The sequence below is a fragment of the Campylobacter concisus genome, assembly GCF_002913225.1.
GTDB lineage: Bacteria > Campylobacterota > Campylobacteria > Campylobacterales > Campylobacteraceae > Campylobacter_A > Campylobacter_A concisus_J.
Genome location: NZ_PPAW01000006.1, coordinates 1 through 40,887, shown reverse-complemented (window position 1 = coordinate 40,887; position 40,887 = coordinate 1). Strand labels below are relative to the sequence as shown.

The following is a 40,887-nucleotide window of genomic DNA, read 5'->3' as shown; positions in this document are numbered from 1 at the left end:
ATATTCATTTCTGGCAAATTTTAAAATTTAAATTTCTAAACTTTATGTTAAATTTACTTTAAATGCCTATTTTACGTCAATCCAAAGTCAAATTTGGATAAAAATAGCGTCAATAAATATTACCAAACTACGCTCTATTCGCACTTAGCTTTAATAAAATTTAATTTAAAAAATTAATTAGACTATTTTAATAATAAAGTCGTATAATCTAGTTAGCAATTATCTTACTTCAAAGGAGAGAGCATGAAAAATTCAGGTTTATCTAGAAGAGATTTTGTGAAATTTAGCGCTATCGGAGCCACGGCACTTGGCATGGGCGCTACAAATTTAATGGCCAGCCCAATGAACGAAAAAGATGTCAAATGGGACGAGGAGTATGACGTAGTCATCATCGGCTCAGGCTTTGCAGCTCTTGCAGCTGGTGTGACATCAGCCAAAAAAGGCAACAAAGTTGTCTTGATCGAAAAGATGGGCCGCACAGGTGGCAACTCTGTCATCAACGGCGGTATCTTTGCCGTTCCAAATAGCGACATGCAAAAGAAAGCTGGCATCAAAGATAGCACAGAGCTATTTATCAAAGACTGCTTGAAAGCAGGTCGAGGCATCAACCACGTTGATCTTTTGGCAAAGATCGGCGAGAGAGCGCAAGATGCTTACAAACTCACACTTGATTGTGGTGCAAAATATATCGATCAGATCACCCACGCAGGTGGTCACTCAGTGCCAAGAAGCCTTCAAACAGAGGTCGGCAGCGGCGCTGGCATCGTGCTTCCTATGACTGCGACATTTGAAAAGTTAGAGGGCGCATCGATCAAAAAAAGGACAAAATTTGATGATTTCGTCTTTGACGACAAGGGCGCAGTTGTGGGCGTCATCGTCAGAGAAAACTACAAATTTGATGGCAATTTGATGAGTGACGATGTCGAAAACAAAGGCGGCGATACAAAATATATAAAAGCCAAAAAAGGCGTCGTACTAGCAGCTGGTGGCTTTTGTAGGGATAAAATTTTTAGGCGTCTTCAAGACCCAAGGATCACACCTGAGACAGACTCGACAAACCAACCAGGCTCAACAGCAGGCGCGCTTCTAGCGGCGTTTAGAGCTGGTGCTTATCCAGTTCAACCAAGCTGGATCCAATACGGCCCTTGGGGATGTGCTGATGAGACAGGCTTTGGCGTGGGATCTATGTTTAACGTAAATGGCTCTTTTCCGTTTGGAATTTCAGTCAATCCAAGAACTGGCAAACGCTACATGAACGAGCTAGCTGACCGCAGGACGAGAACTGAAGCGATGTTTAAAGTCATTCATGAAAAAGGCGAAAACGATAAAAATTTCCCTATCAACTTCTGTGACTCAAGAGCCCTTCCTCACATGCTTCCAGCCCACTATGAAAAGGCTATCGCAGCTGGAATTTGCAAGAAATTTGACACACTTGAGGCTTTGGCAGCTGAGTATAAGATCCCAGTTGATGAGCTCAAAAAAACAGTCGCAAGATATAACGAATTTGTCAAAAAAGGCGTCGATGAGGACTTTGGCAAGCCAGTTGTTGAGACTACGACAAAGGGCATTGATATCTCAGTCCCGCCGTTTTACGCAGAGCGTGGCACGCCAAAAGTTCACCACACAATGGGCGGCCTAAATATCAACACAAAAGCCCAAGTCATGAACTCTCAAACAGCTATGCCTATACCAAATTTATATGCAGCTGGCGAGATCACAGGTGGCGTTCACGGAGCCAGCCGTCTAGGATCAGTGGCTATTACTGATTGCTTGACATTTGGTATGATCGCTGCTGAGACTATCGGCTAAAACTACTAGTGGCAGGCATTTGCTTGCCACTATAAATTTTTAAATCTATAAACTCCGTTTTTTACCCGCTCAAAAATTTTCTTCTCTTCAAGCAGCCTAAACGTGCTTATCACGGTTGGCTTGCTCACATTTAGCTTCTCGCAAATTTCTGAAATTTTAAGCACGATAAAGCCATTTTCATCGCTTAGCTCGCAAAGTAAATTTATGACCTCTACCTTTTTCTCGCCAAGAAGCGCCTTGTAAATTTGCTCTTTCACGCTAGCTCCAAATTTTATAGCACACAGCCACGCACCAAAGCGCGCCACATAAGAAATTTGCGATCATCACGGCCGCGCTTCCAGCGTCCTTTGCCGCTTTTGCTAGGGCGTGATAGTCTGGGCTTGCAAGATCAGTCACTCGCTCTAGGCTCGAGTTTAGGCACTCGCAAACTAACACAAATGCCATGCTAAAGATCAAAAATAGGTTAAAAATAAGGTCAAATTTCCAAAAAAATAGCGAAATGCTAGCTACCAAAAATATGCAAATTTCTATGCGAAAGCTCTTCTCGTTTTTAAAAATTTCAGCCAAACCCTCTCTTGCGTAGCCAAAATTTTTAAAAAATTTATACGTTGGCTGGTTTCTCATAACTTTCCTTTTTGTGATTTTTGGCATAATTATAATTAAAAAAAGGATGAAATTTGAAACTTATTAGCTGGAACGTAAATGGTCTGCGTGCAGTCGTGGCAAAAGAGGGCTTTGCTTGGCTTGATGAGGTTAGGCCTGATTTTCTAGGGCTTCAAGAGATCAAGGTCAAAGAAGATGACGTGCCAAAAGAAATTTACAACCTTGGCTTTAAAGATATCAGCGTAAACTCAGGCGCAAGAGCAGGATATTCTGGTGTGATGAGCCTTGCTAAATTTGACATGCAAACGCAAAAGGCGGCCTTTTTTGACGACACGGAGGGGCGAGTTTTGGAGCATAGATTTGGCGATATCGTGCTTTTTAACATCTACTTTCCAAACGGCCAAAAGGACGACGAGAGGCTAGCTTACAAGATGGACTTTTACGAGAAATTTCTAGCTTACTGCAAAGAGCTTATAAAAAGCGGCAAAGAGGTGATATTTTGTGGCGACGTAAATACCGCTCACCGCGAGATCGACCTGAAAAATCCAAAGGCAAACGCCAAAACTTCAGGCTTTTTACCTATCGAGCGCGCGTGGATAGATGAGGTGCTAAAAAGTGGCTTTATAGATACCTTTAGAGCCGTAAATGGCGACGTTGCGGACGCTTACTCGTGGTGGAGCTACCGCTTTAACGCAAGGACTAAAAATGTCGGCTGGAGGATTGATTATTTCTTCATCTCGCAAGGTCTAAAAGATAGGCTAAAAGACGCCTTCATCTTGCCAGAAATCACCGGCAGCGACCACTGCCCAGTTGGCATAGAGATAGAAATTTAGAGCACCCCCTCTTCTAGCAGGTGGGTGATGAGGATTTTAAAGCCTAGAAATATAAGTATCGCTCCGCCCAAAAAGAGCGCCTTTTTCTCTAAAATTTCACCCATAAATTTACCGATGTAAAAGGCGGCTAGGCTTAGCACAAAGCAGACTACGCCGATGATGAGCGCACTCTCAAATACATTAACCGCTTCAAAGCTAAGCGTGACGCCAACGGCAAGTGCGTCGATGCTCGTGGCAAATGCGCCTATAAAAATGGTCTTAATATCCATGCCCAAAGAGTCGTTAGCCTCGCTACTACAGGCCTCTTTTAGCATTTTAAAGCCAAGAAAGCAGAGTATAAAAAAGGCGATAAAGTGATCAATGGAGCTTATAAATTTAGCAAAGCTAATGCCTAGAAAATAGCCAAGAAGCGGCATGAGAAACTGAAAAAATCCAAGCATGAAGGCTATAAATAAAATTTTGCCAAGGGCAAGGCTTTTATACCTTGCGCCGTTTGCCATATTTAGTGCTGCGCTATCCATGCTAAGAGCGAAGCTAAGAAGTAAAAGCTGCATAAATTCCCCTCAAAAAAGGGTGAATTTTAGTGCAAAAAGATTAAATTTATTTTAAGCGTTTAGATATTTTTTGTATGATTTTGCTTTAAATTTAAAAAAGGAGAGAAGATGAAAAGATCTCTTGTTATACTTTGTGGCGCGCTTGCTTTAAATTTACAAGCCGCAAGCATGGATGATATGATAAATAAAGGTGTGAAAATAGCCACTCATGCATCAAGCGGCGACTATAAAAGCTTAGTTAGCGAGGCACTAAATGCAGCTGTGAGCGAGCTTTCAAAAGAGGGCTTTATAAACAACGCCACAGCTAAAATCCCACTCCCAAAAAGCCTTGAGATGGCGTCAAATTTAGCCAAAAAAGTGGGCGGCGAGAAGTGGGCGCAAGACCTTAGCAAGTCGATAAACAACGCTGCGACCACGGCCGTACCAAAGGCTGCTGAAATTTTTAGTGAGAGCATAAAAAATATGAGCGAGGCTGATGTCAAAAAGCTCTTTAACGGCGGCAGCGACAGCGTTACGAAGTATCTGCAGCAAAGCTCCAGCCAAAAGCTAAAGGCAGCATTTACGCCGATAATTGAGAAAATGATGAGCGATAATAGCTTTGCGACTGCCTATAATGGGCTAAATTCTTTCATCGGCAACTCAGCAAAAAACAACGAAACGATAAAATCAGTAAAGAGCCTAGCTAAAAATTTAGGCGCAAGCGAATATGTGCCAGATGAAGGCGAAGACCTAAACGCTTATATCACGAGGAAGACGCTAGATGGGCTATTTAACGTGATGAGCGAGAAGGAAAAGGGGCTAAGAAGCAGCTTTAGCCTAGATAGCGGCAAAAAGGTGCTTGACTCGATCTTTAAATGAGAAATTTAAGCGCTCAAAACAGAGCCGACATCGCTCTTATCGTAGTTGCCATAGTTTGGGGCGCTACGTTTTTACCCATGGCAAACGCGCTAAAGACAAATGGCGTCTTTGTCATGCTCTTTTGTCGGTTTTTTCTCTCGGCTATCTTTATGGGTTTTGTCGCGCTTAAATTTACTAATAAATTTGACAAAAAGAGCGTCATCTACGGCATTATCCTTGGAGCGGTGCTCTTTTTATCATTTGCCACGCAAACTTACGCTCTAAAGCTCACATTTAGCTCTAGCATCGCCTTTATCACGGGGCTTGAGTGCGTGATAGTCCCTTTTATGGCGGCTATCTTTTTTAAAAATAAGATAAGCATTTTTGCTATTTTTGGCGCTATCATCGCTATTTTTGGGCTTTGGCTCTTAAGTGGCGCCACGCTAGCACTTGGGAGCGGCGAGGCATTAGCGCTTGTCTGCGCGATATTTTATGCGCTTTATACTACGCTAAATGGCCACTTTGTAAGAAAAAGCGAGCTTTATTTGCTTGTCTTTGTGGTCTTTCTCACCGTCTCTTTGCTCTCGTTTGTCTTTGTGTTTTTTGAAGGTAGCGTTGTGCCAAAATTTGATAGGGAATTTTTCATAGCTATATTTATCACGACGGTGATTGGCACCATATTTTGCTACTTTGTGCAAACTATCGCTCAAAGATACACGACTGCTAGCAAGGCGGCCTTGTTTTTCTGCCTAGAGCCAGTCTCTGCAGGGCTCATTGGCTACTTTTTTGCAGGCGAGATACTTAGCATCTGGCAAATTTTTGGGGCTGCACTCATCATCTGTGGCGTCATTTTTAGCGAATTTGGCAAGCAAATTTGCTCTAAATTTAAGCATTAAAAGACAAAAAGCTTCATTTGAGAGTCTATTTTCTCGTCTATAAACTCGCCGTCAAATCTCTCTTTTAACATCGCTAAAACCGCCTTTTCATCGTAGTTTTTAGCTCCGTTTATCTCAAGGTGCCAGCAGATATTCTCAGCAGCTTCTTGCACGCTTCGTCTAGCGATCCTTGTCTCATTTAAAATTTGACTCTTAAAAGCGATGCCTTGCTTATTTAGCCACGCTTCAAGCCTATCTACCACGTTTTTTTGAGAGAGCACTCGACCAAATTTTTCAAAAAATGGCTCAAGCAGATCAGAGCTTCTAGGCTTGTCCCAGCCAAGATAGAGCTTTTGCTTGGCGCAGTTTTGAAATTTAGCAAAATCTTCATCGCTCGCAATGGCCGGGCTCATCGTGCAAATGGCGATATCAAAGTGCCTTGCTGGTTTAAATTCTCTCCACGAGCAAACCTCGCTGGTTAAATTTGTCACGCCAAATCTCTTTGCGTCTTCATTTAAAATTTCTATCATCTTTTCAGAGCTATCTATGCCAGTTATATGCTTAGCCGTTTTTGATAAAAATATGCTCCAAACGCCAGTGCCACAGCCGATATCAAGGATATCTTTGCCGCTAAAATCAACTCCCCAAGCCAAAGCTTTACCATAAATTTGCTGCTGGATAGCGCTGATCTTGCCGTCAAATCTTTGGTAGTTTGACGCCTTTTTGTCCCATAAATTTTGCATTTTAGCTCCTCTTTTTGGTTATAATTTTAGCAAAAAAGGCTAAAAATGAGAGATTTTATATATCACGTCACCATCCCGCCACAAGCCATCGACATGCATGGTCACATGAATAATGTCTATTATTTCACGCTTATGCAAGAGGCCGCATTTGCCCACTCTGCCGCTGTTGGCGACACGGTCGAGGCGCAGTATAAAAGGGGTGAAATTTGGCTCATTAGAAAAAATGAAGCAAAATATATAAAAAGCGCAAAGCTGATGGATAAGATAGAAATTCACACCTACACGCAAGCTGAGGGCAAGGCGACATCTTGCAGATATTTTGAGTTTAAAAAAGATGGCGAGCTAATAGCAACTGGCAAGACAGAATTTGTCTATATCGATCTAAAGACAAACCGCCCAAAAGCGATCCCGGCTGAGATCATCGCGCTTTACTCGTGACCGCACTCGTTGCAAACGCCCTTTATCACGGCACTTTTGATATTTTTAGCGACGTTTAGGTGGGGCATATCGATGTTTGTCACCTTGTGGCAGACGTCGCAGATGAAGTAAGCTTTGGCTTCATTTGCCAGCTCGTAGTAGCTCTTGTGGTTGTTTTCGGTTTTTATGACGAGATTTTCTTTCTCGAAAATTTCCATACTTCTATAAAAGGTCGTCTTGTTTGCGTCAAGAATTTGCAAAATTTCATCATAGCTTAGCGGTGCTTTGGCGTTTTGCAAAATTTCAACAAGCTTTATGCGAAGCGTCGTAGCCTTGATATTGTGCTCTTCTAAGAAATTTCTCGCATTCATCTTTGCCCTTTTTATTTTTTGTATATTAACGCTAAAAGATTTAAACTATATTTAAAAGAAAAGGCTAAATTTAGGCTTTTGAACTTTAAGTTGCAACCAAGTTGCATTTTGCTAAACTTCGCAATTATTTTTTAAAGGAGAGATAATGAGAAAAATTATCGTTTTTTTAGCTGTTTGTGCTTTGTCTCTTTTTGCAAAGCCGGTTGTGACTACTAGCATACTGCCAACGAAATTTTTCGTCGAGCAAATCGCTGGAGATACGCTAGATGTAAATGCGATGGTTGGCAAGGGCGCTGATCCACACACCTACGAGCCAAAACCAAAGCAGATGAAGGAGCTTGAAAAGAGCGAGCTTTACTTTGCTATCGGCATCGAGTTTGAAGACGCGTGGCTGGATCGCTTCTCAAAGACATTTAAAAATTTACGCATCGTAAAGACGCAGGAAGGCATCGAAAAGATCGCTATGAGCGAGGAGCATGAACATGAAGAGCACCACGAGCACAAGCACGATGGAGAGCACAAGCATGAGGGCGAGCATAAGCATGAACACCATGACCACGAAGGAGAGCACCATCATCACCACCATGACGGCCTTGACCCACACATCTGGCTTGACCCTATCTTAGTAAAAACACAAGCTGATAACATCGCAAAGGCGCTAATAGAGAAATTCCCGCAAAATGCAAAGCTTTATGAGGAGAATTTGGCTAAATTTAAAGCTAGCCTTGACGAGCTTGACGGGTTTATCAAAAACGAGCTAAAAGATGTCAAAACTCGCGAATTTATCGTATATCACCCATCTTGGGGCTACTTTGCAAAGCGCTATGATTTAGAGCAGATCGCCATCGAGATAGAGGGCAAAGAGCCAAAGCCAGCTGAGCTAAAAGAGCTTATAGAAGAGGCTAAAGAGCACGGTGTAAAGGTCATTTTCGTAGCTCCACAATTCCCAACAAAGGCTGCAAATTTGATCGCAAAAGAGACTGGCTCAAAGGTCGTCATGATAGATCAACTACCTGAAAACTGGCTAGCCGAGATGAAAAAAACGGCTGAAATTTTCGCAAAAAGTCTATAAAAATGTTAGCACGCCTGATCGTCATTTGCCTACTAACCATAAATGCTTTCGGGTGTGCTCTATGCTCGCTTTATAGCCCAACAGCTCACATTAGCGCGAAATTTGTCGCAAACGAAAACAACATCACGCAAATAGCCTTTACTTGGACCTTTTCGCAAAATTTCTCAGATCTTATGAAGCAAAATTTTGACCTCAATCAAGATGAAAAGATAGATGAAAAAGAGCTTAGAAAGATCCGCTTAAATTTGCTAGACTACCTAGTGCCAAGGCACTATTTGACAGATATTGAGTATTATTACAAGGACGAAAACGCCACTAAAATCGAGCCAAATTTAAATAATTACAAGCTCTACTTTGACGAGGGCAGGCTTAAATTTGACGTGAGTTTTAAGACAAATTTAGTGATCGCTGACGGACTTGTCGTGTCGGTTGATATGGAGGACAAGGAGGGCTATTTTAACTTCAAATTTACGCAAAATAACGCATTTTTGGTGGGTGAAAGCTTCTGGGCGATACCAAATTCAAACTCAAATTTGATATTTTTTACCTTTTCAAGCAAAGAAGCGGCCAAAGCTCACAACGAAAAACCAGCGCTTAAAGAGCTGCTAAAAGAGCCAGTGGCAGGCGCGAGCGATGAGAATTTAAGCCAGATAGATAAGATCGATGAGGCAAAATTTGACATCGTCTCAAAAACTAGCCTAAGCTTGCTTGATAGGCTAAAGCAAATTTTAAGAAGCGTGGATTATAAAAGTCCGCTTGCGCTGCTATTTTTGGCACTTATCTCATTTGGCTATGGCTTCTTGCACGCTGCTGGAGCAGGCCATGGCAAGGTGCTAACAAGCTCATATTTTGCCGCAACTGGAGGCAGCTATAAAAGGGCGTTTTTATTTGCCTTAAAGATCGGCTTTTTACACGTCGTGGGCGCATTTGTCTTTGTCTTTGCTAGCTTTTTACTGCTTCGTGAAGTAAGCAGCGACCTCACAAGAGACACCGCTAGCATAACGACTGCGTTTTCTGGCGTCGTGATCTTTTTTGTGGCGATATTTATGCTCGTTATAAAGATCAAATTTTACCTTTCAAATAAAAATGAGACTAAATTTTATATTTTTAGATCAAATCTAAGCCAAAATTTGAGTAAAAATACAAAATTTAAAAGCGAATGTGGCTGTCAAATTTGCTCAACTAAAAAGCCAAAGAGTAAAGAGGAGTGGCTAGTAGCAGCCGCTGCGGCTCTTGTGCCCTGTCCAGGCACGATCCTAGTCTTTGTGCTGGCAAATGAGATAGGCAGCTACTTTGCAGGCGTGATAAGTGGCCTGTTTATGGCGCTTGGCATGAGTGTGGTGATATTTGTAGCGGCAGTTTTTGGCTCAAAGATCAGCACGAACATTAAGCTAAAAAAGTTTAAAATCTACGCAGAATTTACAGCTCTTGGCATCATGCTTTGGCTTGGACTTTTCATTTTTGTCACGACATTTACGCAAAAGAGTCTGTTTTGAAAGATATTATAAAAGTTAGAAATTTAAACTTTAGCTACGATAAACAAGTCGTTTTAGAGGACATAAATTTAGACTATAGTAGCGACGAGTTTTTAGCGATAATCGGTCCAAATGGCGGGGGCAAAAGCACGCTTTTAAAGCTCATTTTGGGTCTGCTTAAGCCTCAAAGTGGCGAGATTAAGCTCTTTGGTAAAGAGCCAAGCGAGGTAAGTAAATTTATAGGCTACGTGCCGCAAAATTTCCTCTCAAATCAAAGCTTTCCGATGATGGTTTTAGAAGTTGTATTAATGGGGTTAATCGATAAAAAAATCTTTGGTTTTTACTCAAAAGATGAAAAAGCTCTAGCGCTAAGTGCCCTTGAAAAGGTCGGCATGAGCGAGTTTGCAAACTCGAGGATCGGCGAGCTAAGTGGCGGTCAAAGGCAGCGCGTCTATATCGCTAGAGCGCTTTGTGCAAATGCAAAAGTACTCATCTTAGACGAGCCAACAGCTAGCATCGACACAAAAGGGCAGGCTGAAATTTATGAAATTTTAAAGGGCATAAATGCAAATGGCGTTGGCGTGGTTTTAGTTAGTCACGATCTAAATATCGTGCTAAATTACGCTACAAAGATCGCTTACGTGAGTAAAAATTTACACATTCATAAAACGCATGAAAACCTTGCAAAGAGGGAATTTATAGAGCATCTAGCTAGAACGCATAGCCATTTTTGTGATGTTGAGATCGCACTTGGCGAGTGTGGTTGCGAAAAAACAAAGAGTAATGTTTTTAAATTTTAAAGAGAGAAAATGAGTGAAATTTTAGAGTTAAATTTTATGCAAAATGCCTTTATTGCGAGCATTTTAGTAAGCATAATATGCGGCATGATAGGCTCGCTTGTGGTGATAAACAAGATGACTTTCATCGCTGGAGGCATCGCACACGGCGCGTATGGCGGCATAGGGCTCGCTTTTTTCTTCTCACTTGAGCCGCTTTTTGGAGCGAGCATATTTTCACTATTTCTAGCGCTCATCATCGCCACGATCACGCTAAAAGATAAGACAAACATCGACTCCGTAATAGGCGCTATTTGGGCGATTGGTATGGCGATTGGCATCATTTTCATCGACCTAACGCCTGGCTATAACGCCGATCTTATGAGCTATCTTTTTGGCTCGATCCTTGCAGTTAGCGGCACAGATATCGCGTTTATGAGCGTTTTAGACCTCTTGTTTTTAGCACTCATCGCGCTTTTTTACCGCCAGTTTGTGGCGATCAGCTTTGATGCGGAGTTTGCAAGGCTAAGGGGCGTAAATACCACTTTTTTTCACTATCTGCTAGTTTGTATGATGGCGCTTTGCGTGGTGGCTACGATCCGCGTCGTGGGGCTAATACTTGTCATCGCACTACTTACTATACCGCCATATATTGCGCAAATTTTTGCCAAAAGGCTGGGGCTCATGATGCTTATCTCAACCATTTTTTCTATCATTTTTTGCTTTATCGGCCTTGTGATCAGCTTTTATTTCAATCTCACAGGCGGAGCTAGCATTATCTTAGTCGCCTCGCTTTGCTTTTTTGCATTTAGCTTTAAATTTAAAAGCTTGCGCTCGTAGCTCTTTTTAACCTAAAAAGCGTCCAAGCCAAAAAGCAAATCGCCGTAAAATAGACGCTAAAAAAGAGCGCTAGCCACATAAATTTGATCTCAAGTCCTAGCCAAAAAACCACCGCGTAAAAAAGCGAGCATTGAAGCACGAGCTGTCTAAAACCATTTAGCAAAAAGATCGCTACTGGGCGTTTTATCGCCTGCAAAGTGCTGCCTGAGATGTTTATCGTGCCGTAAGCCATATAGGCAAGTGAGTTGATGACAAGGTAGAGTTTGGCTACCCCAAGCACGGCTGGCGTGCTGTCAAAGAGCCTGATCGCGCTCTCGCCAAAAAGCCTTATAAAGATGTAGGCAAAGACGCAGTAGATGAGCAAAAAAAGAAGCGATAGTTTGTAGCACTGCAATACTCTTTGAAAGCTCTTAGCGCCGTAGTTTCTTGAGACTATGCTTAAAACTGCAGCTGCCATGCCGATGGTTGGAAGCACTAAAATTTGCTCGATCCTTAAAGCTATGCCATAACCTGCCACTGCATTTACGCCGTAAAAGCTCACAAATTTTAAAAGCACGAGCGAGCCAAGCGACATTGAGAGGTAGTTTAGGCAAGCTGGCAAGGCTTGCTTTAGTATCTTTGCCCAGACGGCGAAATTTGGCACGAAGTAGCCTAAATTTCTAGGCTCTATCATCTTGCTCTTTCTAACTTTAAAAAAGAGATAGAGCATGCCTAAAAACTGCACGCTAGCCGTCGCTAGAGCAAGGCCCTTTACGCCAAGATCAAAGCCAAAGGCAAAAAGATAGCAAAAAAATGCGTTGATAAAAAGGCCGCAAAATAGCCAGTTGCGGTAGCTTTTAGTATCGCCAAGCGCGACTAGAACGCCGTTAAGCGACTTTATAAGCAAGAAAAATGGAGCTGCAAGAAAGATGACGCCAGCGTAGTCAAGCGCCTCTTTGATGTAGTGATGATCAGCTCCTAAAAGGATTAGTAAATTTGGTGCTAGCAAGTAGCCACATAGTCCCATGAATAGGGCAAAAAGAAGAACGAAGATGATGCCATTTGAGGCGTAAAATTTAGCCATTTTTGGTTTGTTTGCGCCTAGGCTGTTGCCTATTAGCGCGGTGAGTGCCGAGCCAAAGCCAAGCCCGATGCCAACGACACTTAGATAGAGCAAAAAGCTCATCGCCATGCCAGCAACTGCTATGGTAGAAATTTTAGCGGCGAAAAATGTGCCAGTGACGTTGTAAAGGGTGTTAAACATCATGCCCACGCCAGCTGGCAGCGAGAGTGAGATGATTAGTTTATTTAGCGGGTCTTTTAGTAGGTCCAAGCTGCCTTCTTGTTAAATTTCATATGAGCTAAGTTCTATCAAATTTCCATCAAAATCGTAAATATATAAACTCTTCATTACCCCAAGTGCTCCATTTCGCCTAACGACACCAACCTCGATCTCTACGCCTTTTGCAAGAAGCTCTGAGCGCACGTCTTCTATGTTGTCTTCAACTATTAAACATATATCAGCACTGCCCTTTGTTGGATGCTTTGCCGCAGGTAAAAACTCGCCCTCAAACCTATGTAAATTTATCTTTTGTGAGCCAAATTTTAGGCTAATGCGACCGTCTTTCTGGGCTAGTCGCATGCCTAAAATGTCGCAGTAAAATTTAAGCGCCTCTTAAACGTCGCTTACTACGATCACGATGTGATCTAAATTTTTTATCTGCATTTTGGCTCACATCTTTATTTTTGATCTCTTAATGCCCTTTTTCTAGCGTAGATATTTAGGCATTCAACTGCTAGTGAGAAGCCCATCGCAAAGTAGATGTAGCCTTTTGGCACATGCACGCCAAAGCCATCAAGCACGAGCGCAAAGCCAACTAGCACCAAAAATGCAAGTGCGAGCATTTTTATCGTTGGGTTGTTATCGACAAATTCTGAGATCGCCTTTGAGGCAAACATCATTACGCCAACTGCGATGATGACAGCAAGTATCATGATGTCGATGTGCTGAGCCATGCCAACTGCGGTGATAACGCTATCAAGCGAAAAGACTATGTCTAAAATGCCTATCTCAAGGATAGTTGCAAAAAATCCTGGATGAGACTTGCTCTCGTGAGCCTCTTCATGCTTGCCAGTGGCGTTTGCGTGGATCTCCATTGATGATTTTACTATCAAAAATAGACCGCCTATTATGAGCACTAGATCGCGCCCAGTGATGCTAAGCTCGCCTATGCTAAAGAGCGGCTTTGTAAGCTTCATGATCCAAAATAGCGAAAGTAGCAGGATGATCCTAGTGATCATCGCAAAGCCAAGCCCTAAAATGCGGCCTTTCCCTCTTTGCTCTGGCGGCAGTTTGCCTACTAAAATAGCGATAAATATGATGTTATCTATGCCTAAAACTATCTCCAAGCCAGTTAGCGTAAGTAGCGATATCCACGCCTCTGGCGAACTTATCCATTCAAACATTCGTTGTTTCCTTTGTTAAAATTTTTATTATGCTTTGGGGCAAAATTTCATGCTCTATGGCGTGAATTTTAGCCTCCCACTCATCTAAACTCATGCCGTCCTCTCGCTCAAACGCCCTTTGCGCGATCAGTTTGCCCCCATCAAGCTCCTCACTCACATAATGCACGCTCACACCGCCTATCATCATGTCGCTCTCAAAGCTCTCCTTTATCGCATGCGCGCCTTTAAAAAGCGGCAGGATAGATGGGTGAAGGTTTATGGCTTTGACCTGCGTTGTAAAAACTGGCGTTAGTATCCTCATAAAGCCTGCAAGCACCGTTAGTTCGGCCCCACTTTTTAAAATTTGCTCCACCAAAACAGCGTCAAATTCCTCACGTTTGTCAAATTTAGCGCTTTCTATTATAGTCGTTTCAAGCCCAAATTTCTTAGCACGCTCTATGCCAAATGCGCCTGGCTTATTACAGATACAAAGGCAAACCTCGATCTTTACGCCGTTAAAAATTTGATTATGAACTTTTTTAAGTATCGCTTCTAAATTTGAGCCACTGCCGCTAAAAAGCACGGCTATCTTTTTTGTAAGCATTTTACTCCTTTGATGATGTCTGTTGGCTCGAGCGCGTAGCTGTTTTTGCTAAAATTTTTAAGACTAAGCGCGTGAGCTAAAGTGGCTGAGATGGCAGCATTTAGTGGCTCATAGCCTTGAGCCAAAAGTGCTAGCACAAGACCGCTTAGCACGTCGCCACTGCCGCCTTTTGCAAGCGCGTTTTTGCCATAAGGCATGACGTAAATTTGCCCCTCTTTGGCGATTATAGTGTTTGCCCCTTTTAGCACAAGAACGGCCTTAAATTTCTCGCTCCAAGCCCTCGCGTAAGCGTATCTGTTTTCTTGCAAGGTTTGCACATCTATATCGGCTATTTTGCAAATTTTTAAAAGCGAGCAAAACTCCTTTGGATGAGGTGTCAAGACGCAGTTTTGGCTTAGTAGGTCAAGCACTTTTGGGCTGTAAAAGATATCAGCGTCAAGAATAAGCTTTTTGTTTTTTAAAATTTCTACGTCAAGCTCTTCTACGCCCCTTTTGCCAAGTCCCATGCCAAGGGCTCCAGCGTTCATTTTCTCACTTATCTTGCTAGCTTGCATGATATGCGTTGGTAAATTTAAACCCTGCTCGCCTATCACGCTAACTAGCCCAGCCCCAAAGGCAAATGCCGCCCTTGCGCAAAGCTTGCTAGCTCCCACGTGCTCGCCAGATATGATAAATGCATGGCCAAAATCGCCCTTATTTACGCATTGATTTTTTCTATTTGGAAGCACGAGATCACTTTTTTCAAGCAGGTGGTAGCCGCTCTCGCACTCGTAGTTTTGCGAGCTTACGCCAAGAGTGGCGAGCTTTATCTTGCCAACGTAGTCTTTTGCTGCGTCGCTATAAAGAGCTAGCTTTCTAGCTCCCATCGTGATAGTAGCGTCTGCTTTTATGCAAGCGCCAAGCACCTTGCTCTCGCTACTTAGCCCACTTGGCACATCGCAAGCGATGATGTAAGCAGGGCTATCGTTTATTTTTGAGATGAGACTGACTAAATTTTGATCCAAATCTCTATTTAGCCCTGAGCCAAAAAGTCCATCTATGACGCATTTTGCGCTATTTAAGCTATTTTCTACCTCTTTACTCTCTCGCACGCCAGCAATTTTAGCTCGCTTGAGCTGTTTGGCGGCTAGTGGCTTTAAATTTTTACTAGCTAGGATAAATTCACACTCATACTCGCCCTCTAGCATCCTTAAAGCACAAAGCACGTCAGCACCGTTGTTTCCCGCGCCGCAAACGCCAAGCACCCTCTCGCCTTTTTTAAATTTCTTACGGATAAAATTTGCTATGGCTGCGGCTGCATTTTCCATCAAAAGCTCTTCGCTAAGGCCAAATTTCTTGCTCGCTCGCTCGTCCAAAACTCTCGTGTCTAAATATAAATTTTTCATTTTATGCCCTAAAACTAAGCGCCTCTAGGATGTGGGGCTTTAAAATTTGCTCGCTCTCATCAAGATCGGCGATACTTCTAGCCACTCTAAGCGTCCTTTTTATGCCCCTTTGAGAGAGATTGTATTTCGTGGCGGCCTTTTGTAAAATCTCACTTGCCTCGGCGTTTAACGTGCAAAATTTAGCCACCTGCGCGTCACTAAGCTTGCCATTTAGCTCGTCTTGAGCGCGCTTTTTTTGAAAGATAAAGGCCTTTAAGACCATCTCGCTCATCTGCTGTGAGCTTAAACTTGCCTTGTCATCTGGCGAGCTCTCGTCCATCGCGACTTTTAAGTCTATGCGGTCAAGCACTGGGGCTGAAATTTTGGCTTTGTAGTTTTTTATCTCATTTTCACTGCATTTGCAGTTTAGGTTGCGGGAGAATAAATTTCCACAAGGGCATGGATTTTGCGCGGCTACGAAGATAAATTTGGTCTCGTAAGTCACTTTTGAATTTACCCTTGCGATGTGGATTTGATTATCTTCAAGTGGCTCTCTAAGGCTTTCTATCACCTGTTTAGCAAAGTGTGGGAACTCATCAAAAAATAGCACTCCGCCATTTGCAAGTGCGATCTCGCCGATCTTTGCGACGTTTGAGCCTCCGCCAAAGATCGAGCTTTTTGTCGAGGTGTGATGAGGCGAGCGAAAGGCTCTAGTGCTTGTAAATTCGCTATCTTGCAGGTTTAGCGAGCGGTAGGCGGCGGACTTTAGCACCTCTTCTAGGCTTTGTGGTGCCATGATATAAACTAGGCGTTTTGCGCACATGCTCTTACCGCTGCCTGGACTGCCTTCAAATAAGATATTGTGCATGCCAACGGCTGCGATGACGCAGGCCCTTTTGGCTCTATCTTGGCCCAAAACGTCCTTAAAATCAAGCTCGAAGCTTAAATTTGGAACATATCTTTTGCCGCCAACTTCTATCACATTTGAAAATAGCTCGTGCGTGGCGCTAAAATGCGTGCTTTTAGCAAATTCTGCGTCGCTAAAAAACTTGATCGCCTCTTCTAGTGTGCTAACGCCATAAACCTCTAAATTTGGGATCATCGAGGCTTTGGCGGCTATCTCACTTGGTACTAAAATTTTTGCATTTTGCACCTGCGTGCTTAAAAAAAGTAGGATCGAAAATAAATTTGCTGTGCTTTTTACGCTCCCGTCTAATCCAAGCTCGCCAAAAACAAAAATTTTCTCTAAGCTTTTTGCCTTTTGAAGGGCGATGAGAAGTGCGATACTTAGATCAAAGTGTGAGCCACTTTTTGGCAGGTCTGAGGGGGATAAATTTATGGTTATTTTCTGAGCCGGAAAGGCAAAGTCAAGCGCCAAAAGTGCCGCCTTTACACGTTCTGTGCTCTCTTTAATGCTGGTGCTTGCAAGGCCCACGATACTAAAGCCAGGAAGCCCACGAGAAAAGATCGACTCAACATCAATGATCTTTAGTCCGTCGCCGTAAGTAGCACATTTTAGGGACTTCATGATGTCTTTTCTTTTTTTTGCTTTTTGTATTCCTTGTCGAATTTTTTGCGTTTGTTAAAGCCTATTTTTTCTATAAAAAGATGTCCGTCTAGGTGGTCATTTTCATGCTGGATAGCGATCGCTAGTAGCCCATCAGTTTTTAAGGTCTGCTCTTTGCCAAAGCGGTCTTGAAATTTGATGCTAACGACCTCACTTCGCTTAACGTCCTCGTAGTAGCCAGGCACGCTAAGGCAGCCCTCTTGATAGACACACTCGCCCTCACGTAGCTCAAATTTTGGGTTTATGATCTCGATTAAATTTTCTTTATCTTGCACGCCCTCTTCGTTGGCTAAATTTATGATGAAAATTCTCTTTGCAACGCCTATTTGTATAGCTGCAAGACCGATGCCTTCTTTAGCAATCATCGTCTCATACATATCATCAAGAAGTTTGTGAAGCTTCTCATCGAAAATCTCAACCTCTTTTGAAATTTCATAAAGTTTTTTATTTGGATAGGATAAAACTTCTAGGATCAAACTAATTCTCTGCTTTCTCGTCTAAAAATAGTGGCTCATTTAGGTCTTGGTTGGTCTCTAGCTTGTCAAGTGCGTGAGAGAGCAACTCTTCGGTACTCTTTGTCTTTGAGATCATGCTTGAGACGATCTGCACATCTAGTTTGCACTCTTCGTTGTCGATCTTCCATGGCATAGATGAGAGCATGTTTAAAATTCTCGCGCACGCTTGCTTTGTGCCGTTTTCGTCGGTGTATTTCATCACCATAGCAAAGCAGCCATCGCCGTAGTGTGCGACTATATCGCTTCTCCGTGAAGTTCTTAAAAGAAGCTGTGACATGCTTTTAAACATATTGTTTCGCTCTTTTAAATTTTTAACGCGGTTTGCAAATTTATCTTTTATCTTAACTAGCAAAAATGAGGCATTATAGCCGTAGCGCCTAACAGACTCGATCTCGCTACTTATGGTCGCTACTAGAAATTTCTTGTTATAGACCTCATAAGTCGTATCGTAGATCGACTGCTCTTCGATCGCCTTAAACATCTTGCCGACCTCTTCATAGCTCATCTTGATGACGTCAAGGTGCTTATCCATGAGGTCGTTTAGCTTGATGAGGTCTTGGTTAAAGGCGCTTAAGACGTTTTGGAGCGCAAGGACGTTTGTGTTGTTTTTAAGCCCATCCATGCGCTTTTGCACTAGGCCTCTCATAACGCCTAAATTTTTATAGATGAGCACGACTGCTTGAAGCATACTCTTTATCTGGATAAAGCCTTGTTTTACCTCTTTTTCGATAGAGATGTTGCCATTTGTTGGCACTGAGCTTTCAGAATTTGCCACTATGATATCGCCGATCTCTTTTCTAAACTCATCTGACTGCCCATCAAGCATCTTTTCAAAATATATTGAGTAGTTTGTTGGCGTAGATGGGACGTTGTCGTCACTTAACTCGTGCAAAACGTCCTCTGAAAATTTATAGATATTTACCTTTTCTTTTTTGACAGCTGGTTTTGCTTCAGCTGCTTTTTTCTTTGGATCTGGTGCGTTATCTATCTTTATCACTTTGGGCCTTATTTAAAACTTTTCTCCAAAATTTTATCGACAAGTCCGTATTCTTTAGCTTCAGCTGAACTCATAAAGAAGTCGCGCTCAGTATCTTTTACGATCTTGCTTAGCTTTTGGCCTGTATTTTTTGCCAAAATTCCATTTAAAATTTCTTTCAAACGTAGAATTTCACGTGCTTGTATCTCGATATCAGTCGCTTGTCCTCTAGCGCCACCAAGTGGTTGGTGTATCATGATACGAGAATTTGGCAGTGCATATCTCTTGCCAGGTGCGCCACAGCTTAGCAAAAACGCACCCATGCTAGCGGCCTGACCGATGCAGATCGTGCAAACATCTGGCTTTATATAGTTCATCGTGTCATATATGCTAAAGCCACTTGTTATGACGCCACCTGGTGAGTTTATGTAAAGGTATATATCTTTGTCTGGATCTTCAGCCTCTAAAAATAGCAGCTGAGCGACGATAGAAGCGGCCATGCCGTCCTCTATCTCGCCACTTAGCATAACGATCCTGTCTTTTAAAAGACGGGAGTATATATCATAGCTTCGCTCACCTCTGCTAGTTCTTTCAACTACGACAGGAACGTAATAGCTCATTACTCAGCCTTCTCTTTTTTACTTGCTTTTTTCTCGTCTTTTTCTTTGTTGAAAAGCTCGCTAAATAGCTTCTCTTCGATCATCGACATCTTTATAGCTGGAAGCATGCCTTGGTTGCGGTACATCTCAAGGTGCGCTTTTGGATCTTGGCCGCTTCTATACGCCTCAAAATAGATCGCTTGAACGACCTCTTGATCGCTCACTTTTACGCCTCTTACGCGAGCTAGCTCATCGATGATGAAAGTTAGGCGAACGCTATTTTCAGCATCTTTTCTATACTCGTCACGTTTTTTTGCAAGCGCATCTTTGTCTTCTCTAAATTTCTTCATATCATCTGGAGTAAATGTGCTCCATGCGTTTCTAAACTGCATATCGATCTCTTGCTCGACGATATTTTTTGGCACATCAAATTTAAATTTCTCAACCGCAGCTTCAGCAAATTTTGGTTTTAGCTCTTCGTTTATAAGCTTATAAATTTTCTCTTGGCGAATTTGCTCTTTTATGCGCTCTTCAAGTAGCTCTTCAGTTGGTTTTTCTTCGTTTGGAAGGATAGTTTTTAGCATCTCTTCATCTAGTTTTTCAGGGATCTTTCTCTCTTGAATTTCATGAAGTTTGACTTTAAAAACAGCATCTTTGCCAGCTAAATGTGCAGCGCCATAGTTTTCTGGAAATTTAACGTTTATATCTTTTTCGCCGCCAGCTTTTATGCCTACCATGCCATCTTCAAAGCCTGGGATAAATTGATTTGAGCCGATCTCAAGCACGTAGTTTTCAGCCTTACCGCCTTCAAATGCAACGCCATCAACAAAGCCCTCAAAGTCAAATTTAGCAAAATCGCCCACTTTTAGGCCTCTTTTGCCCTCTACTTTTTCAAGCGGAGCTATCATTTTTAGAAGTTCAGTTTTCTTCTCATCGATATCTTTTTTCAAAACGCGTGGGTTTGAAAACTCAGGTATCAAGCTCTCATAACCGCTCACATCGACGCTTGGCTTAAATGAAACTGTTAGCTCAACGTCGATTTTGTCATCTTTTTTGTCAAATTTTGAAACGATAGGCTCGCCGATAAGGTCGTCATTTTTCTTGCCTGCTTGTTTGATAGCCTCTTCGACCACATCTCTTAAGACATCTTGCTCAGCGTCGTTTGTTAGCTCTTTCTCGTAGCGTTTTAGCACGACAGCGACTGGCACATGGCCTTGTCTAAAACCATCTACTTTCATAGTTTTTGCCGCTTTTTTTGCTAGTTTTTCTACGCTAGACTTTATAGCATCTGCACTTACAGTCGTGCTTGCTAGGGTATTTACGCTATCTAGAGCTTTGATTTTGATTTCCATCGAATTCCTTTATGAATACAAATTTTTAGCCCAAAATATAGCAGAATTTTCCTTATTTCATTGTAAATTTGTAAATTTTTATAGATATAAAAGGCGTTTTAACGTAGAATTTGGCGATAAAATTATGGAGAAAATTTATGCAAGAGAGTTTTGAAAATTCAGTTAAAAATATGCTAACTATCATCGGTGAAGATACAAACAGAGAAGGGCTTATTAAAACCCCAGAACGCGTTTATAAAGCTTTTAAATTTCTAACTAGCGGATACGAGCAGGACCCAAAAGAAGTCCTTGGTGACGCGCTATTTACTAGTTCAAACAACGAGATGGTTTTAATGCGAAACATCGAGTTTTACAGCCTTTGCGAGCACCATTTGTTGCCAATAATTGGCCGTGTGCATGTGGCATACATCCCAAATGGCAAGGTTGTTGGCCTTAGTAAAATTCCACGCATGGTAAATATCTACGCCAGACGCTTGCAAATTCAAGAGCAGATGACCGAGCAGATCGCAAAGGCGCTTGAGGACGTGATCGCTCCAAAAGGCGTTGGTGTCGTAGTTGAGGCAAGGCATATGTGTGTTGAGATGAGGGGTGTGGAGAAGATAAACTCGACTACCACGACCTCTGCGCTTAGAGGCTGCTTTATCAAAAACGCAGATACAAGGCGAGAGTTTTTCTCGCTTATAAATTCGCCTAGGGAAACGCATTTTTGAGTTTAGAGCGTATAAATTCAAGGCTTAAAGAGGGCGTGAAGCTCTCAAATACCTTTGGCGTCATCACAAAGATCACAGCTACTACGATAGAGATCACCGGACTTCGCCCAAGTATCGGCGACATCGTGCGCATAGTCGCAAAAGACAAGAGCAAAAACGGCCTTGGCATGGTCACGCAGATAAAAACAGATGGCGCTTATATCAGCCCGTTTGGCTTTGTCGAGGGCTTTAGGATAGGCGACTTTGTCTATGAGAGCGATCAGGGCATGAGCATACCGGTGGGGCCAAATTTGCTTGGTCGCGTGGTCGATCCATTTATGAAGCCCATTGACGGCAAGGGGGCGATCGATACAACTGAATATATGCCGATCATGAGAGCGCCGATAGATGCGATGAAAAGAGGACTTATAAACGAGCCTTTTAGCGTTGGGATAAAGACGATAGATGGGCTGCTTACCTGCGGCAAAGGGCAAAAGCTGGGAATTTTCGCAGGTTCAGGCGTGGGTAAATCAACCCTCATGGGCATGATCGTAAAAAATACGCTAGCTCCCATAAAAGTAGTCGCGCTAATAGGCGAGCGTGGCCGTGAGGTGCCTGAATTTATCGAAAAAAACCTAGGCGGCGACCTAGAGGGCACGGTCATCATCGTAGCGACCAGCGATGATAGCTCGCTCATGCGAAAGTACGGCGCATTTTGCGCGATGAGCGTGGCTGAATACTTCAAACAGCAGGGCAACGACGTGCTTTTCATCATGGATAGCGTCACGCGTTTTGCGATGGCGCAGCGTGAGATCGGTCTTGCGCTTGGCGAGCCACCGACCTCAAAGGGCTATCCGCCAAGCTCGCTCACACTCTTGCCACAGCTAATGGAGCGCGCCGGCAAAGAGGAGGGCAAGGGCAGTATCACGGCGTTTTTCACCGTGCTAGTCGAGGGCGATGATATGAGCGACCCCATAGCCGACCAAAGCCGTTCTATCCTAGACGGCCACATCGTGCTAAGCCGCGAACTAACGGACTTTGGAATTTACCCACCTATCAATATCCAAAACTCAGCCTCGCGTGTCATGGGCGACGTCATCGGCAAAGAGCACAAGCTAAATGCGATGAAATTTAAGCGCCTTTACTCGCTTTTAAAAGAAAATGAGGTCCTGCTTCGCATCGGCGCATATCAAAAGGGCAGCGACAAGGAGCTTGACCTTGCGATCTCGAAGAAAGAATTTATGGAGAGCTTCTTAAAACAAAGCTCAGAAGAGGCCTTTGCGCTCGAAGAGGTCGAAGAACTACTTGATAAGATCAATCAGTAAATTTTTGTATAAATTTGACTACTAAAATTTTATAGCCTTTTATTAAAAAGATCGGTAAATTTTGCTTTTTTTGGTGCGAAAAAGTGATGTTGCAAAAGTCGCGGGGTAGAATTTAAAATTTATGTGGTTTTATGAGATTAAATTTCGTGGAGTGGTCGGCTTTTGTGTTAGGCAAAATGATAAAACGTTATAAAAAGCAGTCACGCCCACGCTTCAAATGGCAGATAAAATTTAGAATTTTTGGCTTTTTTGTTAAAAATGCTTGTTTGTAAAATGCGGTAGTAAATTTGAAGCGCGCGAGTTAAATTAGTAGCGGCTTTTATCTTACTTGTGGCTTTTGCAAATTTTGCATAGACAAAACAAAATTTAATGCAAAAGCATAGGTAGCTAGGAGCTACAAAACGTGTAACCAAAGCTCATTTGTTTTACTTGTCTGAAAAAGCCACTGAGTGGATAAATTTCAAAATTTGCGGTTTTATGGATAAAAGCTACCATTTTGCAAAGGCTGAGGTCGTAAATTTGAGGCAAGTGATCGAGTTAAATTTATACTATGTGGTTTTGAGTGGTATCCAGCCTATCTTAGTTTTTGCGGAAATTTAATTGTAAAAAATTCACGTTTAGTTTGGCAAGTACTGATATTTTAGACCTTGCCTCGTGATGCAAAGCGTATATTTAAAAAAAGCCCAAGAGAAAAACCTCTTTTTTGCCAAAGATCGAATTTGCTTTATGTTTTTTATAACTTTTAATGGTAGGCTTCTTGTAAATTTAATAGATAAAAGCAAATTTGATGCCCGCACTTTTGCCTTTGTGATGACGTAAAGCCTGCAAGATACTTTAAAAATCTAAGAACAAAATTTATCTTTTTATTTTCATTAAAGCTCGAATTTAGCCCACTTTCCCTATTGCTTTTAGGGACATGCTCCGTATAAAAACAAAATTTCACACTCTCGGCAGTTATCTATCTTTTTTATCGTCAAAGCTTAAATTTAACTCGCATTTTTCGTGATTTTATCGGTGAAACTTGTCTAAATTTTATTGAGTGAAAACAAATTTTTCATCAATACCAGTAGCTTTGTTGCAGCGCAAAGACAAATTTATAAATTATGGGAAAAGTTAATAGCCAAATCCCATCTTTTTATCCTCGCCAAAGCTTGAATTTAGCTCGCGCTCTATCGTGGTTTTGAAGTCCTCAAAGGTAAAAATCCCATCATCTTTTATAGCCACTTTCAAAGCGGTATTTTTTAGCGCAAGGACGATCTGTGCGCCACTTAGGTTAAACTCAGCCAGTCTTTCTACGCTAAAGCCATCTTCAAAGCTCGCATTTTCAGGCAAAATTTTACGCCAAATGGCGAGCCTGCCGTTATAATCAGGCTTTTTAAACTCGATCTTGTAGTCAAATCTTCTAGAAAATGCCACATCAAGGCTTTGCAAGAAATTTGTCGTAGCGATCAGCACGCCCTCAAAGCGCTCGATCTGCTCTAAAAAGATATTTTGCATTTGATTGTGCATCTTCTCAGCCCCGCTTGAGCTCTCCACTCTCGTGCTTAAAAACTGATCGGCCTCGTTTAGCAAAAGCACCGGCTCGCTGCCGCTTTTTTTGCAAATTTCTTTGTAAGTGTCAAAAATTTTCCTTACATTTTGCTCGCTCTCGCCGACATATTTGCTTAAAATTTTTGAGCAGTCAAAGCTTAGAATTTGCTTCTTTAGGCTCTTTGCAAGCCCAACGGCACTCATCGTCTTACCAGTACCAGGCTCGCCGTAAAAGATGATCTTGGCGTCTATATTTTTCCTAGTTTTTATGCCCCAGCTACTAAGTCTAGCTAGCACTTTTTTATCGACTTGCTTTAGTATCGTGCTTAAAAGCTGCTTTGTCTTTTCGTTTAGCACGACGTCTTCTAGGCTTGTTACTGGCTCAATGAGCTCAAAAATTTCTTGCTCTTTTACTAGGCTTTCGATCTTGATTTTTTTGCTGTTTTTGTCATTTTTTGGGTGCATTATGCTTTGCAAAATTTCTTCGTTTATAAAAAAGCTCTTGCTTACGTTGCCATAAGCGTTTAAAACCTCGTCGTAGTCGATTAGTGCGCCCTCGATGAGCCTTGAGCCGTCCTCTAAAAGTGTGCGATTTTTGATGCGTTCAAGCTCATCTTTGCTTATTAGCCCAACTAGCGTGTTTAGGTCGCGACCATTTTCAAAATCACCCGCATACTCCTCTTTTAAAAGGGCTAAAAATATGATCTGCTCTTTTTCATCAAGCGAATTTTCTTTAAAAATTTGCTCTATCTTTAGGCTGATCTTGCTTAGTTTTACACGCTCATTTATGCGCTTTGTTAGCTCAGAAATTTGCTCGTTTATGCGCTTTTTAGCGTCATTTGAGCCACCTTCAAATATCGCAGCCTTTGAGTAAAGCTCTATCTTTAAAAACTGATCTTTTAAATACTCCAAATGATCTTCATAAGGTGCAAGCTCTGGTAAATTTATATCAGCGTTGCCATCTTCTAGAATTTTTAAAAACGTGCTTGAGAGTGAAATTTCAGAGTGAAGTAGCGAGAGTAGCCCTTGGCTTGAGCTTTTTTGCGAGTTCTCTGGCATTTTAAAAAGGCCGTAGTTTTGCACTATCCAGCCACTATCTAGCAAATTTTTTATAAATTTAAGGTACAAAAGCTGCTTCTCATTTTGCGTGCCAAAAACAGCTCCAAGTAGCTCAAAAACGCTCATGCTAGCTGTGCCTTGCACGTAGGCTTTGCTTAGATATTTTAAAATTTCTCCCTCTTCATCGCCACACTTTATAAGCTCGTAAATTTTACTTTTTTTGAGATCTTGGTTTAGAAAATCAAGCAAATACTTCACTAAATTTTATCCTTTATCTGCTCTTTTAGTACACGTTTTAGCACCTTGCCAGTCGCGTTTCTAGGCAGCTCCTCGGCAAAATAAATGCTTTTTGGAATTTTGAAATTTGCTAAATTTTTCTTTAGATGCTCTCTAACCGTCTTTTCATCAAGATCCATGCCATCTTTTACTTGTATGAAAGCTACGACCTCTTCGTCTGCGTGCACGTCTTTTACGCCAATTACTGCTGCAGCCTCGACGGCTTCAAGCTTATAGATCACCTCTTCGATCTCGCGCGGATAGATGTTTATGCCCTTTGATATGATGAGGTCTTTTTTGCGATCAACGATGTAGATAAAGCCCTCTTCATCTATCTTACCAAGATCCCCAGTCTTTAGCCAGCCATTTATGATGGTCTCATCTGTCACGCCTGGCATGCCGTAGTAGCCTTGCATGACGCAGTCGCCTTTTACGATGATCTCGCCTATCTGCCCGACTGGAAGCTCCATCATCTCATCATCTACGATCTTGACCTCATAGCCATTTAGCGCAGGGCCTACGCTTAGAAGCTTTTGCTTGTCAAATAAATTTGCCGCTACGACTGGCGAGCATTCGCTAAGGCCGTATCCTTCAACGAGCGTTGCACGTGGGAATTTCACTCTAAAATCATCGATCGTTTGCTTAGCAAGCGGAGCAGCGCCACTTACAAATAGCCTTATGCGGTTAAACCATCTAAAATACCAAGGAATTTTTGCCTTGCCGATGGCTGTATAGATGGCTGGGATACCCAAAAATACAGTTACTCTTTTAAGCAGCGTCTGCTTTAGCACATTTGAAAATGGAAAGACCGATCTTACAAGCACCATCGAAGCGCCCGCATATATCGGTAAAAGCACCATCGCTGTGAGCGTAAAGCTATGAAACATCGGCAAAAATACGATAAATCTATCGCTTTTTTTAACCTTAAAACGCTCGTGAGCGCCGATGACGTTTGAGAAGATATTTTTGTAGCTTATCATCGCACCCTTTGGCTTGCCTGTGGTGCCTGAGGTGTAGATGATGTGCATGAGATCGTCTATTTTAGGGTATTTTGTGATGCTTAGAGTGTATTTGTGATTTAGCGCTTCGCTGAAATTTACATTTTTTACAACGCCATTATTTTCATAGCCCTTGCTCATATCCTCTTTTGAAATTTGTGGTGTAGAAGAGAGATAAGCACTCTCGCCATACTCCTCATCAACGCTTACATAGTCGTCTTTTGAGGCGCTTTGAAGCTTTTTAGGCGTTTGACCGATCCAGATTATCTTTCTTAAAATTTCAAGCTCGCTAAGTGCGATTAGCTCCTTTGCAAGAGAGCTGGAGGCAAAGAGCACCCTTGCGCCGCAGTCGTTTAAGATATACTCAAACTCATTTGTCTTTAAAAAGGTGTTCATCGGCACTGCGACCGCTCCGATAGCCGTGATAGCAAGGTATGAGATGATAAATTCTTTCGAATTTGCCACCGCCATAGCCACTTTGTCGCCAAAATTTACTCCACAAAGCTGCAAGTAAGCTGCCACTTTATCGACGTTTTGCTTTATTTCGTGGTATTTTAGCTTCTCTTTTTCATCAAAGATCGCTATCTGGTTTGGACTCTGCTTTGCTACTTTGGTCAAAATTTCATAAAAATTATTATAAGAGTATTGCATTTTTAGCCCTAGAAAGAGTATTTAAATGTCATTGCAGCTATCTGAATACTACTTGTATCAAATTCGCCAGACATTGAGCCAGTACCATTTTTTATACCTGTCGCACGCTTTTTGTCTCGGTGCTGATAGAGATAGCCTAGTCCTAGCTCTAAATTTGGCGTAAATTTATAGTTTGCCCCAAACGAATATGCCTGAGAGGTGGTGTTTGGAAGCTCTAAGCCAGTGTGTTCGCTGCTAGTGATATCCTCATCGTATGAAAAGCCAGCCATTAGCCTAAGTTTTTCATTTACGTCGTATGCAAGGCCTATCCTATATGTGTTTGTATCTTTTGCATTTTTAACGACTGGATCGTCCATAAACATTTTAAAAGCAGGGTGGTGTGAATGAATAGCCGTCTTATCGTCATATTCAAAGTCATAATCTTTAAATTTAGACCAGTAAGTCCTCTCGAAAGCTAGCAAAAGGGTAAAGTCGCTAAATTTATATCCAGCAGCAAGCACTAGCTGAGCAGGCAAAGGGATCTCAACTCTTGTTTTGCCATGATAGCTTATATCTGCTAGCGGCACGTTAAAATCAGCATCGGCACTACCTTTAAGCTCTAAATTTACCTTCGAGCGGTAAGTGACTGCAAAGCTTAGATCCTCGATAGGTCTATATGTAAGAGCGACGTTGTAGCCGTAGTTTATGCCATCACCTTGTATCTCTCTGTAGCCAAAGCGTCCAAAGTCGCTTGCTATCTTACCCTTGCTATAAACACCTCTAGCGCCCAGAGCAATGGCAAGTTTGTCATTTATGCGGTAAGCCACGGTTGGATTTAGCTCGACAACTTGTAGTTTAAACCTCTTGCCAGTAAAAGCAGTCTCTGGATCCTCCCACGAGATGCCAACAGCAGCAGGCACGGCAAGGGCTAGTCCAAATCTCCAGTTTTCATAAATTTCTGGCGTTACAAAGCTAAATGTGCCAGCTAGTGAGTCAAATTTCTCTGAGCTGTAGCTCTTGCCACCATCGCTTTTAAAGTCGATGGAATTTATATGAAACCAACCAAGCGTGCTTTCAAAATGGTGAAGCCCATCTAAAAACATCATATTTGCAGGGTTAAAATAAGCCGCATCAGCCCCAAAACTAAAGGCTACGTTGCTAGCAGCAAGCCCTAAAGAGTCAGCACTTTGCTCAGGGACCTTGTAACCCCCAGCATTTAATAAAGAACACGTCGCAACAATGCTTAAAAGCACTCTTTTCATAGCTTTTCCTTTTCTAGGTTTCTTAAAATTTTGATCTCATCTTCCCAAATACTCTCATCGATCGTCTCTAAAATCAAGGGAATTTCGCCTATTTTATCATCATTTATTATATTTTCAAAAGCGCCAAGCCCAAGCTCGCCCTTGCCAAGGCTCTCATGCCTATCTTTTTTTGAGCCAAGCCCAAATTTAGCGTCATTTAGGTGCATGCCAGATAGAAATTTATAGCCGATAATCGCGTCAAATTCGCTCATCGTCTTAGCGTAAGCCTCTTTGCTTCTTAGATCGTACCCAGCGGCAAATGCGTGACAAGTGTCGATGCAAATGCCAACTCTGCTCTCATCGTCTGCTCGCTCGATCAAATACGCCAGTTGCGTAAAGTCAAAGCCTAAATTTGAGCCTTGTGCGGCCGTATTTTCTATTACAAGCTTCACGCCACTTGTTCGTTTTAGCGCTTCGTTTATGCATCTAGCGATGTTATCTAGGCACTCATTTTGGCTTATTTGTTTTAGGTGTGAGCCTGGGTGAAAATTTAAAAGCTTTAGTCCAAGCTTGCTAGCTCGCTCTATCTCGTCGATAAAGGCTTCAAGGGACTTAGCTCTTGCCTCTTTTTCTGGATGGCCTAAATTTATGAGGTAGCTTGCATGTGGCAAGACGTGATCGGCGCTTATACCAGAGGCTTTTAAATTTGCTTTAAACTGCTCTATCTCGCCCTCGCATAGCTCTTTTGCGCTCCATTGGCGCTGATTTTTTGTAAAAAGTGCAAAGGCATTTGCTCCTATTTTTGCAGCGTTTATCGGTGCGTTAGATACGCCTCCAGCCGCGCTTACGTGAGCTCCAATGTATCTCATTTTAACTCTTTTATTATCACTTTTATTTTATTTTTGCTATCGATAAATTTGACGTAGTTATCGCAAACTTCGTATTTTATAAAATAAGAACTTAGATCTTGTCTAAAGCCGCACTCTGTGGTGCTTAGATCTTTACCGTCATAAATTTTTTGTCTTTGCAAAATCTCTTCAAAAAGGCTCTCATAGTGCGGTGCTAGAAAAAATTTCTCGTTAAATTCAGTCTTTTTAAAACAAGCGCTATTTACGCAAATTTTGTCCTTTATATTGATATTTGCGGTATTGACGCCAGAGCTATAAATTTGCAAATTTAGATCATTTTTGTATGTGTGAAAAAATCCAACATCATTTATCTTTATCATCGGAGAAAATAAAGTGACCTGAAAAGCTTGCGATCTTTGCGGTGTTTTAGTCGCAACACAGCCTGAAAAAATGAGAGCAAATAATAAAACAAGTGAAAATTTCTTCAACGATTTGTCCTTTTATGTAAATTTAAGTTAAAAAGTAATATAATCCCAACTTCATAACCGACCGTGGCCCATTCGTCTAGCGGTTAGGACATCGCCCTTTCACGGCGGTAACACGAGTTCGAGTCTCGTATGGGTCACCACTTCTAAAAGACAAAATCTTATCCACATAAGCTTTAAAATCTAGTTAATCCAAATTTCAAGCTTTCTAAAAACAAATTCTTAAATTTAATTGTTGTAAAAAAGATCAAATTTCACGTCTAGTAAAATTTAAAAAGTAGGTTTTGCGCGAGTATAAAAGCAAAAAGCAGTTAAATTTAGCCTTTTAATAGGCTTTAAAGTAACTGCAAAATTTACATCTGATGCGGCTTGCCTAGTAAAAATCCCTGCGCATACGAAATTCCAAATTTCTTTATATACTCTAAAATTTCTTCGTTGCTCACAAACTCAGCCACGATCTTATAGCCTTGTCTTCTAGCAAAGCTCACGATAGTCTCAACCAAAACCCTTGCGTTTTCATCAGTTGGTAGCTTTTTGATGATCGAGCCATCTATCTTGATGTTATCTATATCAAGCTCTAAAATTCGGTAGTAGTTAGAGTAGCCAGAGCCAAAGTCATCGATCGAGATTTTACATCCATATTTTTTAGCTCTTTTTATAAATTCATTTGCCATGGCGTAGTCGCTAAGCTCTTCGCTCTCTAGCATCTCAAAGCAAACTCTACTTGGATCTGGGCAGCTTTCTAGCTTTTCGTCTAAAATTTCTCTCACACCAGGATCTGTTAGATCCGAGCTTGAAAGGTTGATAGAAAATGTATAGTCTGGATATTTTTTAACTAGATCAAAGGCTAGAGCGATCACCTTTTTTGTTATCTGAAGATAGAGTTGCGTTTTCATCGCGATCTCTAAGAACTCACCTGGGTAGCGGATCTTGCCATTTTGATCTACTATGCGCACCAAAACCTCGTAGTATTTTGCCTCTGTCTCATTTTCTTGCACGTTAAAAATTCCCTGACACTCAACTATTACCTTATCGTTTTCTAGGGCGTACTCGATGAGTTCGGTTATGAGTTGGTTTTTATAGTATCTCATCTCGATCGCGTCGTTTTCGAGATAGTAGTAGATCTCGTTGCCGCTATCACTTGCTTGTTGATTAGCTAGGATTGACTGCATTAGACGGTTTGTTTGCGGTGTGTCATTTGATAAAGATACGCCAAGAGTTATCTTGATACCAGGTAGGTTTTCAAATTTACCATCTATCTCGATGTTCATCCTGCTAAAGTTAAAATACTCTTTTATAAAGCCGATATCTCTAACGATGTCATCGCCTTGATACCAGATGTAAAACGCATCATCTTGAAATCTAAATAGCTCAGCATTTATAGAGTAGGTATCAACACAGAGTTTTAGTGTATTTGCCACCGCTTTTAACATAGCGTCAATAACCTTTGTTTGGTAGAAAAATCTTAGCATCTTGTAGTTTTTGATGCTTATGCTGATCACAATTCCATCTTTTTTCGCCTCTATCATCTCAGTCAGAGCAAAATAGTTTCCAAAGCCGGTTAGCTTGTCGATTGAGGATTGAATTTTTATCTGCTCATTTTTTTGAGTTAGCTCTTTAAGCATGCTAAGCTCTTTTGTCCTATCAAGCTTTATAGCCATGTAGCCTTCTAGCTTGCCCTCAAAGAAAAATGGCGCAAAACGCACCTTTTCATAGAGCAGTTTGCCACTTTTTGTTCTGCTTATCAGCTCATCGCTTTCCCAAGAAGTATGCTTATTTATGGCATTTCTTATCTCAGCATAAAAGCTCTCTGGGTGCATATTTGATTTTAAAATTTTAGGGCTTTTTCCGATAACGTCTTTTAGTTTATAACCAGTTTTTGCCTCAAAGGTTTTATTTACATATAAAATTTTATTGTTATTGTCACAAAAGACTATAGAGCTGTGTCCAGCATCCACTGTCGTTTTTAGAAGTTTTATCTGTTTTAACTGCTTAGCTAGTACCCTTGCTTGATAAAAAGTTAAAGCGCAAAATAACACAAAACTGATAAAACAAAGCACTTGCATTATTACTATATTTCGTATCATTATTCTGTAAGAGTCTAGGGTGTCATTTCTAAATTTTCTTAGTGTTTCTCCAAGTTTTAGATCAACAGAGTCTTGAGCTACGGCACTTAGGTTTTTTGCAAATTCAAGCGCGTAAGTTGCTTTATTTAGCACCAAGATCGCTTTTGTGTCGTTTTTGTAGGTATCTTTATACTTTTCTATCTGCTCTTTTGTTTGATTTAGCGTTTCGGGGCTGATTAGGGCTGAGCTTTTTATCGCGTGAAATATCACATTAAGCGCATCTAGCTTCTTCTCTGATGCTATTTCAAACTCACCTGATAAGATATAAGCAGCCATTGACGAGCTAGCGTAGTTTGACCTATCTACAAGCCTTTGTTTTTTTAAAAAGTCGTCGTTTATGACCTTTAAAGTTTTGGCATTTTTCTCTTGGTAAAAGACCTGTATGATTGCGTTTAGCTCATCAAGCTTGGTTAAATTTTGATCAAAACTTCTTAAATTTTTATTTACATCGTCGTAGTTTAAGCGAAGTACGTTGTTCTCTAGGGTGAAGCTTAGCTCGTTATCTAGTAAGATAAGACTTAAGATCGTATCGTTAAATTTACTAACAGCAGTAACTGCTTTATTTGCCATGTAGATGTAGGTTGAGCTAAAGAAAAAGATGATTGCTAGGACGATTAAGATGATATTTGCTTGTCTTTTATTCATTTAGTATCCTAGGTCTGCGTCCATTTAGTGTTAGCAAAAATTTATAAATTTGCCCAAGCTCTTCGCTACTTAGTGTATGGATCAGCTGATGATAGCTCACAAAGCCTATGACTTCTTTTAGATCACTAATTTCGCCACTACTTAGATATGGAGTTGTTCTTGTTACATTTCTAAGCGAAGGCACGCGCATAAGGCGCCTGCTCTCACTAGCATCCTTTAAGCCCACGTTTTGCATCAAATTTCCACCTAAATTTCTACCATTATGGCAAGCCACACAGCCTACTTTATTAAAGAGCTCAAAGCCTTTTTTTGCCTCAGCGTTTATGGAGTCATCATTGCCAGCTAGATACTCATCAAATGGCGAATCTATGCTTAAAATAGCCTTTTCAAATTCTGCCAAAGCACCTACTATATTTTCATAGTTTATGCCATCACTATATGTATCATTAAATAAAATCCCATACTCGCCTATGCTTTTTACTTTTTTTACTATCTCATCTTTATTTGAATTTAGCTCATTTCTAGAATTTATCGACTCTTTTACCTGATCTTTTAAGCTTCTTACCCTACCATCAGTAAAAAATAGAAAATTTAAAGCCGAATTTAGCACGCTAGGCGGGTTTATAACGCCCTTTTGGCTGGTGTAAGATGAGTTTGTACCACTTAAATTCCAGTATAAGTTGTGGCAAGTTTCGCATGAGTAGTTTTCAGTGGTGCTTAGTCTTTTGTCAAAAAAGAGCTTCTTACCGATGTAGGCTTGTTTTTCGTCATATTTTGATGAAAGCACTGGCTCAAATGATGAATTTGCGCTCAAAATGCAAAAAGATACTACCATCCAAAATAAAACTTTTTTCATAAAATCTCCATATTCTTGAGCGTCATTATAGCGGAATTATTTTTCATAACTACCAAATCGGCTAATTTGTAAAAAATTTAGCTTTTATTTGCATTTTGAAAAAAATGTTGTATAATCCGCCAAATTTTTAATTTCAAGGAGGAAACCATGAAAAAAGGTTTTACAATGATCGAGTTGATCTTCGTGATCGTGATTTTAGGCATATTAGCCGCAGTCGCTATACCAAGACTAGCTGCAACAAGGGATGATGCAGAAGTTGCTAAAGCTGCTACAAACTTATCTACTTTGCTAAGCGATGTTGGTGCATATTATACTTCTCAAGGCAAATTTGCTGACAACTTATCAGAAATGACAAATGTGCCTTTAACTAGTACCAATGAGTTATTAGCAGCTGGCAAAAAATGCTTGAAAGTTACTTTAACGAGCTACAATGCAACGACAAATAAACCTGCAAACGTAAAAGTAGAAAAAGGTGACGATAAGGCACAAAGTATTTGCACTGCGATTTATAAAAATAGCGGTGTAGATAAACTGCTTACAAATAAATTTAAATGGAGTGGTTTAGCTGCTAATGCACAAGCTGGCACAGCTCCTTCAGAACAAACTAGTGATGCTGGCGAGTACCCAGTTAGTGGTCTTAGCGTAGCGTTCTAATTTTTCAAATTCAAACTTCTTGGCAAGGAATTTCCTTGCCACTCTTCTTTAACTTAATTTCAAAATTTATCTTTCATTTATAAAAATTCTAGTTATAATCTCGCAACTTCAAATTCAAGGATGAAGTAATGAAAAAAGCTTTTACTATGATAGAGCTCATCTTTGTAATAGTTGTTATTGGCGTATTAGCAGCTATTGCTATCCCAAGGATCAGCGCCACAAGAGATGATGCGGTCTTAGTAAAGACTATGGCGGAGATTAGAACCGCTATCGAAGAGATAAATGCCTACTATATATCACAAGGCAAACTAGCCCTTGATACTACAAACAATAAAGTTAAATTTAAAGAGATGACAAATGCTGGGGTCGTGGATAGCTCTGGCGATCTTGGCATTTTTGCTAAAAATGAAAGGTGCATTTCATTAAAATTCTTTGCTGCAGACCAAAGCTGTTTAGGAGTAGATATCAGTGAGCAAGGCCTATGCAAAAAACTTTGGGAAGCTCCAGAATTTAAGCGCTTTAGCCAGACCATGATAAGGCCAGCACAAGGAGCATTGCCAGCTCATATCAGCTTTAGCGCTGTTCGCATCGTTTTTTAGCTAGATATTTTATCAAAAGTTTTAAAGTCTGAAATTTACACTTAATTCTTGAAATTTTATAAAAATAAAGTCCAAAACTAATTTTTTCTTGACAACAATAGCATTTTTAGATAGAATGCGACTTTTTAATGAGGTAGTGGCATAAACTTACAAACACGACTCAGGCGGGGTGTAGCGCAGTCTGGTTAGCGCATCTGGTTTGGGACCAGAGGGCCGAAGGTTCGAATCCTTTCACCCCGACCATGTTAAATGGTGAGTGTAGCTCAGTCGGTTAGAGCATCAGATTGTGGTCCTGAGGGTCGTGGGTTCGATTCCCATCACTCACCCCATTTTGGGCGCTCGTAGCTCAATTGGATAGAGCGACAGACTTCGGATCTGTAGGTTATGGGTTCGACTCCTATCGGGCGCGCCACTTGAAAGACTTTATGCGCTCATAGCTCAGCTGGATAGAGCAACGGCCTTCTAAGCCGTAGGCCTCAGGTTCGAATCCTGATGGGCGTACCACTTATTATTGTTGTGCGGATGTGGTGAAATTGGCAGACACGCCAGACTTAGGATCTGGTGCCCCACGGCGTGGAGGTTCAAGTCCTCTCATCCGCACCATCCAAAACTCCATAAAATACTATATTTCAAGATTTAAGGTTTTAAAAGGTAGCCCAAGTTTCTTATTTTTTAATTTATTTAATATTCTAGAACATTCTATATTAGTCTGTTTTATCATTGGATATTTTGCTTTGACAGGTTATACCTAGATACTATTTTTATCATTGTGGCTATGGTACTTAGGCATTGCAAAGTATAATGCTTAATTCCAGCAATATTTAAGAGCGCCAAAAACAAACTATAGTTTAATCAAGGCAAACAAAAATACATCGAGGGCCAGAATGGTAAAAGTGGCGTGGGGTAATAACTTTAAGGCATTTGGAGAAAAGTTGTAGAAATTTTTGTATAAGCCGATAGTTTTAGTATTTGGCTTCAATAGATCAGGAAAATCAAACTTTTTGTATCATGGGCGTTACGCCTAAGTCATATCTGTTTATCAGCTCAAGAGTTTTTCTTGTATAATTTAGCTTTAACCTTTCATGGATATATGGATTAGTTATGTAAACTAAGTCAATTGTGCATTTTTTGCTTTTTGTAAAATGCGCCTTACTATCCTACTTCTGCTATTTTGACTTGCAATTTTTTTGATGAGCCTTAAGCTTTTTGTCGCCCAGTCATAATGGCTCGGAGCGGCGCTTACGAAGTATGATCCAAGAGTTTTGCTCCTGACCCATCTATATACGTTTTTTGAAAACAGCTCTTTGTTTGTAAATTTTTTAACTAACCCCAAAATATCTTTATGCTATTTATGAAGCATCTTAGTTGCTTCTGTAAGGGAGGTTTTTGATGCTTCTTCAAAAATTTCACATTCATATCTTCATAAGTTTTCCAGTTATTGGCTTGGGTAAAAATGGTTTTTCTTTCCACATCATTATCGAATTTATTTTCTAATGCGGACTGAACTATATCTTTAAAAGTCTTGCTTTTTGAATAAAACCTTTAGAAACATCAACTCTATATTTTGGTCTAAATTGATCTATTTGAACAGCAATAATATCTACATCGCTATGCTTTCTAACATTAGTATTGTTTACATAATATCCTTGTAAAAATATTTTAACCTCATAATCATAATCACTCTTCATCATCACTTCAAATGAAGGTGTCTCACTATACTTTTTTGAATAGAAGTCCTTTCATTAAATTCGGTAGTTTTTAATGCATCAACCACCATTCTTATAGCATTTTTGCATTGATTTTCCTCTGTTTCACTCAAAGGTTTTTGTATATTTTCTTAATTGTTCTTCTGTGAATATCATTTACTACTAACCCTCCTTTGATACCGTCATTTAGCATCTATTCAAACTCAATCTCTTCATTAACTTTTTGGTGAACATCTACTCTATTAACAATATCAATTACATTCACTAGCCAACCATTTAATGTACAACTTCTGATAAATTCATCAATTCTATTAACTCCATTCATTTCTTTGAGTGTTACAACAACACCAAACCTAACCCCTACGCCATCTTGGGGAGATAATCTATTATTTGTCTTTACTTCCATACCCCAGTTTTTATTTTTATAAGAGTCTTTTGGTATCATTCTTTTTGTAGCACTCTCTGCGATATACTTTACATTATCCCATTTTCTAAACTGCTTTCTAGCTTCACCTTCCAAAAGATAATTTCTTTCTCCATCTAATGTGTCTTCTGTATTCTGTTTATCGCCCTTAATATCCTTGATTTTTTTATCATCTCCTATTCGACCAAAATGCAAATTCAATTCTGTATTTGTATAGTCAACGCCTTGTAATCTATCACACAATGGAAAATAACACATCGTAGCTTTCGCAATATATGGATACTTATTATCCTTTAGAGGAACTGGAAAATCGTAGTTATAAGTATTCCATTTTTCGCTAATGTCTGATACTACAAATTTTATTTCATCATCTTTTGTTTGAATGATGTCATTTATATGAATTGGTACAACTCCATGCCCATATAAGGCAACTTCTTCAGGAGTTGGTTTTTCATCCCAACCTCTTGCAGCATCAATAATCATGGCTTTTGCAACTTCTCTATTAAGTCCTAACACATCAATTAAATAAGATAATTTCCTCGCAATCCAAGGTGCAGCATAAGAAGTACCAGCAGCACTCGTGGCCCCTAAAGGTTCACAAACCCTAATATACTCTTCCTCGCTGCCACCATAATAACTTACATCAGGCTTTGCAAAGAAAGATAACACTAATCCTTTACGAGTATATTTAGTAGACAGACCATTCTTACTAACTGAATTTACAACTATGCTATTAATAGAATCTGCCGGAGAGCCTATTTTTACTATATCTGCACTTGGTTTATTTGTTCCCGCCACAACAAATATTACATTGTTTTCAAACTGAATTTTATCTAATGTTGCAGCTTCAGCAGAAATAAAGTTGTCATTAATTTCCTGATTACTACCAAGTGAAATGTTCCATACTTTTATATCTGTATTATTTGCTACAATGCTCTTTATTTTTTTTATTATAGAGAAAGAAGAAAATTCAGCACCAACAGCTACTCCGAAATGTCTAACTTTGAACCTTCCACAACCATCATCTAACCAAGGATTTAATCTTGCTCCATCAACAATAATGGAAGATACTGCTGTCCCATGATTATAATCTTTTGGATTTTTTGGTATATCTTCTGAGACCATATCATAATACTCAACCCAGTCGCTAAAATAAACTCTTTGATCAAACAAAGTATCTATTACTCCAATTGTCGGTTCAATAGTTGGAGATGGTATGGTTACTATTTTTGTTTGATATTCATTTATAAAATCATCTGGTGATAAACTTGATAAATCAACGGTTGCCATTGAAACAAGATATGGTGCTTTTTCAAAAAGTACTTCCACTTGCTTTTCATCTAAGTAAACCGTTTGATTATCTAAAATTCTACTACTTAAAATATCTATCCCTAATATTTCAAATAATGACTTTGTGTCCTTTTTTACATCGTAAAGAGTTATAATGCTTTGTTTGATTTCAATTGTTGGTGTTTCTACTTGAAATGAATCTATATAAGAAGCATCTGCAATCACCTGTTTGAATATGGACATATTTACAGAAAAATCTTTAAAAACTGTTGGATTAACAATATTTTTATCTTCAAATATATTCCTACTGATCTTACCTGCAAATTTTTTAGACAATATATTTGAAGAATCTGTAATCAACTCTATGCTTTTAGTTAAATTATGCTCATCAAGAAAATATGTGATGATGTGTTTATTCTTATCTCTATTAAATTTTGCTCCAACAATTGCTTCATTAGAATTCGTCCCTTTAAAAATTCCAGCAATTCTATTACTTTTAGCAACAATCTTGTTGTAGTAAACACTAACCAAAATACCTTCAAACGGCTTTGTTTCATTATCCCAGAATTCTTTAATCTGGATTAGCTGAGATCTCAATCTTGATAAATGTTCTGTACTGACTTCCACCTGTCCATTCATGGCTATACCACCGCCATTACCATTTCTACGTGCTTGTACAAAGCGTTTCCCTTTTAATTCCAAGACATTATTCACTATCTATTTCCTCCTTCTTTAACTTTCTTGATACAGCACTTTTAGACTCCCCTTTTAATTTTTCTATTTCTCTTACCGTAAACCCTTCTTCATGAAGTTGGTTTATATCCTTTTGTTCCAAGTTTCCTATCAGGCTATTGTATAATCTTTTCAAATAATCATACTCAGAACCAATATCACTAAATGCAAGTGATGTTTTTATAATATTTTTTAACTCTCCTGGATAAGGTATTTTCTTTGCTGTCTTCAATATTTTTTTAAATAATCTTGTGTCCTTGGATATTCCTTTAAAATTCTTGATAAATGAAGAAAAATAATATTCAGCAACTTCTATTAAATCCTCATCACTGTACCTATTGAAATTAATAACAGCATCAAATCTCCTAATTAATGCTTTATCAAAATTTGAATATAGATTAGTTGTTGCAATAAGTACAATTTCTTTATTAAGGTCTGTCAATCTATCTAATTCTCTTAAAATTGTAGATGTTACTCTTCCCATCTCCCTAATATCATTAGAATTAATTCTATCCAACGCAATAACATCGATTTCATCAAATAAAACTACAACCTTATTCGCATTTGGAAGAATATTTATTTCTCTAAATACTTCTATTATATTTTTATTAGTCTGTCCCAACTTGCTATCTATTAAGTTTTCAAAATCCACCCTAAAAAGAGAGCGATTCAACAATTTTGCAACATTTTTGGCTGCTTCTGTTTTTCCACTTCCCGGTAATCCTTCAAATAAAAATTTATTAATACTCACATTATGGTTTACAGCGTTAATAATGCCTTTTATGTCTTCTGTTATTTCAAGTGGTAAATTTAAAGCCTCTAAATTTCTTATTTCTACTTGTTTTAAAAACTCACTTTCAAAATCACTACTTTGTGGTGAATATAAATTTGATTCAGATATTAACCCCATAATATATTCAGATAGCTGATAATCTCCTATACTATCAAAATATCTTGCTATTACTATTGCTTCATTTCTAAACGAATTTTCATTCCTTTCCGCATGGTATTTTATTAAATTCAAAACATTTTGTTTTTTCATATTGCCATACCTCCTATTTTCTTTAATTATTATTATATCACAAACCGGGACAAATTTCTATATTTATGGGACAAATATTTAAACTTTTTAATTTCTGCATCAAAGGCTATATTGGCGATCCTCCATGAATTAAAAAGAGCCGGTGCAGTCCTAAGACCATACCGATCATCATCTTATCTTTCTGTTTTTTTGGCTTTTTACTCTCTTTAGGCTTTTACTTATATTCCGCCTGATATTTCTCAATAGCTCCAAGAACGGATTCTTTCTCTTTTTCTGTCTTTTCATCTATTCCTTTACTTTTAACAGCTTTGAAGAAAGTATCCTGATATTACTATGTTCCTTGCTGTTATCATCAATGGAAGTTCTGATTTTTAACAAAACCCCTTGCTTAAAATCCTTTGGAAGATTACCCTTTTCCTCGTATGCAGAATGATTATGGCATGCCTTATTTACTTTATCGTCTTTAGATACCACAGGGAAATTTACTACCTTAAAGGCTTCTTCGTTCCTGTTTTCTCTCTCAACGACATCAACCTTTCTTACCAATATTTCCAATGATATTGACAAGATTATCTTTCTCCTTTTGAACATAAGGTAGGTCTTTTATCTGTCTCTGTTCCCTTAATTCTTCAATCATATAGTCAAATTCTCATGCAACATTGTCTATATAAGCCCAATAGAGCTTATCCAGAGCACTTTCGTCGTTGATACCTTTTTCCATGCTGATAACCGCCTTAACAAAGCCCTTCTGGTTATTACTTACCATATCTTAAATTTTTATCTCTCATTGTTTTGTAATCAATGTTTTTATATCTATTCATCGTAAAAGGGAGGTTTTCCTCCCCTTATCTTAAAAAATCCCTTGTCTTATTGCATTAGTTTGTTCTTAATAGGATTAATAGCGCGAGTCAAGTGGCCTTTTTATATAGATATTTAAGCTTATGGATATATATATATCCATAAGAACTTGGGATGGTTAATAGGTTAATTAATGATATCCTAGCAAAGCACAGCGACGACAGGATCGCCTTTTTAGACGAGCACATTTACAAAAAGCAGCTCTGGACGCACCAGCCACTAAGTGACTTTTGGCGTATCGGTAAGCAAACTAGGCTAAAGCTCGAAA

General features: G+C 40.0%; 41 protein-coding genes, 6 tRNA genes and 1 pseudogene. 20 read left to right on the top strand and 28 right to left on the bottom strand.

All coding sequences use genetic code 11. The features are described 5' to 3' along the window. Nucleotides 1-243 precede the first annotated feature (243 nt). A complete protein-coding gene (locus tag CYP26_RS00875) occupies nt 244-1,809 on the top strand; it encodes a flavocytochrome c (RefSeq protein ID WP_103630024.1) in 1,566 nt (521 codons plus the stop codon). Between the two features lie 29 nt (nt 1,810-1,838). Here CYP26_RS00875 and CYP26_RS00870 read toward each other — a convergent pair whose 3' ends face one another. Both CYP26_RS00870 and CYP26_RS00865 read right to left on the bottom strand, forming a co-directional pair. Further along, nucleotides 1,839-2,066 (bottom strand): replication/maintenance protein RepL, encoded by a 228-nt coding sequence (locus CYP26_RS00870; RefSeq protein WP_103630023.1) that lies wholly within the window; start codon nt 2,064-2,066, stop codon nt 1,839-1,841. Between the two features lies 1 nt (nt 2,067). Continuing rightward, a complete protein-coding gene (locus CYP26_RS00865; protein ID WP_103630022.1) occupies nt 2,068-2,433 on the bottom strand; it encodes a diacylglycerol kinase in 366 nt (121 codons plus the stop codon). A 53-nt stretch (nt 2,434-2,486) separates the two neighbouring features. On the opposite strand from CYP26_RS00865, the gene CYP26_RS00860 reads away from it, so the two are divergent. Continuing rightward, nucleotides 2,487-3,245: an exodeoxyribonuclease III gene (locus tag CYP26_RS00860; RefSeq protein ID WP_103630021.1), complete on the top strand. Its 759-nt coding sequence runs from the start codon at nt 2,487-2,489 to the stop codon at nt 3,243-3,245. On the opposite strand, the gene CYP26_RS00855 is transcribed toward CYP26_RS00860, so the two are convergent. Further along, nucleotides 3,242-3,799: a manganese efflux pump MntP gene (locus CYP26_RS00855; RefSeq protein ID WP_103630020.1), complete on the bottom strand. Its 558-nt coding sequence runs from the start codon at nt 3,797-3,799 to the stop codon at nt 3,242-3,244. The two genes, CYP26_RS00860 and CYP26_RS00855, sit on opposite strands and share 4 nt — an antisense overlap. A gap of 108 nt (nt 3,800-3,907) precedes the next feature. Between CYP26_RS00855 and CYP26_RS00850 the strand changes: the two genes are divergently transcribed. Continuing rightward, nucleotides 3,908-4,657, top strand: coding sequence for a DUF4197 domain-containing protein (locus CYP26_RS00850; protein ID WP_103630019.1), 750 nt, complete (start codon nt 3,908-3,910; stop codon nt 4,655-4,657). After that, nucleotides 4,654-5,532, top strand: coding sequence for a DMT family transporter (locus CYP26_RS00845; RefSeq protein WP_103630018.1), 879 nt, complete (start codon nt 4,654-4,656; stop codon nt 5,530-5,532). The genes CYP26_RS00850 and CYP26_RS00845 overlap by 4 nt, the downstream gene beginning before the upstream one ends. On the opposite strand, the gene CYP26_RS00840 is transcribed toward CYP26_RS00845, so the two are convergent. Continuing rightward, on the bottom strand, nt 5,529-6,254 hold the full coding sequence (locus CYP26_RS00840) for a class I SAM-dependent methyltransferase (protein ID WP_103630017.1): 726 nt from the start codon (nt 6,252-6,254) through the stop codon (nt 5,529-5,531). The two genes, CYP26_RS00845 and CYP26_RS00840, sit on opposite strands and share 4 nt — an antisense overlap. A gap of 45 nt (nt 6,255-6,299) precedes the next feature. Here CYP26_RS00840 and CYP26_RS00835 point away from each other — a divergent pair, with 45 nt between their 5' ends. Next, nucleotides 6,300-6,692 carry an acyl-CoA thioesterase gene (locus CYP26_RS00835; RefSeq protein ID WP_103630016.1) on the top strand — a complete coding sequence of 131 codons (393 nt, stop codon included), beginning with the start codon at nt 6,300-6,302 and terminating at the stop codon, nt 6,690-6,692. Here the strand turns inward: CYP26_RS00835 and CYP26_RS00830 are convergent. Beyond that, the gene (locus CYP26_RS00830; protein WP_103630015.1) at nt 6,683-7,042 is read right to left on the bottom strand and encodes a Fur family transcriptional regulator; all 360 of its coding nucleotides are present in this window, start codon (nt 7,040-7,042) and stop codon (nt 6,683-6,685) included. The two genes, CYP26_RS00835 and CYP26_RS00830, sit on opposite strands and share 10 nt — an antisense overlap. 145 nt (nt 7,043-7,187) lie before the next feature. Here CYP26_RS00830 and CYP26_RS00825 point away from each other — a divergent pair, with 145 nt between their 5' ends. The 4 genes from CYP26_RS00825 to CYP26_RS00810 are packed head-to-tail and all read left to right on the top strand — an operon-like array spanning nt 7,188 to nt 11,205. Next, entirely contained in the window at nt 7,188-8,114 is a 927-nt protein-coding gene (locus tag CYP26_RS00825) for a metal ABC transporter solute-binding protein, Zn/Mn family (protein ID WP_103630014.1), read from the top strand. Nucleotides 8,115-8,116: 2 nt separating this feature from the next. Continuing rightward, nucleotides 8,117-9,610: a nickel/cobalt transporter gene (locus CYP26_RS00820; protein ID WP_103630013.1), complete on the top strand. Its 1,494-nt coding sequence runs from the start codon at nt 8,117-8,119 to the stop codon at nt 9,608-9,610. Continuing rightward, nucleotides 9,607-10,389, top strand: coding sequence for a metal ABC transporter ATP-binding protein (locus CYP26_RS00815; RefSeq protein ID WP_103630012.1), 783 nt, complete (start codon nt 9,607-9,609; stop codon nt 10,387-10,389). The genes CYP26_RS00820 and CYP26_RS00815 overlap by 4 nt, the downstream gene beginning before the upstream one ends. Nucleotides 10,390-10,398: 9 nt before the next feature. Continuing rightward, entirely contained in the window at nt 10,399-11,205 is an 807-nt protein-coding gene (locus CYP26_RS00810) for a metal ABC transporter permease (RefSeq protein ID WP_103615933.1), read from the top strand. On the opposite strand, the gene CYP26_RS00805 is transcribed toward CYP26_RS00810, so the two are convergent. The 10 genes and pseudogenes from CYP26_RS00805 to tig all read right to left on the bottom strand — a co-directional run bounded on the left by CYP26_RS00805 (nt 11,186) and on the right by tig (nt 20,606). Next, nucleotides 11,186-12,517 carry an MATE family efflux transporter gene (locus tag CYP26_RS00805; RefSeq protein WP_103630011.1) on the bottom strand — a complete coding sequence of 444 codons (1,332 nt, stop codon included), beginning with the start codon at nt 12,515-12,517 and terminating at the stop codon, nt 11,186-11,188. The two genes, CYP26_RS00810 and CYP26_RS00805, sit on opposite strands and share 20 nt — an antisense overlap. A 12-nt stretch (nt 12,518-12,529) precedes the next feature. Continuing rightward, nucleotides 12,530-12,847 (bottom strand): annotated as a pseudogene (locus tag CYP26_RS00800) (VOC family protein); the annotation flags it as partial. A 77-nt stretch (nt 12,848-12,924) separates the two neighbouring features. After that, nucleotides 12,925-13,650 (bottom strand): TerC family protein, encoded by a 726-nt coding sequence (locus CYP26_RS00795; protein WP_103630010.1) that lies wholly within the window; start codon nt 13,648-13,650, stop codon nt 12,925-12,927. Beyond that, a complete protein-coding gene (gene purN / locus CYP26_RS00790; protein ID WP_103630009.1) occupies nt 13,643-14,233 on the bottom strand; it encodes a phosphoribosylglycinamide formyltransferase in 591 nt (196 codons plus the stop codon). Before purN ends, CYP26_RS00795 begins: the two co-directional genes overlap by 8 nt. Next, a complete protein-coding gene (locus CYP26_RS00785) occupies nt 14,215-15,618 on the bottom strand; it encodes an NAD(P)H-hydrate dehydratase (protein WP_103630008.1) in 1,404 nt (467 codons plus the stop codon). Before CYP26_RS00785 ends, purN begins: the two co-directional genes overlap by 19 nt. Nucleotide 15,619: 1 nt before the next feature. Next, nucleotides 15,620-17,125 (bottom strand): YifB family Mg chelatase-like AAA ATPase, encoded by a 1,506-nt coding sequence (locus tag CYP26_RS00780; protein WP_103630007.1) that lies wholly within the window; start codon nt 17,123-17,125, stop codon nt 15,620-15,622. After that, on the bottom strand, nt 17,122-17,640 hold the full coding sequence (def, locus tag CYP26_RS00775; protein WP_103630006.1) for a peptide deformylase: 519 nt from the start codon (nt 17,638-17,640) through the stop codon (nt 17,122-17,124). Before def ends, CYP26_RS00780 begins: the two co-directional genes overlap by 4 nt. Nucleotide 17,641: 1 nt before the next feature. After that, nucleotides 17,642-18,676 (bottom strand): GGDEF domain-containing protein, encoded by a 1,035-nt coding sequence (locus tag CYP26_RS00770; RefSeq protein WP_103558308.1) that lies wholly within the window; start codon nt 18,674-18,676, stop codon nt 17,642-17,644. Between the two features lie 8 nt (nt 18,677-18,684). Further along, entirely contained in the window at nt 18,685-19,275 is a 591-nt protein-coding gene (gene clpP, locus CYP26_RS00765) for an ATP-dependent Clp endopeptidase proteolytic subunit ClpP (RefSeq protein ID WP_004317374.1), read from the bottom strand. Continuing rightward, complete coding sequence (tig, locus tag CYP26_RS00760) at nt 19,275-20,606, bottom strand: trigger factor (protein ID WP_103630005.1); 1,332 nt, start codon at nt 20,604-20,606, stop codon at nt 19,275-19,277. The genes clpP and tig overlap by 1 nt, the downstream gene beginning before the upstream one ends. Nucleotides 20,607-20,743: 137 nt before the next feature. Between tig and folE the strand changes: the two genes are divergently transcribed. Together folE and fliI are read left to right on the top strand one after the other, a co-directional pair. Then, nucleotides 20,744-21,316 carry a GTP cyclohydrolase I FolE gene (folE, locus tag CYP26_RS00755; protein WP_103630004.1) on the top strand — a complete coding sequence of 191 codons (573 nt, stop codon included), beginning with the start codon at nt 20,744-20,746 and terminating at the stop codon, nt 21,314-21,316. Continuing rightward, nucleotides 21,313-22,620, top strand: coding sequence for a flagellar protein export ATPase FliI (fliI, locus tag CYP26_RS00750; protein WP_004317323.1), 1,308 nt, complete (start codon nt 21,313-21,315; stop codon nt 22,618-22,620). The genes folE and fliI overlap by 4 nt, the downstream gene beginning before the upstream one ends. Before the next feature lie 200 nt (nt 22,621-22,820). Here the strand turns inward: fliI and CYP26_RS00745 are convergent, their stop codons facing one another. Then, nucleotides 22,821-23,033, bottom strand: coding sequence for a hypothetical protein (locus CYP26_RS00745; RefSeq protein ID WP_103630003.1), 213 nt, complete (start codon nt 23,031-23,033; stop codon nt 22,821-22,823). 16 nt (nt 23,034-23,049) lie between these two features. Between CYP26_RS00745 and CYP26_RS10210 the strand changes: the two genes are divergently transcribed. Beyond that, on the top strand, nt 23,050-23,220 hold the full coding sequence (locus CYP26_RS10210) for a hypothetical protein (RefSeq protein ID WP_181000829.1): 171 nt from the start codon (nt 23,050-23,052) through the stop codon (nt 23,218-23,220). A gap of 513 nt (nt 23,221-23,733) precedes the next feature. Here the strand turns inward: CYP26_RS10210 and CYP26_RS00735 are convergent. The 5 genes from CYP26_RS00735 to CYP26_RS00715 are packed head-to-tail and all read right to left on the bottom strand — an operon-like array spanning nt 23,734 to nt 29,690. Beyond that, nucleotides 23,734-25,467 carry an ATP-binding protein gene (locus tag CYP26_RS00735; protein ID WP_103630001.1) on the bottom strand — a complete coding sequence of 578 codons (1,734 nt, stop codon included), beginning with the start codon at nt 25,465-25,467 and terminating at the stop codon, nt 23,734-23,736. Continuing rightward, nucleotides 25,467-27,134 carry a fatty acid--CoA ligase gene (locus CYP26_RS00730; protein WP_103614075.1) on the bottom strand — a complete coding sequence of 556 codons (1,668 nt, stop codon included), beginning with the start codon at nt 27,132-27,134 and terminating at the stop codon, nt 25,467-25,469. The genes CYP26_RS00735 and CYP26_RS00730 overlap by 1 nt, the downstream gene beginning before the upstream one ends. An 8-nt stretch (nt 27,135-27,142) precedes the next feature. Then, complete coding sequence (locus CYP26_RS00725) at nt 27,143-28,375, bottom strand: OmpP1/FadL family transporter (protein WP_103630000.1); 1,233 nt, start codon at nt 28,373-28,375, stop codon at nt 27,143-27,145. Beyond that, on the bottom strand, nt 28,372-29,223 hold the full coding sequence (gene nfo / locus CYP26_RS00720; RefSeq protein ID WP_103629999.1) for a deoxyribonuclease IV: 852 nt from the start codon (nt 29,221-29,223) through the stop codon (nt 28,372-28,374). Before nfo ends, CYP26_RS00725 begins: the two co-directional genes overlap by 4 nt. Then, complete coding sequence (locus tag CYP26_RS00715) at nt 29,220-29,690, bottom strand: hypothetical protein (RefSeq protein ID WP_103574123.1); 471 nt, start codon at nt 29,688-29,690, stop codon at nt 29,220-29,222. Before CYP26_RS00715 ends, nfo begins: the two co-directional genes overlap by 4 nt. Nucleotides 29,691-29,755: 65 nt before the next feature. On the opposite strand from CYP26_RS00715, the gene CYP26_RS00710 reads away from it, so the two are divergent. Then, nucleotides 29,756-29,830 (top strand) — tRNA-Glu (locus tag CYP26_RS00710). Between the two features lie 210 nt (nt 29,831-30,040). On the opposite strand, the gene CYP26_RS00705 is transcribed toward CYP26_RS00710, so the two are convergent. Further along, nucleotides 30,041-32,458, bottom strand: a complete 2,418-nt coding sequence (locus tag CYP26_RS00705) for a bifunctional diguanylate cyclase/phosphodiesterase (protein WP_103629998.1) — start codon at nt 32,456-32,458, stop codon at nt 30,041-30,043. Beyond that, a complete protein-coding gene (locus CYP26_RS00700; protein ID WP_103629997.1) occupies nt 32,451-33,314 on the bottom strand; it encodes a cytochrome-c peroxidase in 864 nt (287 codons plus the stop codon). The genes CYP26_RS00705 and CYP26_RS00700 overlap by 8 nt, the downstream gene beginning before the upstream one ends. 165 nt (nt 33,315-33,479) lie before the next feature. Between CYP26_RS00700 and CYP26_RS00695 the strand changes: the two genes are divergently transcribed. The 7 genes from CYP26_RS00695 (at nt 33,480) to CYP26_RS00665 (ending at nt 35,170) form a co-directional block, all read left to right on the top strand. Next, complete coding sequence (locus CYP26_RS00695) at nt 33,480-33,968, top strand: type II secretion system protein (RefSeq protein ID WP_430747070.1); 489 nt, start codon at nt 33,480-33,482, stop codon at nt 33,966-33,968. A gap of 128 nt (nt 33,969-34,096) precedes the next feature. Next, complete coding sequence (locus CYP26_RS00690; RefSeq protein WP_103629995.1) at nt 34,097-34,567, top strand: prepilin-type N-terminal cleavage/methylation domain-containing protein; 471 nt, start codon at nt 34,097-34,099, stop codon at nt 34,565-34,567. A 165-nt stretch (nt 34,568-34,732) separates the two neighbouring features. Next, nucleotides 34,733-34,810 (top strand) — tRNA-Pro (locus CYP26_RS00685). 9 nt (nt 34,811-34,819) lie between these two features. Then, a tRNA-His gene (locus CYP26_RS00680) sits at nt 34,820-34,896 on the top strand. Between the two features lie 6 nt (nt 34,897-34,902). After that, a tRNA-Arg gene (locus CYP26_RS00675) sits at nt 34,903-34,979 on the top strand. Between the two features lie 15 nt (nt 34,980-34,994). Beyond that, nucleotides 34,995-35,071, top strand: a tRNA-Arg gene (locus CYP26_RS00670). 14 nt (nt 35,072-35,085) lie between these two features. Continuing rightward, nucleotides 35,086-35,170: transfer RNA gene (locus CYP26_RS00665), tRNA-Leu, on the top strand. Between the two features lie 505 nt (nt 35,171-35,675). On the opposite strand, the gene CYP26_RS10370 is transcribed toward CYP26_RS00665, so the two are convergent. The 5 genes from CYP26_RS10370 to CYP26_RS10625 form a co-directional block, all read right to left on the bottom strand. Further along, a complete protein-coding gene (locus CYP26_RS10370) occupies nt 35,676-35,900 on the bottom strand; it encodes a ClbS/DfsB family four-helix bundle protein (RefSeq protein WP_258031352.1) in 225 nt (74 codons plus the stop codon). Between the two features lie 172 nt (nt 35,901-36,072). After that, a complete protein-coding gene (locus CYP26_RS00655) occupies nt 36,073-36,255 on the bottom strand; it encodes a hypothetical protein (protein WP_103629994.1) in 183 nt (60 codons plus the stop codon). Nucleotides 36,256-36,466: 211 nt separating this feature from the next. Further along, nucleotides 36,467-38,701, bottom strand: a complete 2,235-nt coding sequence (locus tag CYP26_RS00650) for a S8 family peptidase (protein ID WP_103629993.1) — start codon at nt 38,699-38,701, stop codon at nt 36,467-36,469. Then, entirely contained in the window at nt 38,694-39,761 is a 1,068-nt protein-coding gene (locus tag CYP26_RS00645) for an ATP-binding protein (RefSeq protein WP_103629992.1), read from the bottom strand. Before CYP26_RS00645 ends, CYP26_RS00650 begins: the two co-directional genes overlap by 8 nt. Before the next feature lie 285 nt (nt 39,762-40,046). Then, nucleotides 40,047-40,328, bottom strand: a complete 282-nt coding sequence (locus CYP26_RS10625; protein ID WP_430747069.1) for a hypothetical protein — start codon at nt 40,326-40,328, stop codon at nt 40,047-40,049. Nucleotides 40,329-40,887: the final 559 nt, after the last annotated feature.

Excerpts from the sequence above, each read along its gene's own strand:
- CYP26_RS00705 (WP_103629998.1), bottom strand. The coding sequence starts at position 32,458 with ATGAATAAAAGACAAGCAAATATCATCTTAATCGTCCTAGCAATCATC.
- CYP26_RS00695 (WP_430747070.1), top strand. The coding sequence starts at position 33,480 with ATGATCGAGTTGATCTTCGTGATCGTGATTTTAGGCATATTAGCCGCA.
- CYP26_RS00865 (WP_103630022.1), bottom strand. The coding sequence starts at position 2,433 with ATGAGAAACCAGCCAACGTATAAATTTTTTAAAAATTTTGGCTACGCA.
- purN (WP_103630009.1), bottom strand. The coding sequence starts at position 14,233 with ATGCTTACAAAAAAGATAGCCGTGCTTTTTAGCGGCAGTGGCTCAAAT.
- CYP26_RS00850 (WP_103630019.1), top strand. The coding sequence starts at position 3,908 with ATGAAAAGATCTCTTGTTATACTTTGTGGCGCGCTTGCTTTAAATTTA.
- CYP26_RS00785 (WP_103630008.1), bottom strand. The coding sequence starts at position 15,618 with ATGAAAAATTTATATTTAGACACGAGAGTTTTGGACGAGCGAGCGAGC.
- tig (WP_103630005.1), bottom strand. The coding sequence starts at position 20,606 with ATGGAAATCAAAATCAAAGCTCTAGATAGCGTAAATACCCTAGCAAGC.
- CYP26_RS00810 (WP_103615933.1), top strand. The coding sequence starts at position 10,399 with ATGAGTGAAATTTTAGAGTTAAATTTTATGCAAAATGCCTTTATTGCG.
- CYP26_RS00725 (WP_103630000.1), bottom strand. The coding sequence starts at position 28,375 with ATGAAAAGAGTGCTTTTAAGCATTGTTGCGACGTGTTCTTTATTAAAT.
- CYP26_RS00730 (WP_103614075.1), bottom strand. The coding sequence starts at position 27,134 with ATGCAATACTCTTATAATAATTTTTATGAAATTTTGACCAAAGTAGCA.
- CYP26_RS00795 (WP_103630010.1), bottom strand. The coding sequence starts at position 13,650 with ATGTTTGAATGGATAAGTTCGCCAGAGGCGTGGATATCGCTACTTACG.
- CYP26_RS00645 (WP_103629992.1), bottom strand. The coding sequence starts at position 39,761 with ATGAAAAAACAAAATGTTTTGAATTTAATAAAATACCATGCGGAAAGG.
- nfo (WP_103629999.1), bottom strand. The coding sequence starts at position 29,223 with ATGAGATACATTGGAGCTCACGTAAGCGCGGCTGGAGGCGTATCTAAC.
- CYP26_RS00875 (WP_103630024.1), top strand. The coding sequence starts at position 244 with ATGAAAAATTCAGGTTTATCTAGAAGAGATTTTGTGAAATTTAGCGCT.
- CYP26_RS00845 (WP_103630018.1), top strand. The coding sequence starts at position 4,654 with ATGAGAAATTTAAGCGCTCAAAACAGAGCCGACATCGCTCTTATCGTA.
- CYP26_RS00830 (WP_103630015.1), bottom strand. The coding sequence starts at position 7,042 with ATGAATGCGAGAAATTTCTTAGAAGAGCACAATATCAAGGCTACGACG.
- CYP26_RS00820 (WP_103630013.1), top strand. The coding sequence starts at position 8,117 with ATGTTAGCACGCCTGATCGTCATTTGCCTACTAACCATAAATGCTTTC.
- CYP26_RS00835 (WP_103630016.1), top strand. The coding sequence starts at position 6,300 with ATGAGAGATTTTATATATCACGTCACCATCCCGCCACAAGCCATCGAC.
- CYP26_RS00825 (WP_103630014.1), top strand. The coding sequence starts at position 7,188 with ATGAGAAAAATTATCGTTTTTTTAGCTGTTTGTGCTTTGTCTCTTTTT.
- CYP26_RS00840 (WP_103630017.1), bottom strand. The coding sequence starts at position 6,254 with ATGCAAAATTTATGGGACAAAAAGGCGTCAAACTACCAAAGATTTGAC.
- clpP (WP_004317374.1), bottom strand. The coding sequence starts at position 19,275 with ATGAGCTATTACGTTCCTGTCGTAGTTGAAAGAACTAGCAGAGGTGAG.
- CYP26_RS00655 (WP_103629994.1), bottom strand. The coding sequence starts at position 36,255 with ATGAAGAGTGATTATGATTATGAGGTTAAAATATTTTTACAAGGATAT.
- CYP26_RS00690 (WP_103629995.1), top strand. The coding sequence starts at position 34,097 with ATGAAAAAAGCTTTTACTATGATAGAGCTCATCTTTGTAATAGTTGTT.
- folE (WP_103630004.1), top strand. The coding sequence starts at position 20,744 with ATGCAAGAGAGTTTTGAAAATTCAGTTAAAAATATGCTAACTATCATC.
- CYP26_RS00700 (WP_103629997.1), bottom strand. The coding sequence starts at position 33,314 with ATGAAAAAAGTTTTATTTTGGATGGTAGTATCTTTTTGCATTTTGAGC.
- CYP26_RS00780 (WP_103630007.1), bottom strand. The coding sequence starts at position 17,125 with ATGAAGTCCCTAAAATGTGCTACTTACGGCGACGGACTAAAGATCATT.
- CYP26_RS00855 (WP_103630020.1), bottom strand. The coding sequence starts at position 3,799 with ATGCAGCTTTTACTTCTTAGCTTCGCTCTTAGCATGGATAGCGCAGCA.